General features: G+C 61.2%; 45 protein-coding genes and 2 tRNA genes (2 of these 47 running past the window's edge). 16 read left to right on the top strand and 31 right to left on the bottom strand.

All coding sequences use genetic code 11. The features are described from left to right. Positions 1-1,129, bottom strand: partial view of a DEAD/DEAH box helicase gene (locus LK493_RS00810; RefSeq protein WP_161144803.1) — the 5' portion only. 1,121 nt of this gene lie to the left of the window's left edge; only the first 1,129 of its 2,250 coding nucleotides appear in the window; it begins with the start codon at positions 1,127-1,129; its stop codon lies off the left edge, out of view. 506 nt (positions 1,130-1,635) lie between these two features. Between LK493_RS00810 and LK493_RS10265 the strand changes: the two genes are divergently transcribed. From LK493_RS10265 to LK493_RS00775, 7 genes are all read left to right on the top strand, one after another. Beyond that, entirely contained in the window at positions 1,636-2,598 is a 963-nt protein-coding gene (locus tag LK493_RS10265) for an FHA domain-containing protein (protein WP_022094557.1), read from the top strand. Positions 2,599-2,769: 171 nt separating this feature from the next. Further along, a complete protein-coding gene (locus LK493_RS00800) occupies positions 2,770-3,231 on the top strand; it encodes a hypothetical protein (protein WP_227789792.1) in 462 nt (153 codons plus the stop codon). Positions 3,232-3,239: 8 nt separating this feature from the next. Beyond that, positions 3,240-4,853 carry a protein kinase domain-containing protein gene (locus LK493_RS00795; protein WP_408583381.1) on the top strand — a complete coding sequence of 538 codons (1,614 nt, stop codon included), beginning with the start codon at positions 3,240-3,242 and terminating at the stop codon, positions 4,851-4,853. A gap of 412 nt (positions 4,854-5,265) precedes the next feature. After that, positions 5,266-7,608, top strand: coding sequence for a heavy metal translocating P-type ATPase (locus LK493_RS00790; protein WP_227789790.1), 2,343 nt, complete (start codon positions 5,266-5,268; stop codon positions 7,606-7,608). A gap of 147 nt (positions 7,609-7,755) precedes the next feature. Next, on the top strand, positions 7,756-7,977 hold the full coding sequence (locus LK493_RS00785; protein ID WP_227789789.1) for a heavy-metal-associated domain-containing protein: 222 nt from the start codon (positions 7,756-7,758) through the stop codon (positions 7,975-7,977). A 41-nt stretch (positions 7,978-8,018) separates the two neighbouring features. After that, positions 8,019-8,288 carry a metal-sensing transcriptional repressor gene (locus LK493_RS00780; RefSeq protein WP_226812542.1) on the top strand — a complete coding sequence of 90 codons (270 nt, stop codon included), beginning with the start codon at positions 8,019-8,021 and terminating at the stop codon, positions 8,286-8,288. 146 nt (positions 8,289-8,434) lie between these two features. Further along, positions 8,435-8,908 carry a hypothetical protein gene (locus tag LK493_RS00775; protein WP_035137389.1) on the top strand — a complete coding sequence of 158 codons (474 nt, stop codon included), beginning with the start codon at positions 8,435-8,437 and terminating at the stop codon, positions 8,906-8,908. A gap of 107 nt (positions 8,909-9,015) precedes the next feature. On the opposite strand, the gene LK493_RS00770 is transcribed toward LK493_RS00775, so the two are convergent. From LK493_RS00770 to gltB, 5 genes are all read right to left on the bottom strand, one after another. After that, complete coding sequence (locus LK493_RS00770; protein ID WP_227789788.1) at positions 9,016-10,386, bottom strand: amidohydrolase family protein; 1,371 nt, start codon at positions 10,384-10,386, stop codon at positions 9,016-9,018. 295 nt (positions 10,387-10,681) lie between these two features. Beyond that, the gene (locus tag LK493_RS00765; RefSeq protein WP_148334164.1) at positions 10,682-11,758 is read right to left on the bottom strand and encodes a hypothetical protein; all 1,077 of its coding nucleotides are present in this window, start codon (positions 11,756-11,758) and stop codon (positions 10,682-10,684) included. 353 nt (positions 11,759-12,111) lie between these two features. Continuing rightward, the gene (locus tag LK493_RS00760; protein ID WP_227789787.1) at positions 12,112-12,819 is read right to left on the bottom strand and encodes a hypothetical protein; all 708 of its coding nucleotides are present in this window, start codon (positions 12,817-12,819) and stop codon (positions 12,112-12,114) included. Between the two features lie 416 nt (positions 12,820-13,235). Beyond that, on the bottom strand, positions 13,236-14,717 hold the full coding sequence (locus LK493_RS00755) for a glutamate synthase subunit beta (RefSeq protein ID WP_227789786.1): 1,482 nt from the start codon (positions 14,715-14,717) through the stop codon (positions 13,236-13,238). Positions 14,718-14,722: 5 nt separating this feature from the next. After that, positions 14,723-19,420: a glutamate synthase large subunit gene (gene gltB / locus LK493_RS00750; protein ID WP_227789785.1), complete on the bottom strand. Its 4,698-nt coding sequence runs from the start codon at positions 19,418-19,420 to the stop codon at positions 14,723-14,725. A gap of 362 nt (positions 19,421-19,782) precedes the next feature. On the opposite strand from gltB, the gene LK493_RS00745 reads away from it, so the two are divergent. Continuing rightward, positions 19,783-21,039 carry an Nramp family divalent metal transporter gene (locus LK493_RS00745; RefSeq protein ID WP_227789784.1) on the top strand — a complete coding sequence of 419 codons (1,257 nt, stop codon included), beginning with the start codon at positions 19,783-19,785 and terminating at the stop codon, positions 21,037-21,039. Between the two features lie 153 nt (positions 21,040-21,192). On the opposite strand, the gene LK493_RS00740 is transcribed toward LK493_RS00745, so the two are convergent. From LK493_RS00740 to LK493_RS00715, 6 genes are all read right to left on the bottom strand, one after another. After that, positions 21,193-21,336, bottom strand: a complete 144-nt coding sequence (locus tag LK493_RS00740; RefSeq protein WP_035137395.1) for a rubredoxin-like domain-containing protein — start codon at positions 21,334-21,336, stop codon at positions 21,193-21,195. Between the two features lie 88 nt (positions 21,337-21,424). Next, a complete protein-coding gene (locus LK493_RS00735) occupies positions 21,425-21,928 on the bottom strand; it encodes a flavin reductase family protein (RefSeq protein WP_227789783.1) in 504 nt (167 codons plus the stop codon). Positions 21,929-22,134: 206 nt separating this feature from the next. Continuing rightward, positions 22,135-22,605 (bottom strand): SsrA-binding protein SmpB, encoded by a 471-nt coding sequence (gene smpB, locus LK493_RS00730; protein ID WP_006235325.1) that lies wholly within the window; start codon positions 22,603-22,605, stop codon positions 22,135-22,137. Further along, on the bottom strand, positions 22,595-23,512 hold the full coding sequence (locus LK493_RS00725) for a tetratricopeptide repeat protein (protein WP_195544905.1): 918 nt from the start codon (positions 23,510-23,512) through the stop codon (positions 22,595-22,597). The genes smpB and LK493_RS00725 overlap by 11 nt, the downstream gene beginning before the upstream one ends. Positions 23,513-23,606: 94 nt before the next feature. Continuing rightward, positions 23,607-23,683: transfer RNA gene (locus LK493_RS00720), tRNA-Glu, on the bottom strand. Positions 23,684-23,700: 17 nt separating this feature from the next. After that, positions 23,701-23,774 (bottom strand) — tRNA-Gln (locus LK493_RS00715). A 276-nt stretch (positions 23,775-24,050) separates the two neighbouring features. Here LK493_RS00715 and LK493_RS00710 point away from each other — a divergent pair. After that, on the top strand, positions 24,051-24,461 hold the full coding sequence (locus LK493_RS00710; protein WP_117769465.1) for a hypothetical protein: 411 nt from the start codon (positions 24,051-24,053) through the stop codon (positions 24,459-24,461). A 220-nt stretch (positions 24,462-24,681) separates the two neighbouring features. On the opposite strand, the gene LK493_RS00705 is transcribed toward LK493_RS00710, so the two are convergent. The 15 genes from LK493_RS00705 to LK493_RS00635 form a co-directional block, all read right to left on the bottom strand. Further along, positions 24,682-25,041, bottom strand: coding sequence for an arsenate reductase family protein (locus tag LK493_RS00705; RefSeq protein ID WP_227789782.1), 360 nt, complete (start codon positions 25,039-25,041; stop codon positions 24,682-24,684). A 122-nt stretch (positions 25,042-25,163) separates the two neighbouring features. Then, positions 25,164-25,745 (bottom strand): VanZ family protein, encoded by a 582-nt coding sequence (locus LK493_RS00700; RefSeq protein WP_227789781.1) that lies wholly within the window; start codon positions 25,743-25,745, stop codon positions 25,164-25,166. Between the two features lie 104 nt (positions 25,746-25,849). Beyond that, the gene (locus tag LK493_RS00695) at positions 25,850-26,455 is read right to left on the bottom strand and encodes a recombinase family protein (protein WP_035137411.1); all 606 of its coding nucleotides are present in this window, start codon (positions 26,453-26,455) and stop codon (positions 25,850-25,852) included. Positions 26,456-26,632: 177 nt separating this feature from the next. Then, positions 26,633-28,768, bottom strand: a complete 2,136-nt coding sequence (locus LK493_RS00690; RefSeq protein WP_227789780.1) for a ribonuclease R family protein — start codon at positions 28,766-28,768, stop codon at positions 26,633-26,635. Positions 28,769-28,903: 135 nt separating this feature from the next. Further along, the gene (gene ftsX / locus LK493_RS00685) at positions 28,904-29,824 is read right to left on the bottom strand and encodes a permease-like cell division protein FtsX (protein WP_006235311.1); all 921 of its coding nucleotides are present in this window, start codon (positions 29,822-29,824) and stop codon (positions 28,904-28,906) included. Beyond that, the gene (ftsE, locus tag LK493_RS00680; protein ID WP_227789779.1) at positions 29,811-31,031 is read right to left on the bottom strand and encodes a cell division ATP-binding protein FtsE; all 1,221 of its coding nucleotides are present in this window, start codon (positions 31,029-31,031) and stop codon (positions 29,811-29,813) included. Before ftsE ends, ftsX begins: the two co-directional genes overlap by 14 nt. 522 nt (positions 31,032-31,553) lie before the next feature. Next, a complete protein-coding gene (locus LK493_RS00675; RefSeq protein WP_195234684.1) occupies positions 31,554-32,495 on the bottom strand; it encodes a transketolase family protein in 942 nt (313 codons plus the stop codon). Position 32,496: 1 nt separating this feature from the next. Further along, entirely contained in the window at positions 32,497-33,327 is an 831-nt protein-coding gene (locus LK493_RS00670; protein WP_227789778.1) for a transketolase, read from the bottom strand. 207 nt (positions 33,328-33,534) lie between these two features. Next, entirely contained in the window at positions 33,535-34,425 is an 891-nt protein-coding gene (locus tag LK493_RS00665; protein WP_227789777.1) for a YitT family protein, read from the bottom strand. Between the two features lie 167 nt (positions 34,426-34,592). Next, on the bottom strand, positions 34,593-35,741 hold the full coding sequence (prfB, locus tag LK493_RS00660) for a peptide chain release factor 2 (protein ID WP_227789776.1): 1,149 nt from the start codon (positions 35,739-35,741) through the stop codon (positions 34,593-34,595). Further along, the gene (gene secA / locus LK493_RS00655; protein ID WP_227789775.1) at positions 35,741-38,548 is read right to left on the bottom strand and encodes a preprotein translocase subunit SecA; all 2,808 of its coding nucleotides are present in this window, start codon (positions 38,546-38,548) and stop codon (positions 35,741-35,743) included. The genes prfB and secA overlap by 1 nt, the downstream gene beginning before the upstream one ends. 309 nt (positions 38,549-38,857) lie before the next feature. Then, positions 38,858-39,283, bottom strand: coding sequence for a 50S ribosomal protein L31 (gene rpmE / locus LK493_RS00650; protein WP_006235303.1), 426 nt, complete (start codon positions 39,281-39,283; stop codon positions 38,858-38,860). A 725-nt stretch (positions 39,284-40,008) separates the two neighbouring features. After that, positions 40,009-41,697 carry an ABC transporter ATP-binding protein gene (locus LK493_RS00645; RefSeq protein WP_227789774.1) on the bottom strand — a complete coding sequence of 563 codons (1,689 nt, stop codon included), beginning with the start codon at positions 41,695-41,697 and terminating at the stop codon, positions 40,009-40,011. 279 nt (positions 41,698-41,976) lie between these two features. Further along, a complete protein-coding gene (locus LK493_RS00640; protein WP_158554606.1) occupies positions 41,977-42,717 on the bottom strand; it encodes an ABC transporter ATP-binding protein in 741 nt (246 codons plus the stop codon). Next, on the bottom strand, positions 42,714-44,945 hold the full coding sequence (locus LK493_RS00635) for a hypothetical protein (RefSeq protein ID WP_227789773.1): 2,232 nt from the start codon (positions 44,943-44,945) through the stop codon (positions 42,714-42,716). Before LK493_RS00635 ends, LK493_RS00640 begins: the two co-directional genes overlap by 4 nt. Before the next feature lie 135 nt (positions 44,946-45,080). Here LK493_RS00635 and LK493_RS00630 point away from each other — a divergent pair, with 135 nt between their 5' ends. The 6 genes from LK493_RS00630 (at position 45,081) to LK493_RS00605 (ending at position 49,689) form a co-directional block, all read left to right on the top strand. After that, positions 45,081-45,593, top strand: a complete 513-nt coding sequence (locus LK493_RS00630; RefSeq protein WP_006235293.1) for a DUF2975 domain-containing protein — start codon at positions 45,081-45,083, stop codon at positions 45,591-45,593. Positions 45,594-45,602: 9 nt separating this feature from the next. Then, positions 45,603-45,854: a helix-turn-helix domain-containing protein gene (locus tag LK493_RS00625; protein WP_006235292.1), complete on the top strand. Its 252-nt coding sequence runs from the start codon at positions 45,603-45,605 to the stop codon at positions 45,852-45,854. Positions 45,855-45,872: 18 nt separating this feature from the next. Beyond that, complete coding sequence (locus LK493_RS00620) at positions 45,873-46,580, top strand: site-specific integrase (RefSeq protein ID WP_227789884.1); 708 nt, start codon at positions 45,873-45,875, stop codon at positions 46,578-46,580. A 395-nt stretch (positions 46,581-46,975) separates the two neighbouring features. After that, entirely contained in the window at positions 46,976-47,263 is a 288-nt protein-coding gene (locus LK493_RS00615; RefSeq protein ID WP_006235289.1) for an ACT domain-containing protein, read from the top strand. Positions 47,264-47,340: 77 nt separating this feature from the next. Then, positions 47,341-48,759 (top strand): citrate synthase, encoded by a 1,419-nt coding sequence (locus LK493_RS00610; protein WP_227789772.1) that lies wholly within the window; start codon positions 47,341-47,343, stop codon positions 48,757-48,759. A gap of 87 nt (positions 48,760-48,846) precedes the next feature. Continuing rightward, the gene (locus tag LK493_RS00605) at positions 48,847-49,689 is read left to right on the top strand and encodes a Cof-type HAD-IIB family hydrolase (protein ID WP_227789771.1); all 843 of its coding nucleotides are present in this window, start codon (positions 48,847-48,849) and stop codon (positions 49,687-49,689) included. A gap of 107 nt (positions 49,690-49,796) precedes the next feature. Here LK493_RS00605 and LK493_RS00600 read toward each other — a convergent pair whose 3' ends face one another. The 4 genes from LK493_RS00600 to LK493_RS00585 form a co-directional block, all read right to left on the bottom strand. Continuing rightward, positions 49,797-50,591, bottom strand: coding sequence for a Cof-type HAD-IIB family hydrolase (locus tag LK493_RS00600; protein ID WP_227789770.1), 795 nt, complete (start codon positions 50,589-50,591; stop codon positions 49,797-49,799). Between the two features lie 206 nt (positions 50,592-50,797). After that, positions 50,798-52,618: an adenine deaminase gene (locus LK493_RS00595; protein ID WP_227789769.1), complete on the bottom strand. Its 1,821-nt coding sequence runs from the start codon at positions 52,616-52,618 to the stop codon at positions 50,798-50,800. 270 nt (positions 52,619-52,888) lie between these two features. Then, on the bottom strand, positions 52,889-54,100 hold the full coding sequence (gene tyrS, locus LK493_RS00590) for a tyrosine--tRNA ligase (RefSeq protein WP_035137437.1): 1,212 nt from the start codon (positions 54,098-54,100) through the stop codon (positions 52,889-52,891). 97 nt (positions 54,101-54,197) lie between these two features. Beyond that, positions 54,198-56,174 carry a peptidase U32 family protein gene (locus LK493_RS00585; protein ID WP_227789768.1) on the bottom strand — a complete coding sequence of 659 codons (1,977 nt, stop codon included), beginning with the start codon at positions 56,172-56,174 and terminating at the stop codon, positions 54,198-54,200. 162 nt (positions 56,175-56,336) lie between these two features. Between LK493_RS00585 and LK493_RS00580 the strand changes: the two genes are divergently transcribed. Continuing rightward, positions 56,337-57,671 carry the 5' portion of a transglycosylase domain-containing protein gene (locus LK493_RS00580; RefSeq protein WP_227789767.1) on the top strand. It continues 864 nt past the right edge of the window, so the window shows 1,335 of its 2,199 coding nt (coding positions 1-1,335); it begins with the start codon at positions 56,337-56,339; the stop codon falls past the right edge of the window.

Genomic DNA, 57,671 nt, shown 5'->3' with positions numbered 1-57,671 from the left:
CGTCGCTAATGTCGATGCCGCGGGCGAGAACATCGGTTGCCACCAGCACGTCGACGGTGCCGTCGCGGAAGGCAGAAAGCGCGCGCTCGCGCTGGGCCTGGCTGCGGTTGCCATGAATCGCGGCGGCCTTGATGCCCTTACGCTCCAGACGACGGCAGCAGCTGTCGGCGCGATGCTTGGTGCGCATAAAGACGATGGTGCGCTCCGGGCCCTCCTTCTTGAGGAACTCGGGCAACAGGTTATTCTTGGCCTCGATGGACACCGGGAACACAAACTGGTCGACGGTGTCGGCGGTCGACGTGGCGGGCGCGATCTCCACGCGAGCCGGATCGCTCACCAGGTCGGTGATCTCGCCCACGGCCTCCTCGTCGAGCGTCGCCGAGAACAGCAGCGTCTGGCGCTCGGCCGGCGTCTCGCGCACAATGCGGCGGACGGCGGGCAAAAAGCCCATGTCGAGCATGCGGTCGGCCTCGTCGAGTACCAGCACCTTGACCTCGTTCAGGTGGCAGGCGCCCTGCTCGATCAGGTCGACCAGACGGCCCGGCGTGGCGACCAGGATATCGCAGCCGTACTTGAGTGCCGCGGTCTGCGGCTTGTAGCTCACGCCACCCACGACGGTCACGGCGACATGGCCGGTGACGTCGGCGATCTTGCTCGCGACCTCGTCGATCTGCTGGGCGAGCTCGCGCGTGGGGGTGATGACGAGCATCACGGGGCCGCGGCCGTTGCCCTCGGGCTTCTTGGCACCGCGACGGCGGTTGCGGCCGCCGCGCTCGCGCACGGGTTTGGGCGGAGCAATGTGCTCCAGATTGTTCATGGTCGGCAGCAAGAAGGCGGCCGTCTTGCCGGTGCCGGTTTGAGCGGCGGCAAGCAGGTCGCGACCCTCGAGCACCACGGGGATCGAGCCGGCCTGCACGGGCGTCGGCGCCGTGTAGCCCAGGTTCTCGATAGCACGGAGTATCTCGTCCGAAAGCCCCAGCTCGTTAAAGGCGGGCAGGCTCTCGGTAGCGGACTCGACGGCCTGGGCAGCATTGGCCTCATCGGCGGCATCGAAGGCAGCCTGGGTCATGGCCTCGCGGGCCTCGTCCAGAATCTCGGCGTCCGTGACGTCGGATACAGAATTACGCATATGTTGTTGTTCCTTATCTGCACGCGCAATGGGCACGGCATGCGGCCGCGCGGGCGTGCTTGGTAGTGCGCTAATACATACAAAAACAGGTGCGCACAGAGAGGACGTTGCTCAGCACGCTGGCGATCGCTTTGGCAGCCCTATCACGCGCCGTCCAGACGCAGCAGCTCTAAGCGATGGAGCAGATTCGCCGCCGGTTAGTATACCCGCACTCCGTATGCCCCCACGTAAACCACAGATGACGAGGCGGACGGGGCGGGCCTGGCCGATTGTCTCAATCTGTAACAGATGCAGGGCAAAACCGGGTCCAAATGTTACAGAACAAGACAGAGGGGGATTTCCGTCCAGTCCAAACCAAATCTCTCAGTCTTCCTGCAATTTCGAACATGTGGCCTATAATGTTGCTTTGGTTACGCTGTATATTGCGCAGCCATTTAATACGTCGCCCACCGGGAGCCATTAATTCCTATCGCCATATTGGCTAGGAAGCAATCAAAGGAGGTATCGTGGCAGCAGAGACGCCTTGCTCGGTCCTCTATAACGATATCCGCTCGTTCGGCGGTCTTAAACATCTCGAGATCGCCCGAATGCTCATCAATGGAAACTCTTATCTCGGCAGTACCCTGCTCGAGAAATGCTCTTCCAACCGCTCGTATCTCACCCGTTACATCGTCCATCGCAAGCCTGACCAGTGCGCGCCCGCCATCTACAGCGACTTTACCGTCACCACGCTCAACCTTTCCGCGGCAATCTGCAGCAAGCTCGGCGGCGGCGAGTCCGCCTATCGGGCAATCGCCGAGCACTATCGCGGTCCGGCCGCCAACGAAATGATGTCGGCTCTCGCCAGCTACAAGCTGGACAGCCGCCTATATGCAAATGCCCTCAATCGCATCGACAACTTTGACGGCAATGCCGTGCGTGAGAAAAGCACGCTTTACCTTATGCTCTTTGTGGCAACGGGGGCGCTCGCCGATCCCGTTCAGGGCGTGGCCACCGTCGAGCGCTTTTGCGACAGCAAGACGGGTGGGCACTTTGGCACCACCGAAACTACCGTCGGACGTGGCTTTATGGGCAGTCTGGATCAGCCGCACGCCGTCGCTCCCAACCTCGGTCTGCTCAGGACACATGCCGACAACTGCGTCGACATGCAAATCCATCCCCTCACACGCGATCCGCGTGGCACGGTAATTGGATCCTTGCCCAAAACCTCGCCCAGCATCACCGATGTGGGCGCCGACGCATCGCGCGAACATCTTCGCATTTGGCTTGAGGGTGAGCACTGGTACGCCCAGGGCCTTGGATCGACCAACGGCACGGTGCTCGAATCGGGCGCGGGCGACGGCGATATCGTAATCGAGCCGCCGCGCGACCTACGCGAGCCCGGCAAGATCTATCCCCCAGTGGAAATCGAAAACAGCGACAGGCTCCATCTGGGTCTCTACACGACATTCCTTGTCATTGTGGACTAGCGCGGACGGCGATCGAAAGACGGTCGCCGTCCGTCTTTCGTCTTCTACCTTCTGCGTCGTAAACGACAATGCTCAGCGGTATACGTGGGCAGTGCGGCTATCATGGTACTTTACCGATATCCGCACTGCTCGCGTAAACGTGCGGCAACCCATGCCAGACAAAGGAACGCCATGGATACTACCGATAGCGCCTATGGCGACAAACTCGTCCGTCTCGATACGTTCGATACCGCCGTGGCGGTCGACCCCAGCGCCGAGGACGACGCCAAGCGTCGGTTTATGACGCTTATTCTCCAGACGGCCCACCGCAACAACGGCAACATCGGGCACGTGCTGCGCGCGACCAACACGAGCGGCGAGGTCTTTGCCGTCAAGCTACTCAAGGACAATGCCATCCTTTCCGGCCAAGCCCCCGACCGCTCCGCCGAGCAATCGGCAGCGCACCTGGCCAGCACCGCCGCGCTGTTCGAGGAGTACCGTCATCTGTGTACCGTCTCGCAGCTGCGCGGATTTCCGCGCGTCTATGGCTACGGATCGTGCGAGGATGACCCTCTCATCCTCATGGAGTGGGTCGAGGGCACCTCGCTCAAGCAGGCGCTGCCCTGCTTCCGCACGACGCCTCGGGCGGGCTGACCACCCAGATGGTCGCCGCTGTCGGAAACGCCGTGCTTCGTGCGCTCTTGATGACCCAAGGCCTCGTGAATCCGGTCATCCATCGCGACCTGTCGCCTGCCAATATCATGTTCCGCACCACCAGCCGAACACTCGAGCAGCAGATTGCCGATTGTTCCTTTGACCCCTGCCTCATCGACATGGGCTCCGCGACCATGGCTCTCGGCGACGACACGATCACCCGGCGCGCCGACATCTGGCGCTTTGCCACACCCGCATACGCCGCGCCCGAGATGCTCACGCAGGATATCGAAGGCATCGCGGCCCTTCGCCGTTCGCCCGCGATCGACGTCTATGCGCTTTCGAGCATTCTGTACCAGCTCTACAGCGGTCGCAAACCGTTTGACTTTGAGTCGACGGACGCCGCTGCAACCGGCTCGTTCTATCTCGTAAAGACCAAGACCAAGCCGGCGCCGCTCGAGCCGCGCTGCGAGGGCGATGAAGCGCTCGTCCAAATCATCATGAAGGGTCTCTCAGTCGAGCAGTGCGATCGTCCCACCGAGCAGCAGATGCTCGAGGTGCTCTCGGCATACCTCACCGATGCCGAATCCGAGGGCCGCGAAGGCACAGGAGACGAGGCCGCGATTGATATCGATTCTGGCACGCACCTTAAGGTCGACGTCGCCGGCGAGCGCGCGCGAGAGATCCTGGAGCAGGCCCGGCACGATGTCATGACCCGCCGCCGCTTTATTATCGGTGGCGTCGTTGCAGCCGTTGCGGGGCTCAGCGTCATTGGGGCGGCGACCCATGGCTTTGGCATCCCCGACTACCTGGACGGCATCCGCGGTTCGCTTGACGACTACACTTGGGATCAGCTGCAGGGGATCTCGCTCAAGATTAAGGCCGCCGAGACCCGTAGCGAGGCACGCGAGATTGCCAAGCGCTATCATCTGCTCGATGACAACGGGCATATCCCCTATCCGTGTACCAAGCGCGTGAAACTCACCAACGGGCTGGAGGTCGGCGCGCAGCTTGTGGGCATCCGTCACGATGAGCTTCTGGACGGTACGGGCAAGGCCGGGCTGACGTTTATGTTCGACGCGGGTATTGCCGAGCGCAACGCTGCGGCTGAACCGCCGAGCGCCGGCTGGGCAGATTGCGAGCTGCGGGAATGGCTCAACGGCGACGGCCTTAAGCTGCTGCCCAACGAGTTGCGCGCACTCATCAAATCTGTCAAAAAGATCTCGAATAACGCTGGCGCCGCCAACAGTGCATCGTGTCTGAGCGAGTTGCCCGCAACCCTTTGGCTGCCCGCCATGGTCGAGCTGTGCGGTACGCAACCGCCCAATTCGTTTGCCAAGGACTTTCACTACCTGGCCGACATCTATAACGGCGAGGGCAAGGAGTACCAACTCTTCCGCGAGCTCAAGGTGAGCCCGTATTCCACGAACGAGACGATGGTTCGCCAGTGGAAGGGCAAGGACACCTGCTGGTGGGAACGAACGGTGAGTCCCGACACATCGGAGAGCGAAGGCACGCTCTATATGAACCGCGTGGGGCACGACGGCGACGTCTTTACGTACGCAACGCCTGCGGAAAAGCCAAACAAGCTAACCTGTGTGATCCCCGGGTTCTGTATCTAGGCGGCGGGCGTCTTGCCGTGACGGGACCCCTCCCCGGCAATTGTCTCGATCTGTAACACTAGCTCGGCAGATACAGGTCTAGATGTTACAGAACGAGACAAACCCCCGCCCCGCGAGACAACATCTCAATCTGTAACAGTAAGGGGTTAAAAACCTCTCTAGATGTTACAGATCAAGACATTTGAGTTGACCGCGGACGCTCTGTCTCGATCTGTAACATCTAGCAGGCAAAACGGTCCCCAGATGTTACAGATTGAGATGTTTGGCAGGGACGGTCCATCGGCCAACCATCCATTCTCATCCGTAACGAAATGTCATATATTTCTTTCTGTACTAGACACCCCCAGGGGGTATGGGTGTATAGTATCGGCAGGTTAACAATTCCAATACCGAGCCACAGAAAGGAGAAGCCATGGCTCAAGATAAATTCGATGTGGATGGCATGACATGCGCCGCCTGTCAGGCGCACGTGGACCGTGCCGTGAGCAAGCTCGACGGCGTCGAGAGCGTCGCGGTCAATCTGCTCGCCAGCTCTATGCTGGTGGACTACGACCCCGCGCAGGTCTCCCCCGATGACATCTGCACCGCCGTCGACCGCGCGGGCTACTCGGCCTCACCCGTTGATGCGGGCACCGGTGCCGCCGGCTCAAACGGCAGTGCGCAAGCCAGGTCCGGCGCCGCCCATATGGAGTCGCCTACCAAAAAGCTGGAGGCCGCCGCCTCCGCCATGCGCACCCGCCTCATCGTCTCGATCGTATTCCTCATCCCACTGTTCTACATAGGCATGGGGCACATGCTTGGCTGGCCGCTACCCGGCATTTTCACCGACCATACCCACAGCATGACGCTCGCGCTCACCGAGCTCGTCCTGCTCATCCCCATCGTCTACGTCAACGACGCGTACTTTATCAACGGGTTTAAATCGCTCGCGCACGGCGCGCCCACCATGGACGCTCTCATCGCCGTCGGCGCCACCGCGTCGATCGCCTGGTCGCTCTATGCCATGTTTATCATGGCCGACCAGCTGGCCACAGGTCAGGTGCACGAGGCCATGATGACGGGCATGGACAACCTGTATTTTGAGAGCGCCGGCACCATCCTGTCGCTCGTCACCGTGGGCAAATACCTCGAAACGCGCAGCAAGTCCAAAACCGGCGGCGCTATCGAGGCGCTCATCGACTTGGCACCCAAGACTGCGACCGTCGTTGCCGACGACGGCACCGAAACCACCGTCGACGTCGACAGTATCCTTCCCGGCCAGGTCCTGCGCGTACGCCCCGGAGAGTCCATCCCCGTCGATGGCGTGGTGCTCGAGGGCAGCTCGGCCGTGGACGAGAGTGCGCTCACCGGCGAGTCCATCCCCGTGGAAAAGACCGCCAGCGACACCGTCAGCGCCGCCACCGTCAACCGCACCGGTTCGTTTACCTTCCGCGCCACGCGTGTGGGCGCCGACACGTCGCTCGCCAAGATTATCCAGCTCGTCGAGGACGCCAACGCCACCAAGGCGCCCATCGCCCGCATGGCCGACAAGGTCGCCGGCGTGTTCGTGCCCGTGGTGTTCGCAATCTCTGCCGTAACTTTTGTGGCATGGATGGTTTTGACCGGAAGCGTCAACGAAGCGCTCACCTCCGCCGTCGCCGTGCTGGTGATCAGCTGCCCGTGCGCGCTGGGTCTGGCCACACCCGTCGCCATTATGGTCGGCACCGGCAAGGGCGCCGAGATGGGCATTCTGTTTAAGAGCGCCGAGGCGCTGGAGAATCTGCGCAGCGTGGGCACCGTGGTGCTCGATAAGACGGGCACCGTCACCCGCGGCAAGCCGGCTGTGACCGACATTGAGGTGGCCACGCGCGCCGACGGCTCGCCCGCCATGAGCGAAAAGGCGCTGCTCAAGCTGGCCGCCGCGCTGGAGCGCTCAAGCGAGCACCCGCTGGCCGAGGCGATTATGGCCGAGTGCGAGGCGCACGGAATTGTCGCGCGCATGGTCGAGGACTTTGCCGCCGTGCCCGGTCGTGGCGTTACGGCGCGCGAGGGGCAGAATGTCATCGCAGCCGGCAACGTGCGCCTGATGGACGAGTTGGGCGTTACCGTGCCCGCGGGTCTTGCCGAGCAATTTGCCGCCGAAGGCAAGACGCCGCTGTTCTTTGCCAAGAACGGCGAGCTTGTCGGCACCATCGCCGTGGCTGACGAGGTCAAAGAGACGAGCGCCGAGGCCATCGCTGCGCTCCGCAAGCTCGGCGTCGACGTGCGCATGCTCACCGGCGACAACCGCGTGACGGCCGAGGCCATCGCCTGCCGCGTGGGGCTGAGCAGCGAACAGGTCATCGCCGACGTCCTCCCCGCCGACAAGGAGCGCCACGTGCGCGAGCTGCAGGATGCGGGCGGCAAGGTCGCCATGGTGGGCGACGGCATCAACGACTCCCCCGCCCTGGCGCGCGCCGACGTGGGCCTTGCCATCGGCACCGGCGCCGACATCGCCAAGGAGGGCGCCGACGTGGTACTCATGCGCAGCGATCTCATGGATGTTGCGCGGGCCATCGAGCTTTCGCGCGCCACGATTCGCAACATCAAGCAGGACCTGTTCTGGGCGCTGTTCTACAACGGCATCGGCATTCCGCTGGCGGCGGGCGTGTTCTTCCCGCTCACCGGGTGGCAGCTCTCGCCGATGTTTGGCGCCGCGGCCATGAGCCTGTCGAGCGTGTGCGTCGTAAGCAATGCGCTGCGTCTGAAATCCTTTAAGCCTAAAGTGGCAAAATAGGCTAACCATTAAGTCCATTTAGAACGGGTTTTCCAGGTGCCCGAGATTGACCTGAAAGAGGAGCGACGCGTACTTTGGTACGCGAGCGACGGCTTGAAGGTCAAGGTCGGGTGCCTGGGAAAGCCGACACAACAGAGAGGAATACCCATGCGTTACACGATCAAGACTTCCGGCCTTATGTGCGGCCACTGCGACGCCACCGTCGAGACGGCGTTGCTCAACGTGGCCGGCGTGACCGACGCCGACGCCGATCACGAGACCCAGACCGTCCAGGTGGAGTGCGCCGACACCGTGACCGCCGAGCAGCTCGTCGCCGCCGTCGAGGGCGCCGGCGAGAAGTTCCACGCCCTGTCCGTAACCGCCGCGTAACGACCCACGCGCACCCCGACCAGAAACGAGGACCCGCCATGATGGCAGACCATAAATCGGTGACCCGCATGCTCAAGACGGCACGCGGTCAGATCGACGGCATCCTGCGGATGGTCGAGGAGGACCGCTACTGCGTCGATATTTCCACGCAGCTCATGGCAACGCAGGCGCTCCTCGCGCGCATTAACGCCGACGTGCTCAAGGCGCATATCGAGGGCTGCGTGACTTCGGCAATCGAATCGGGCGACGAAGACCTCAAAGCCGCCAAGCTCGCCGAAATCGAACGCGTCGTCGACAAACTCTCCAAGTAATTGGGGCATTGGGGACAGACTTCTTTGCACCGTCTTGGTATTCCGGGGACAGGTACGTTTGCACCACATTGGTGCAGATTAACCTGTCCCCCTTGCTCTAAATCGGGTATAAAGGCGTGCGGCATATCGAATGAAAGGCAATTTGCATGAATGACTTTATGAAGGGCCGCAATGGCGCTGACGAACTCACCATCGTGATGGGCTTCGCAGGCATTATCATCGCCATGATCGGTTCGATGGCTCGTATCCAGTGGCTCAGCTGGATTGCCATCGCCGTAATCGTGATTGGCGTGCTGCGCGGCCTGTCCAAAAATATCGATGCACGTCGCAAGGAGAACGAGGCCTTTGTCGCCGCGACTGCAAACGTACCCGGCTTGGGCAAGTTTGTAGCTAGCTTGGGCGGCGGAGCTGCAGCGGCCAACGCCTCGCGCGCAGCCGGTACTAGCAAGGAAGACTTTGAACGTGCCAAGCGCACAGCCAAGAAGATGTGGAAGGGCCGCAAGACCACGGCCTATCTCAAGTGCCCCAACTGCGGCCAGATGCTCTCCGTTCCCAAGGGCAAAGGCAAGATCCGCGTCACCTGCCCCAAGTGCCATGCCAAGATGGAGACGCGCTCATAGCCGCCATACCATGGGACAAATAAAAGCCGAGGCCTCGCACTGGGACCTCGGCTTTTTCTGATTATGACAAAAGGATTGTCCCTTTGTCGCATCGCCATATCGCGCGCTTACGCCACGCCATCGCGGGCAAGCTCCTCGGCCAACGCCTCGGCAGGCATGGCCATAATCGCGTCGAGCTCGGCGTCCACCTCGGGAATACGCTTCACCTTGAGTTTGCGCACCAGATCACCACGGCACATCACGTGCATCGGCTCACGCAGTGCGCACAGGTCATCGAGCGGATTCTTGCGCGTCACCAGGATATCGGCGGCCTTGCCGCACTCGATTGTGCCGGTCTCGCCGCCCAGCCCCAGCAGCTCGGCATTGACCTGCGTGGCCGTATGCAGCGCGAAGGCGTTACTCACACCCACGTACTTGGCAAAATAGGCCACCTCACGCCACATGTCGTACTGCGTCACGAACGGGCAGCTCGAGTCCGTGCCAAGGCCCACCTTAACGCCAGCTTCCAGTGCGGCACGGGCGCTCTCGATGATGCCCGAGCACACGATGTCGCCGTTCTTCTTTTGTGTATCGGTCGAATGGGTCTTTTCCGGGTCGAGCAATACAAACGGCAGCGCCGGGCTGATAGTGCAGGTAACGCTGGGCGCACGCCCCTCGAGCTGCGTGCCCGCGGTGCCACGGTACAGCTCCAGAATCTCGGACGTCAACGGAGCGCCGTGCTCAATCGTGTCAACGCCGGCCTCAAGCGCAACCTTCACACCCTCGGTACTCTCGACATGGGCCATGACCGGAAGGCCCATATCGTGCGCCGCCTTGCACGCCGCCGCGGCAACCTCCACCGGCATACGCAGCACGCCCGGCTCGCCCACCTCGGTCGCATCGAACACACCGCCCGTTACGAACAGCTTAATGACGTCGGCACCGCGCGCATACAGGTCGCGCACCTGTTCGGCTGCCTCGGCGGGACTGTTTGCCACCTGGGCGAACAAGCCCGCACCATGGCCGCCCGGCACCGTGACGCCCGTTCCCGGCGCCACCAGGCGAGGACCTTGATACTTGCCGGCGTCGATGGCATTACGAACGGCGATGTCGGCAAACAGTGGGTCGCCCGCGCCGCGCACCGTGGTCACGCCGCTTGCCAGTTGTTGTTGGGCGCTGCCCTTAAGAATATGGCGCACGATGGCGCGCCCCACGGGATTATCGATCTTCTTCATCAGCGCGCCCGCATCGCCCGCCGAAACCGGCTTGCCCGAACCGCACAGATGCACATGCATATTGATGAGACCGGGCATGAGATACGCACCTGCCAGGTCGATGACCTCGGCACCTGCAGGTGCCTGCGCCACAGCACTCGGCCCCATCCACGTGATGACACCGCGCTCAACAGTCACGGCCATATCGGGTTGCGGCTCCATATGCTCCGAACCATCCAGGACGGTCGCATTGATAAACAACGTGGAACGATCGGCAGACGCCATATCGAGCTCCTCCCTCGCAATTAACTTGAACATTTGTCCATTATCACCTAATGCAGCGAACTAAAGTCAAACATATCGGTTAACGGAGGGAAGAGGGGATGTGGGGGACGGAATACGTTGCAGCCCCATCCCAGCAACATCAGGGGAATGTCTCGAACTGTAACAGGTACAGGGTTATTGGGCCCCTTGATGTTACAGATCGAGACATTCGGTCGACGTTTCACCGGTTTGTCTCGATCTGTAACAGTTACGAGCTCAAATAACCTCTAAACGTTACAGATTGAGACAAAACCTCTCAGCGCCCATACCACCGGCATCTCCATTCCTCAGCCAAATCAGCCCGTCGCGGAATACCCGCCAGCCTCATTTTCTCGACCAGCTTCCCCGGGTCTTTGAGTTCGTTAAACGTAAACCGAAGCACCTTATGCCCGAGCATTGTCAGATGGGACTCCCGTTGACGTTCTGCCACGAATGGGTCGACCGACTCCCGACCCTCGCCGTTCTGCAAGGTGTACTTCCCCTTTCCGTCGAGCTCGCCGATGACACACGTCCCGTTCTCGAGCCGCCAAAAATAGTCGACGCGAAACACCTGGCTCGGATCGAGCGGGTCGCGAAACTCCACCTGCAGCTCCGGAACCGGAAAGCCGTACGCAATAAAGAACGCTCGGAACCGAGACTCGCCGCCGTTTTCGGACAGCCCGTCCGCATACGACGCAATCACCTGTGCCCTGCGATACCCTCGCCTGCCCTTACAATCGACGCGGAGGCGCTCGCACAAATCCCCACGCGATACGCCTTTCGCCCGCAGTGCAGAATCGGCAATCGCCAACCCGTAGGAGAACGGCGCACGCAGCAAGCAATCATCTACCGTGCGCCAAAACGGCGTCGCCCACACGCCGTCGACTTGTTCAAGCGCACCCGCCGCCTGCGGACGCAACAGCCGACATCCTGCACTCAGCGGCACCGAGCAACCTGTCTTAACAAGATAACGCGGCCCGAGCAGATCATTCGGCACCTCCAGACCCCATATCAGTGCGGCGTCATATCCCCAAAACGCCCAATCGGGATGAAATTCCGCAAGCCCTCTGATAGTCCTCAGTGCTCGCTCCGTCAGCGTCAATGCATCCCAATCATGCTGAAAACAGAACAGGTACGGCTCGGGCTCCGCAATATCGTCGGTTCCAACATGGCGTCGCAACCACATGAGCTCGGTATTGTCATGCGTTGCGAGCAGCGTACCTTGCTCGGTCGCCTCCGTGAGCCGCGCGAGCATCCTGTTCCGCGCCAACGTGTTGCGAGTCGCATGTTTGTGTTTGAGAACGGTATTAGACACTTTCATCACCACCACATCGGACAAATGGACCATCGTCACCGTTGCCTCCGCTGACAAATGTCTTGATCTGTAACAGGAAGACAGTCTTTGAGCCTCTAGTTGTTACAGATTGAGATCTTTCGGCAGCCGCCAACCCTCCGTCTCAATCTGTAACAGCAAGGTCGACTTTTAGCCTGTAGATGTTACAGATCGAGACATTCCCCCAACCAGGTGCCAAACGTCTCGATCTGTAACAGTTAGACGTTCTCCAGGGCCCTAAACGTTACAGATTTAGACAAATCAGCAGCGCCCAAGCATTCGTCTCGATCTGTAACAGGTAGACCGGTTTTTTGTCCCTAAACGTTACAGATCGAGACAAATAGACACGCGGCGGCGCTGCGACAGCCCATCCCTTACTCCCACTCCTGCTCGTAGATGTTGAGGGACTTTACGTAGCGCCCCTGGGCGCCCATGATGTCGCGGACCAGGCGCAAAAAGAAGCTGATGCACGAGGTGTCGAAGCCGTCCTGCAGGTCCTCCGGATGCACCGCACCCGGCCCATCGACCGCCGTGTCGCTCAGGCGCGCGATGTCATACAGGTAGAGCTGCCCCGCCGTCAGCCAGACATCGTCGACGCAGGCGAGGCGCACCGCAATCGCGCCGTCGCTCCAATGCTCCTTTTGCACGATATGCGGGTCGTAGACATCAAAGCGACGGTCGGTGCGCGTATCCTTCAGCGCAGCCATGCCGTTCGCAGGATCCTTGTCCAAAATGCCAAAGCGCGAGAAATACTGCATGTCGCGTACCTGCTCGAGCCGCTTGAGCGAGACAGGCGAAAGCGATGCCGGCGGCTCGTCAACATACAGCTCGAGCAGCGTCTTGCCATGGCGATAGGGGCGCTCGAAGAGCAGCCAATCGGTAAATGCCATGTTGTAGGCCATGATTTCGTTTTGGGAAGGCTCGGTGCAATAGCTGAGCCACGGGTCGACAATGATCTCAAACTGCTCGCGCGCCGGCTCCAAAAACTGAAACTTCCGCAGCATCCAAAAATGGGCCATGTCGGCAATATCGTTGCCGACGGCTTCAGCCAGATGCGCTCGGTCTAAAACGTGGTCAGTCACGGCATCCTCCTCAAACTGATGAACCTCAATTTGAGCTTACGGGGAGGGTGGGCAGCCACTGTCAGCACGGACAAAATAGGCCTCCGGCTGCAAACCAACTGCTGACCAAACACTTGACGGGATGCTTGACCGAAAATGCGCACCGCAACAAAACCGCAGATAAACATAGACGGCCAACCCGCCCTTTTGAGCCAAGCGCCCCCGGCCACCACAGAAACAGCAGAGCACCACAGCTCAAGAAGACGCCGAATGGACACTCGCGCGTCGACAAACGAACAAATCGGTCGCAAACCCGCAAGGAGTGTCCCCGAATGCCGGCACATAAGGAACGTCCCCAGCATGCCGGCACTTGGGGACGTTCCTTTTGGGCCGGCCGTTGGGGACAGCCCTTGACGATTCAGCTGTGGACAGCCGCCTTACAGCTCCAGCGCGTCGGCGACTTCGGCAGCGCAGGCCAGGGCATCGGCCACGGCGTTTACCACGAGTGAGCTGCCGTTGCGAGCATCACCCGCCACATACACCGGCGCGGCATCCGCGGCGACGCCGTCGACACGAGCCGCAAGGTGCGAGCCCTCGGCAGCCATCACCGGCAGCGGACGACCAGCGGTGGCAACAGGCACGCCAACGGCGTCGAACACACTGTGCTCCGGGCCCGTGAAGCCGCAGGCGATGAGCACCAGCTGCGCCGGTACCTCGTGCTCGGAGCCCGCGATGCGCTCGGGCTTTCCCGCCGACCAGTCCAGATCGACCACGCGCAGACCCGCAGCCGCGCCCTTCTTGTCCAGCAGCACCTCGAGCGTATCCACGCCCCAGGCACGCATCTCGCCACCCATCGCAGCGATAGCCTCCTGCTGGCCGTAGTCGGTCTTCTTAACGTTGGGCCACTGCGGCCAGGGGTTGCTCGCCGCGCGCTTATCGGGCGCAGCCGGCAAGAACTCAAACTGGCGCACGCTGCGCGCACCCTGACGTACCGCGGTGCCCACGCAGTCGTTACCGGTATCGCCGCCGCCAATGACCACGACGTCCAGGCCGCATGCATCGATGACAGGCTCGCCGCCATCGAGCACCGAGGCGGTCGAAGCCGTCAGGTAGTCCACGGCATACACCACGCCCGGGGCATCAATGTTCGCAGCCGAAAGCCCACGCGGAGCACGAGCGCCGGCAGCCACCACGGCGGCGTCAAAGTCGTCGAGCTTGGCGGTAACCTTGGGATCGCTCACGTCAGCACCCAGCTCGAACACAATGCCCAGCTCGCGCATAAGTGCCACGCGACGCTCGACCACGGACTTCTCGAGCTTCATGTTGGGAATGCCGTACATGAGCAGGCCGCCCGGGCGGTCGTCACGCTCAAACACCGTCACGCGGGCACCGCGACGCGCAAGCTCCCATGCTGCCGCCAGACCAGCAGGACCAGAGCCCACCACGGCAACCGTGGGCGCGCCCTCCCCTGCCGGCTCAAAGCGGCGCGGACCGCCGTTGGCCCACTCATGGTCGCTGATCGCACGCTCGTTGTCATGGATCGTCGTGGGTTGGCCATCGACCGAACCCAGGTTGCACGCGGCCTCGCACAACGCCGGGCACACGCGACTCGTAAACTCGGGCATGGGCGAGGTGAGCGACAGGCGCTCGACAGCCTCATCCCAGCGGCCGCGGTACACCAGCTCATTCCACTCGGGAATCAGGTTGTGCAGCGGGCAGCCGCTCGGGCGTGCCTTGCCAAAGCTCGCGCCCATCTGACAAAACGCCACACCACACATCATGCAGCGGCTCGCCTGGGCACGGCGCGCATCGTCGTCGAGCTCCACGTACAGCGGATCGAAATCGCGGCTGCGCTCCTCCACGGGGCGCAGCTCGTGGGTCACGCGATCGATATCAAGAAAAGCACCGGGCTTACCCATGGCACTTACGCCTCCTTCTTGGTCGAAGCAACAGAGCTGGCGGTGGCGGGCGCAGCGCCAGCGACACCACCCGCCACATCAAAGCGAGCGACATCGGCGGCGTCGGCGCGACCGGTCACAATGTCAAACGCCAGCTCCTCTGCCTGCGCATGCGTCTTGCCGGCAGCCTCGGCGGCGGCGACAATCGCCAGCACGCGCTCGTACTCGGTTGGAATGACCTTCACAAAGTGCTTGCTCATCGTCTCAAAGCTGTAGAGCAGCTTAATGCCGCGCGGGCTCTGCGTCGCGTCCACGTGCTCCTGGACGAGCGCACGAATCTGCGCCAGCTCACCGGCCGTCGGGGCTTTAAGCTCAACGCTCTCGTGGTTCACACGGGCATCGAGCGTGCCGTACTGGTCAAAGACGTAAGCCACGCCACCCGTCATGCCGGCGGCGAAGTTCTGCCCGACCTCGCCCAGGATGAGCGCCAGACCTCCCGTCATGTACTCGCAGCCATGGTTGCCGCAGCCCTCGACCACCACCGTGGCACCGGAGTTGCGTACGCCAAAGCGCTGGCCGGCCAGGCCGTTAATGAAGCCGCGGCCACTCGTAGCGCCAAAGAACGCAACGTTGCCCACGATGATGTTCTCGTCGAACTTGTAGGTCGCATGCGGGTTGGGGCGCACCGACACCTCGCCGCCCGAAAGGCCCTTGCCAAAGTAGTCGTTGGCGTCGCCGCACACGTTGAGCGTAATGCCGCGCGGCAGGAAGGCGCCAAAGCTCTGACCGGCCGAACCATCGCAATCGATGGTGATGGAGCCGGCGGGCAGGCCCTCGGGATGCGCCTTGGTCACCGCGTTGCCCAAGATGGTGCCCACGCAGCGGTTGACGTTGGCGATATCGGCGCGGAAGCGAATCGGACGCAGGTGCGCACGGGCATCGGCCGTATAGGGCACAAACAACGTGGAGTCGAGCGTCTTGTCGAGCTCGCTGTCCGCAGCCATCTGGGGCAGGAAGTGACGGCCGTCGGCGCCCGGGATGTGGGCACCGAACTCACAGGTCGCGCTTGCCAGCACGGGCGACAGATCGAGCAGGTTGGCCTTGCGGTTGCCCGGGACCTCGATCTGGCGCAGGCACTCGGGATGGCCGACCATCTCGTCGACGGTGCGGAAGCCCAGGCTCGCCATGACCTCGCGCAGCTGCTCGGCAACAAAGAGCATAAAGTGCTCGACGTGCTCTGGCTTGCCGCGGAAGCCGCGACGCAGGCGGCAGTTTTGCGTAGCGATGCCGGCGGGGCAGGTATCCTGCTGGCAGTCGCGCTGCATGAGGCAGCCCATCGAGATGAGCGGCATGGTCGCAAAGCCAAACTCCTCGGCACCCAGCAGGCAGGCGACGGCAACATCGGTGCCGTCCATGAGCTTGCCGTCGGCCTCGAGCACCACGCGCGAGCGCAGGCCGTTTTGCAGCAGCGTCTGCTGGGCCTCGGCAAGACCGAGCTCCAGCGGCAGACCGGCGTGCCAAATGGAATCGCGAGCAGCGGCACCCGAGCCGCCGTTGTGGCCGCTGATCAAAATCTTGTCGGCGGCACCCTTGGCCACACCGGTGGCGATGGTGCCGACACCGGCCTCGCTGACCAGCTTGACCGACACGCGAGCGCCGGGGTTGGCGTTCTTAAGATCGAAGATAAGCTCCGCCAGGTCCTCGATGGAGTAGATGTCGTGGTGCGGCGGAGGTGAGATCAGGCCGATGCCGGGCGTGGACTGACGGACCTCGGCGATCCAGGGATAGACCTTCTTACCGGGCAGGTGGCCACCCTCGCCGGGCTTGGCGCCCTGGGCCATCTTGATCTGAATCTCGAAGGCACTGCACAGATAGCGGCTCGTCACGCCAAAGCGCGCGCTTGCCACTTGCTTGATGGCGGAGTTCTTGGAGTCACCGTTAGCCAGCGGGGTCTCGCGACGCGGGTCCTCGCCGCCCTCGCCGGAGTTGGAACGGCCATGCAGGCGGTTCATGGCGATGGCCATGCACTCATGTGCTTCCTTGCTGATGGAGCCGTACGACATGGCGCCGGTGTTAAAGCGGCGGACGATGTTGAGCGCGGGCTCGACCTCGTCGAGTGCCACCGGAGTGCGGCCGCTGGCATCAAAGTCCAGCAGGTCGCGCAGGCGCACGGCACGGCCGGTGCGGTGCAGGCGGGCGCTGTACTTCTTAAAGGTGTCGTAGCTGTCCTCGCGGCAGGCGGTCTGCAGCAGGTAGACGGTCTGGGGGTCAATCAGGTGATCCTCGCCACCGAGCGGGCGCCACTTGGTCAGGCCCAGTGTGGGCAGCTGATCGGGAGCAGGGCTCTTAAGGATGACGAGCGCGGCGTCGTAGCGCTCATTTTGCTCGCGCTCGACGTCCTCGATACCCATACCGCCCACACGGCTCACCGTACCGGCAAAGTACGCGTTGACGAACTCCGGCGTAAAGCCCACGGCCTCGAAGATCTGCGCCGAATGGTAGCTCTGCACCGTGGAGATGCCCATCTTTGACATGATGGAGACAATGCCGGCAGTCGCAGCCTTATTGTAGTTGGCGATGCCCTGCTCGGCCGTCACGTCCAGGTCGCCGCGTGCCGCCAGATCGCGGATGCACGCATGTGCGTTGTACGGATAGATGCCGCTCGCGGAGTAGCCCACCAGTGCCGCAAAGTCGTGCGGGGACACGGCGTCGCCGCACTCCACCACGATATCGGCAAAGGTGCGCACGCCAGCGCGGATCAGATGGTTGTGCACGCAGCCCACGGCAAGCAGCGACGGCACGGGCACCTCGCCCGCTTCGGCGCGATCGCTCAACACCACGATGTTCACTCCGTCGCGGACCGCAGCCTCAACGTCCTCTGCGAGCTGTTTGAGTGCAGCCTGCAGCGCGCCCTCGCCGGCATCGCGGCGGTAGACGGCACGGAAGCGACGGGTCTTAAAGCCCACGCGGTCGATGGCGCAGATACGCTCGAACTCCTCCTCGTTGAGCAGCGGACGCTCCAGACGCACCAGCTGGCAGGCCGTGCGGGAGTCCTCGAGCAGGTTGCCGTGGTTGCCCAGGTAGAGCGTGGTCGAGGTGACCATATGCTCGCGTAGGGCGTCGATCGGCGGGTTCGTGACCTGAGCGAACAGCTGATAGAAGTAGTCAAAGAACGAGCGCGTCTTCTTGGACAGGCAGGCCAGCGGCGCGTCGATGCCCATCGAGGCGAGCGGGGCCTTGCCCTGCTGGGCCATGGGGCGCACGACCTCGTCAACATCATCCCAGTGATACCCGAGCTTGGCCATGCGCACGGCGGCGGGCACCTCGGTATCCTCGGCGGGCGTGGGCGCGACGGGCTTGTCGAGCGCGTCGACGGTCAGCGTCTCCTCGGCGATCCAGTCGCGGTAGGGCTTTTCCTTAGCGTAACGGGCGCGCAGCTCATCGTTGTAGATCACGCGACCGCGGGCAAAATCGACCTCGAGCATCTGGCCCGGCCCCAGACAGCCGCTCGTCAGGATGTTCTCGGGGCTCACCTCGATGGTGCCCACCTCGCTTGCCAGCATAAAGCGACCGTCGCGCGTCACATAGTAGCGGGCGGGACGCAGACCGTTGCGGTCGAGGGCAGCACCCAGGGTACGGCCGTCGGTAAAGGCGATGGCGGCCGGGCCGTCCCAGGGCTCCATGAGCATGGACTGGTAGGCGTCGTAGGCGCGGCGCTCCTCGCTCAGGCTGTCGTTGTGGTCCCACGGCTCGGGCAGCAGCATGGACGCGGCACGCGTGAGCGGACGGCCGTTCATGACCAAAAACTCAAGCACATTGTCCAGAATCGCGGAGTCGGAGCCCTCGCGGTTGATGATGGGCATCACGCGCTCAAGATCGTGCTGCAGCACGGGGCTGTACAGGTTGGGTTCGCGGGCGCGAATCCAGTTGACGTTGCCCTTGAGGGTATTGATCTCGCCGTTGTGGATGATAAAGCGGTTGGGATGTGCGCGCTCCCAGCTGGGCGTGGTGTTGGTGGAGTAGCGCGAGTGGACGAGCGCCACGGCCGTTTTGACGGCGGCGTCGTTGAGGTCGATGAAGAAACGGCGCATCTGCGTGGCCACAAGCATGCCCTTGTACACGATGGTGCGCGAGCTCATGGAGCACACATAGAAGATCTTGTCGCGCAGGGCAAACTCGGCGTCGGCCTTCTTTTCGATGGTGCGGCGGCACACGTACAGGCGACGCTCAAAGGCATCGCCGGCGGGCGTGTCGTCCGGACGGCCCAGGAAAGCCTGCAGGATAGTAGGCATGCAGGCGCGGGCCGTCTCGCCCAGGTCGTGCGGGTCGACCGGCACCTCGCGCCAGAAGAGCAGCGGCACGCCGGCTTCGGCGCAGCCCTCCTCAAACACGCGGCGGGCATCCTCTACGCCCTTGTCGTCCTGCGGGAAGAACAGCATGGCCACGCCATAGTCGCCCTCTGCCGGCAGAATCTGGCCGCACTTTTGGGCCTCTTTACGGAAAAAGTGATGCGGAACCTGGAACAGGATGCCGGCGCCGTCGCCGGTGTTCTTCTCGAGTCCCGTACCGCCGCGGTGCTCCAAGTTGACCAGAATGGACAGTGCGTCGTCCAGAATCTGGTGATGGCGCTCGCCGTTGATATCGGCAAGCGCGCCGATGCCACATGCATCGTGGTCGAATTCGGGGCGATAAAGGCCCTGCTGCTGAGCGAAATCTGCCTGCATCGCGATCCTCCCCTAGCTATTAGACAGTCAGTTGACTAGGCATACTAGGTGCATCGCCGGCCCGTTGTGTTTCCCGCCCGTTTCGAAACAATCGCGTAACGCACGCCCTACGAGTGGACACCGCCGACCTCAAGGGCGACAACATAGGCCCCAAGTTCGGCCTGTAAGCTCACCGCTTCAAACATCTCAATCCGTAACAGTAAGACCCAATTTCCATCCCTAGTTGTTACAGATCAAGACATTTCAGCAATCCCCTTTCACCATCCTATTCAAATACAACAATTTTGTTAGTCTTGGTTAACTTTTGAGCCTAAAACGGGTATCCTTTGCGGCGTCAAACAAACGGCACGCAGGAGCTCACCATGCTCAACCATCTCAAACAACACTTTGGCTGCCGACGCACCGGTGGTCACGGAGGCCTAGACATTGCACGGCATATCGGCCCCGGGCTGCTCGTGACCGTCGGCTTTATCGATCCGGGGAACTGGGCCTCCAATATGGCCGCCGGCTCGCAGTTTGGCTACGCGCTGTTGTGGATCGTCACGCTGTCCACGATCATGCTCATCGTGCTGCAGCACAACGCGGCGCACTTGGGCATCGCCACGGGCGTCTGCCTTGCCGAGGCCACGACCCGCTTTCTCCCCCGCTTCGTTGGGCGCACGGTGCTCGCCAGTGCCTACCTCGCGACCATCGCCACCGCCATGGCCGAGATCCTGGGCGGCGCGATTGCGCTCCAGATGCTCTTTGGACTGCCCGTGCGCGCCGGCTGCGTCATCGTGGCGGCAGTATCGATGGCGATGCTCATGACGAACTCCTACAAGCGTGCCGAACGCTGGATCATCGCCTTCGTAGGCGTGGTAGGACTCTCGTTTTTGGCTGAGCTTACGCTGGTCAAGGTCGACTGGCCGCAGGCCGCCGCAAGCTGGATCACACCCAGTATGCCCACCGGCTCGGCCGCGATTATCGTAAGCGTCCTAGGCGCGGTCGTTATGCCTCACAACCTCTTCCTGCACTCCGAGGTCATCCAATCCATGCACTTCGAAGGCCAAGGCGAGCAGATTATCGAGGAACGTCTGCGCTACGAGCTCTTCGACACGCTCTTTTCGATGGGCGTGGGCTGGGCGATCAACTCGGCCATGGTCATCCTGGCCGCAACGACCTTCTTTGCGCACGGCATTGTCGTAGACGACCTCGCCGTCGCAGCGGACACGCTCTCCCCCATCTTGGGCCCGGCGAGCTCGACTATCTTTGCGGTGGCACTGCTGTTTGCGGGCATATCGAGTAGTGTGACGGCGGGCATGGCGGCGGGCACCATTTCGGCGGGCATGTTCGACGAGGAATACGACATCCACGACCGACATTCCTCGATCGGGGTAGCGGCCTGTTTCGCCGGCGCAGTGGCGGCGTGTCTGGTCGTCCCAAATCCTTTTGAAGGTCTCATCTGGAGTCAGGCACTGCTGTCGCTCCAGCTGCCGATTACGGTCTTTGTGCTCATACGGCTCACCAGCTCAGCCCGCGTCATGGGCAAATACGCCAACTCGCGCCCGCTCAACGCGCTGCTCGTAGGGATCGGCGTCATCGTGACGATTCTCGACATCGTGCTGCTAACGGGGATGTAATTGGGATGGCGTGGCCGTCCAGATATAACGTCTCAATCTGTAACACGTAAGGCCGTTTTAAACCGTCAGATAAATCAAAAGGGTCCCAGCCGGAATATCCAGCCGGGACCCTTGGACAGAGCTCTGTATGGCTAATCGCCGTGTGTCTACGAGTTACTCCTCGACGAGCTCAAACTGATCGGGACCGACGCCGCAGACCGGGCACACGTAGTCCTCGGGCAGCTCGGGCGTGTCGACCTCAACCTCGTAGCCGCAAACGGTGCACACAAACTTATACGTCTTCTTCTCCTCAGCCATGATGTTCTCCTCTCGAACGTGACTGCTGGTGTACTTGCTTATTAGTATATATTCTCAATAATATAATGCAAGTATTTTTAGAACATTTCTAGCCTTGATACGACGAGGCTTTGGGCGGCGTCTTGCCCTTCAAGACCTTGTGATAGTAGTCATAGGTCAGCGGGGTCTCGCCGCTCAAGCGCTCGGCATCCTCGACCTCGCCAATAAACAGCAGATGCGTGCCCACATCCACGGTATCAATCAGACGGCAGCTAAACAGCGCCGCCGCGTGCTCGGGCACATAGGGCATGCCCAGCGCGGTCTCGTGGGTCTCGTACTTGGCAAACTTGTCGTAATCGCTGCTGGTGCGGAAGCCAAAATTGCCGATATAGAGCATGTCGGCGGTCTGGTCAATCACGGCCAGCGCAAAGGCCTTAGCCGATGCGATTACGCCGGACGTGACATTTTCCTTGTTCACGGCAACCGAAATACGCGGCGGCATGGACGTCACCTGCACCGCAGTGTTGATGACGCAGCCGGCGCGCAACCCGTCTGCCGCAGCGCTCACCACGTACAGACCGCTCGGCATGGTAAAGAACGCAGTTTTGTCCATAACGATCACTCCCCTAGCTCGGGTTGGAACCTCATGAATGTATGTACCCACAAAAAAGGCGGCACCCATAACGGACGCCGCCTTTAAGACATATGTGTCAGAACAGTAAGAAAGATGAGACGCCCGCAGTTGCGGTGAAATAGGGACTGAATAGCCCCTCAAACAGGCAAAACAGTCCGTATTCCACCGCAACTTATACAGAGTGCCTAGCGGTTGCGTTCCTTAAGGGCGCGGTCGATCTCGCGTTGGACATCACGCTTGGCCATGTCCTCGCGCTTGTCGTAGAGCTTCTTGCCGCGACCCAGACCCAGCAGCAGCTTTACGCGGCCGTCGGTATTAAAGTAGAGCTCCAACGGAACCAGCGCATAACCACGGTTGCGAAGTTTGCCGTCAAGAAAGTCGATCTCCTTGCGGTGCAGCAGCAGACGACGCCGACGGTCGGGATCGCGATTCCACACGCCACCATGGCTATAAGGGTGGATATGCAGTCCGACGAGCCAGCACTCGCCGCCACGAATCAGCGCAAAAGTGTCAGTGATCTGACAGGCGCGCTCGCGAATCGACTTGACCTCGGTGCCGCTCAGCTCAATACCGCATTCGAACGTCTCATCGATAAAGTACTCGTGATGCGCCGAGCGATTCTTGGAAATGAGCTTGCGCTCGCGCTTACTGGGCATCGCCGGCCTCCTTGGCGCCATCGGCGTTTGAGCCCGCAGCCTCGCGCTTTGCCTTGCGCTCGGCATTGAGCTCGGCGTCGCTCTCGCGCACCAGTTTGATAATCGCCGCGCAGGCTTCCTCGCCCACCAAGTCGCGAGCACGCACCGTCAGGCGCGTCGCCTCCTGCTTGTCGCCGTCGCTTGCAGCATCGGTCGCGCACATAATCAGGCAGATGGCAATCTCGGCCGAAGGCGAGGTCGGCACGCCTTGCAACGCCAGCTCGCCCATCACGTGCTCGTCGCTCTCCTCGGCGGCATCCGGATAGGTAGTATGGATCTTGTTGAGCAGGCGCGTCGTATGCGCATCGTTGGGCGCCAGGCGCAGCGCCAGACGCGCGCAGCCCACGGCAGCCGAAACGTTCTCGGTCTCGGGCTCCAAGAAGTACTGACCTAGATTGGCGTAAGCGCGGGCGGCGCACTTGCCATCGCTTGCACGCTCCAGCACCGAGAACGAGAGCGATGCCCATTCCTGCTTGTCCTCGAGTGCGCGGAACAGCTCGGCCAAATCCAAGCGATAGTTGCAGTTCATGGGGTCCCAACGCACAGCCTGCATCAGGGCATTACGAGCGCTCACATAATCCTGCTGGCGAATGTAGGCAAACGCCATGTCAGAGTACAGGCGGTCAAACGGCACCTCGACCTGCACGAGCTCGCGTGGATCCTTCTCCACGCGGCGATAGGCCAAGCGCTCAAACTTGCTATCGAAGCTAAAGTATTGACGCTTCTCCTCCGTCTTGCACTCGGCGTCGATATACTCCTCGGCGAGCTCCACCAGACGCTCCAGCAGCGGCGTCGCCGTAGCCAGGTCGCCCTGCGCCAGATAGTTCTCGGCATACGTGATGTCTTGCAAGCTGATGGGCAGATCCATGGCTACTCCTCGATCTGAGCGAAACACGGCAGGCGCCGTATATACGGTCAATACACAAAACCCGGGTCTCTTACGAGGCCCGGGCGTTCAATTTTGGTAGCCCGTACCAGATTCGAACTGGTGATCTCCGCCTTGAGAGGGCGGCGTCCTAAACCGCTAGACGAACGGGCCATATGTAGCAAATGCAATGGCTGGGATGGAGGGAGTCGAACCCCCATTGACGGAACCAGAATCCGCTGTCCTGCCATTAGACGACATCCCAATGACTGCATCGCTGCGCTCGGCTGTGCCTTTGCGCAAGAAAGAAATATACGGGAAGTCTCGCCGTGACGCAAGCCCCAATTTTGACTTTTTTGAAATTCAGTCAAATTGGCCTAATTTAGTCCAACCCGTGAAGGACCTGTGAAGCCAACCGCTGTACGCGAAGGGCAAAACGCCGCGAGCGGTAGCCGTCAACCGTTGGCAGATTCTACCGTGAAAACGATAGCACCAGGCAACACAATCGAAGTATCAATGATCGCGTAGATATCGAGGCGCCATGGACGAAGAGCTTGATTACCTATGGGAGACCCTGGGCCTCGAGATCACTGCCGACCTTTGGCCCGAACGGGACAAAATCCATCCCACACTGCGCCCCGCCATCACGGTGATGCAGGCAAAATACCGCCGTGCATCCTTTTTGATCATGCGAGTGTCATGGCACGCGGGACTCCCCGACCTTAAGCGAATCCAGGCAAGCCTCGTCGAGCTGTCCGGTATGCCGACCGTCATATCCGAGGCGCACCTGGAGCAGCGCCAGCGCGAGCGGCTGCAACAGCAGCGGATTCCCTTTATCTGCCCCGGCGTTCAGGCATATCTGCCCTTTATGGACGAGGAGTACTGGAGCGGCAAGCCCAACAAGCACGTAAAGGTCTACGATCCGCACGAATGGGCACAGCTTGAGGATTAGCGCATATGCCCGCCAGCCGGGATAGTGCGCATGCCCGCCAACCGGAAAGCTCATCCCGGAATTTACGTCCAGAACGGGACGCGCTTTCCCCTAGAGGCCCCAAACGGAAACCGTATCCCAGATTTCGCGCTCAAACTGGGATACGGTTTCCGCTAGCCCCTTCAACCGGAAACTGCGTCCCGGAATCCGAGCTCAAAACGGGACGCACTTTCCGCAGCCACTACAGCAGCACCTCGGTCCAGGCCGCTTCCTTAAACCCAGGAATCGCAAAGTCGTCGCCCACCAGCAGCGGACGCTTGACCAGCATGCCGTCGGTCGCCAGCAGCTCGTAGCACTCCCGATCCGTCATGCCCGCATCCAGACGCGCCTTCAGGCCCAGCTCTCGATATTTCATGCCCGACGAATTAAAGAAGCGCCGCACCGGCAGCCCCGAACGAGCAATCCAGGTCGCAAGCTCATCAGCCGTGGGATTGTCCAAAACGATATCGCGATCGATATACTCTACCCCATGTTCGTCCAGCCATGCCTTGGCCTTCTTGCAGGTCGAGCACTTGGGATATTCAACAAACAATACCGCCATGGGATTTCCTTTCTTAGAGAAAACAGGTGTCTGGAAAACTGCACATCGACGACCACTCGCGATTGCAGCCGTTATTGTAGTCAATGTCGAAGCATAGGCAGTCGCGATGTCTCGTCTTAAGGCTAGCGCCTCGCATGGGCGCCGATCGGCCGAGTCGCATGGCGCACCAACGCCGCTGCCAGCAATACCAACAGCATGGCGGTGACATAGCCCGCAGCATCGAATCCTAAATCGATAACGTCGAAATGCCTGCCGGGAACAAAGATCTTATGCACCTGGTCGCCAACGGAGCAGGCAGCGCAAAAGAGAAACACAGGCACGCAACGGGAACACACACTCCATGGACGCCTGGAAAAGCAGACCACGATCACCGAGGCGAACAATCCGACGAAGAAAAACTCTACGGTATGGGCGACGCGACGGACGTTTGCGCCTACCCACATGCGAATGGAAGCAAGTCGACCAGACCGGACATTCGAGGCAGCCGAATCGGCGCCTCCGGTCATTCCGTTCTCCGTCTGGGCTTCACCCGTGGCATCGGCAGCCTGAACGCCCGTAGCCTGACCCTCCACCACACGCGCGGTGGACTCGCTCAGCAACGACGTCTGCACCGCGTTTTGCTCCGTCAGCACCCAGATGCCCGCCAGCGTTGCAGCGAACAGAACGATCGCGGTCCATCCGATTATTTGTTTTACGCGAGCCAAGGGCCAACCTCCTTTTTTGAATATCAGCGAGTGTAGCCACAAATGGCATCGTCACCGTATCAAAATTTGAATCGCAACAGGAAGCGACAAAGCGACGCAAACCCCTACCCCGCCTCGCGCATCCAGCGATCGAACGTCCCCACGCACACGCCCAGGCATTTTGCTGCCTGGCTGCGGGTAATATCGCCTGCCTCATAGCTATCGCGCACCAGCTCAAACTGAGGAGGGCACGGCTTGCGAGGTCGACCGAAACGGACCCCTCGCGCCCGCGCCGCTGCAATTCCCTCCGCCTGGCGCCGATGGATATTCTCACGCTCCACCTGCGCCACGTAGCTCAGCAGTTGCAGCACAATATCGGCAATCAGGGTGTTGGTCACATCCGGCGCGCCGCTGGCCCTGACGCGCGTGTCAAGCAATGGCATATCCAACACCACAATGGCAACCCCGAGCTCCTTGGTAATGCGTCGCCATTCCTCAAGAATCTCGGAGTAATTACGACCAAGTCGGTCGATAGAAAGCACCACCAGCACGTCCCCGTCTCCCAGGACGTGTAGCAGCTCGCGATAACGCGGTCGATCGAAGTCCTTGCCGCTCGCATGGTCGGCATAAATATTCGCCGAGCCCACGCCATAGGCGCCCAGCGCATCCAGCTGCCGATTAAGGTTCTGATCGCGCGAGCTCACCCGCGCATAACCGTACACCGTCGCCATCTCATCCCCGCTTTCTTGTAAACCTGCCAAAAAGGGACAGGTTTATTTTGGTAGGTTTTACCTCTCAAATAGCAGGTAAGCGGGCGGCCGAGCAGACGGCAAGGTAGTCACGATTCAAATGCGAAGGGCGGTCCCGAAAGGCCGCCCTCAGCTCCCCCGCCATGAGTCGGGATTTGGCTAATGGATAAGCTTAAAGTCCAAGTGCCCACGCGTGGTATTGACGCGCGAGACCTCGACAATCACGCGCTGCCCCAGCTCGTAACGGGTACCCGTGTCGGCGCCCGTCAGCGTAAGCGCGTCCTCGTCGAACTCGAACCACTCGTTGCCCAGGCTCTTGATCGAAACCAAGCCTTCGACCTGCGTCAGGTCCAAGCGCACAAAGAGGCCCATGCTGCTAACCCACGAGACGGTTCCGGCATAGCGCTCGCCCAGACGGTCCTCATAGTACTGGGCAATCTTGATCTTTTGCGTCGCATGGCTGGCGGCATCTGCCGCGCGCTCGGCATCGCTGCATGCGCGGCAGATCTGCGGCAGAATGCGCGGCAGCGACTCACGCCCCTTGCCGATCAGCCGCGACGTACGGACCAAGGCGTCCTTGCCGCCGAGCTGCTCATAGGCCAACTGCAGCTTGAGTACGCGGTGCACCACCAGATCGGGGTAGCGACGGATGGGACTCGTAAAGTGACAGTAGCACGGCGCGGCGAGCGCAAAGTGCCCCTCGTTGCGCGGCTTGTACAGCGCGCGCTGCATGCTGCGCAGAAGCAGCGTGTTAACGAGCGGTGCGTTGGCCGTACCGGCGGCAGCATCGACTGCAGCCTGCAGTTCATCGGGGCTCCCCAGGGCAATACCGGCAGCACGGCGATCGTCGATGATGCCTAGCTGCGCCAGCGCAACGGCGGCACCGTGCAGGCTATCGGGGCTCGGATCCTCATGCACGCGATAGCAGGCCTCGATATCACGGTCTGCCAGCCACTCTGCAACGCACTCGTTGGCGAGCAGCATGGCTTCCTCGATAAGCGACGTGGCACACGAACGCTCACGCGCCACAATCTGCACGGGTACTCCGTCCTCATCCAACAGAGCACGAATCTCGGCCGTGTCAAAATCGACTGAGCCGCGGGCGCGACGGATACGACGGCGAAGTTCGGCGAGTTCGTTGGCGGCGACGAGGAAATCGCCGAGGTCGACGTTGTAGCCGCGAGCGGTCTCCTCGCACGCAAGACCGCGCTCAAGCGCTTCCTCGCGCGAGGTCTCGGCAGCCGCAACATCCTCGGCCGCACCCTCCAGCACCGAACACTCAACCGCGCCGGCACGCACCAGCAGCGCCTCGGCTCCGTCATAGTCCATACGCACACGCGAGCGAATCACGCTGGAGTACGGATCGTAATGCCGCACGCGACCCTGCGCATCGAGCTCGATATCGACGGTAAACGCAAGACGGTCCTCGTCAGGGCGAAGCGAGCACAGGTCACAGGACAGGCGTTCGGGCAGCATGGGAAGCACGCGATCGGCCAGATACACCGAAGTCGTGCGATGGCGAGCCTCAAGATCGATATGCCCGTCCCAAGCCACATAGTGTGAAACGTCGGCGATATGCACGCCCAGCTTGTAGCCACCCTCGGGCGTTCGCTCCAGCGAAATGGCGTCGTCAAAGTCGCGCGCGTCGACCGGGTCGATCGTGATGACAAAGCGGTCGCGCAGATCGCGGCGGAGCGGGTCCTTAAGCGCCGCGGACACATCGAGCGAAAGCCCCTCGGCCTCGTCCAGCGCGGCCTCGGGATAGCCATCGGTATAGCCGTAACGCGCCATCACATATTGAACGCCCAAATCGGGCGCGTCATCTCCGCCAATGCGGCGCTCGATCGTCACGGTGCCCGATTCCAGGCGCGTCGGGTAGGTCAAAATGCGCGCGACAACGACATCGCCCGGGCGGACGCCCAGGCGATCCGCCGAGGTATCCTCGGGCAGAATGAAGAAGTCGGCCTTCAGGCGCGAATCGAGCGGCTCGATCACACCGAGCGGACCGGCGGTCTGGTACGTGCCCACCACGCTTATAGCTGCGCGCTCAACCACGCCCTCGATCACGGCGCGACGCTCGCCATGCGGGCTGTTCTTAATGCTCACGGCAACGGTATCGCCGTCCATGATCTCACGCTTGCCGCGACCCATGACCTTGTAGTCGCCATTCTCGGTTATGACATAGGCACTGTGCTCATGGAGCTGCACGCGCCCGGTCAGGCTCGGACGGCGTTCGCTGCGCACCGGCCCGCGCTTATTGCGAGCTTCACGCTTATGCTTGTTATTGCGCCCCATGGCGCCTCCTAACTATCGATTGCGAACTCCAAAGAGTCTACCCAAATGATTCGCTTTCCTGCCGTCCCCTAGGAATCAAAAAACGGGCCGCCCCATAAGAGACGACCCGTTGGAAGGGATGAATTCCAGGCATGCCTACACGCGCAGGTAGCGGCGCATGGCGATGGCAGAACCAAAGAGACCGATAATCACGCCGACCAGAATCAGCGCAGCATAGGTCACCAGGTAGTACTGCATCGGCAGGGCAAACGACATCCAGCCGATGCTCTCCTGCAGACGCGGAATCATCAGATTGCGCAGCAGCTCCAGAACGCCGATGGAAAGCAGCGAGCCCAAAATGGCCTGCAGTACACCCTCGGTGATAAACGGGCCGCGAATGAAGCCGTTGCTGGCGCCGACCAGACGCATAATCGCAATCTCACGACGACGCGCCGTGATGGACAGGCGAATCGTGTTGTTGATGAAGATGAATGCGATAAAGGTCAGAAGGCCAACGAGCACCACGGCGGCGATGCGGATATAGTTGGTCACCTGGAACAGGCGGCTCACTTCCTCTTGGCCGTACAGCACGCTCGCGTTGACGTCGCCGTCATCCGCGATCTTCTGGAAATCGGCATCCTTCTTGAGCTTCTCTGCTGTGCTCTCGACCTTGGACGGATCGTCCATCTCAATTGCAAACGAAGCCGGCAGCGGGTTCTGGCCATCGAGTGCGCTCATGGTGGCGTCGGCGTTGCCCGACATCTTGCTCGTATACTCGGCCAGCGCGTCGTCCTTGTCCTTATAGGTCACGGACTTGACGTTATTCCACGTCTTAAGCTCGGCCTCAAAAGCCTGAACATCGGCCTGATCGGCGTCATCGCTAATGAACGCGTTGATGACAACCTGATCCTCGACGGTGCCGATCACGGAGTTCAGCATCGCGGAGCCCATGATGAACAGGCCGATGATAAACAGCGAAAGGAAGATCGTGATGACGGCGCCGAGCGAGGTAGTCCAGTTACGGAAGAAGTGGCTGATTGCCTCTTTGAAGGAGTAGCCCACGTTAGTTGGTGCCATAGTTGCCGTAACCTCCCCTCTCCTGGTCGCGAATAACGTGGCCGCCCTCGAGGGCGATCACGCGACGGTGCATGCTATCGACCATCTCGCGGTCGTGCGTGGCGACGATCACGGTGGTGCCGGTGCGGTTAATACGCTCGAGCAACTTCATGATGCCCAGCGAGATCGCCGGGTCGAGGTTGCCCGTCGGCTCGTCGCAGATCAGCAGCGGCGGACGGTTGACCATAGCGCGGGCGACGGCAACGCGCTGCTGCTCGCCACCGGAAAGCTGGTCGGGCAGCGAGTCCATCTGATCGGCCAGACCGACCAGACGCAGCACCTCGGGCACCTGGCTGCGAATGACGCCCTTGGGCTTGCCGATGCACTGCAGGGCAAACGCCACGTTTTCGTAGGCGGTCTTTTGCGGCAAAAGCTTAAAGTCCTGGAACACGGCGCCAATCTGGCGGCGCAGGAACGGAACCTTGCGGTTCTTGATCTTCATGAGGTCCTGACCGGCAACAAGGATGCGGCCGCTCGTCGGCTTAACGTCGCGGTTGAGCGTCGACAGCAGCGTGGTCTTGCCCGAACCGGAGTGACCGACCAGGAAGACGAACTCGCCCGGATAGATCTCGATGTTGATGTCGTCGAGTGCGGGCTTGTTGGGCTGTGCCGGATAGATCTTGGTGACATGCTCCATAAGGATGACGGGCTCGACACCGGCCTGCTTGGCCATCTTCTTGCGGCTGGCCTGCGGATCGATGGGCGCGAACACCGACGTAAAATCGGGGTTGTTGAGCGCGTTATCGAGGCTTGCGACCTCGGCCGCCTGATCGCTCTCGACCACCGGGGCAGCAGGCTGCGTGGGGTCGGGAATAGCGGCAAAGAGACCGGACTGCGCAGGCTGAGGAGCCGGCGTCGCAGGGGCCAAGGGGTCGGGAATGCCGACCATGGTAGGCTGCGGCGTGGCGGCGCCAGCCTGAGGTTGCTCCACGCGAGCGGTCACGGCCTGAACGGGCTCAAAGCCCGCCGTGCCGGAAAGCGCGACATCGCTGGTGGGATTGTAGGCAAAGGGATCGGATGCCGGCTGTGCCTGATCTGCCGGCTGAGCGGGGGCCTGAGCAACAGGCTGGCCCTCTGAATCCGGAGTGGCGAAACGACTGCCCTGGACGCCTGCCTGCGTCTTGGGGGCATCATCGCCCGCACCGGAGGTACGGAAGTGGTTACCCACTGGTGCTCCTTATCGTCGTGCGTTTAAACTACATGAGCGCTTAGTATTTTAGCAGCATTAGCTTTGCTGCACATAAGAAGCATGGCCGTGTTTGGATCCCTCCGGCCGGACACAGGGTTACTTTCCAAATCGTCCTCGGACATGTCGGAGCCCCCGCTGCGCACTACGTGCGGCGGGGGCTCCTCTGTCCTGCGGAAAGATTTGGAAAGTGACCCCGTGTCCGGCCTGCGGTAACTAAGGGGTCGCCGCGTTTTACTTGGTTGCAGCAGCGCTATGCTTGGGGGCTGAATTGCACTTGGCTGGGATGGGCCCTTATCCCAATAGAAATCCTGCTTGATACGACCTCTTTAGAAGTTGCGGTGAAATAGGGACTGATGGAGCCTTTAAGCTGGCAAAACAGTCCTTATTTCACCGCAACTGAAACAGGGGCGCTCTCCAAGAGAGCGCCCCTGCCGGGTTTCCATAGTACTGGCGAAACAGTTTTATAGTTCTGGCGAAGCAGTCCTTGAGATCCGCCTTGCCTTATGCCAAGAACTCCTTGGTGGTCGCCACGATGTTGGCGGCGTCCAGGCCGTACTTGTGCAGGAGCTCGGCACCCGGGCCGGACTCGCCGAAGGTGTCGTTGACACCGATCTTCTTGAGCGGCGTCGGGCACTGCTCGCACAGGACGTCGGCAACGGCGCTGCCCAGGCCACCGATCACGGAGTGCTCCTCGACGGTCACGACGTGGCCGGTCTTGGTGGCGCTCTTGACGATCAGGTCGGCGTCGATGGGCTTGATGGTGTGCATGTTGATGACCTCGGCATCGATGCCCTCGGCAGCAAGCTGCTCAGCAGCCTCGAGCGCCTCGCCGACCATCAGGCCGCAGGCGATGATGGTGACGTCGGTGCCCTCGCGCATGACGATGCCCTTGCCCACCTCGAACTTGTAGGTCTCGGGGTCGTTGATAACCGGCGAGGCCAGACGGGCGAAGCGCATGTACACGGGGCCGTCGCACTCGTAGGCGGCGCGCGTCACGGCACGGGCCTCGATGTCGTCGGCGGGAACGATCACGGTCATGCCGGGGATGACGCGCATGAGGGCGATATCCTCGCAGCACTGGTGCGTGGCGCCATCCTCGCCCACCGAGATACCGGCGTGCGTGGCACCGATCTTAACGTTAAGGTGCGGATAGCCGATGGAGTTGCGGACCTGCTCAAAGGCGCGGCCGGCGGCAAACATGGCAAAGCTGCTCGCGAAGGCGACGCGGCCGGTGGTTGCGATACCGGCGGCAACACCCATCAGGTTGCTCTCGGCGATGCCCACATCGAAGAAGCGGTCGGGGCAGGCGGCCTTAAACTTGCCGGTCTGCGTGGCGGCGGCCAGGTCGGCGTCGAGGACCACAAAGTCATCGTGCTCGTTGGCGAGCTCGACGAGGGCCTCGCCGTAGCTTACGCGCGTGGCGATTTTCTTGACGTCTGCCATCCTAGAGCTCCTCTCCGGCGGCCGTGAGCTCTGCCATGGCCTGCTCAAACTGTTCATCGTTGGGGGCCTTACCGTGCCAACCCACCTGGTTCTCCATAAAGGAGACGCCCTTGCCCTTCGTGGTCTCAGCGATAATGGCGGTCGGCTGACCCTTGGTGGCGCGGGCCTCGGCAAAGGCGGCGCGGATCTGGTCGAAGTCGTTGCCGTCGGCGAGCTCCACCACATGGAACTTGAAGGCGCGGAACTTGTCGGCGAGCGGCATGGGGTCGTTGACCTCCTCGACGGGGCCATCGATCTGCAGGCCGTTATGGTCGACGATCACGCAGAGGTTGTCGAGCTGCTGGTTGCCGGCAAACATGGCGGCCTCCCAGACCTGGCCCTCCTCGCTCTCGCCATCGCCCAGCAGGGCGTACGTGCGGTAAGTATCGCCCCAGTGCTTGGCGGCAACCGCCATGCCCACGGCGGCGGAGATGCCCTGGCCCAGCGAGCCGGTGGACATATCGACGCCCGGAGTGTCGTTCATGTTGGGATGGCCCTGCAGGTGACTGCCGATGTGGCGCAGCGTCTCGAGATCCTCCTTGGGGAAGAATCCGCGCTCGGCGAGCACGGCGTACAGACCAGGCGCGCAGTGACCCTTGGAAAGCACGAAGCGATCGCGGTCGGCCTTGCGGGGGTCGGCAGGGTCGACGTTCATTTCCTCAAAGTACAGATAGGTCATGATGTCGGCAGCGCCGAGCGAACCGCCCGGATGGCCGGACTTGGCAGCGTGCACGCCGATGACGATGCCCTTCCTTACCTCGTTGGCAACCTTTTTGAGCTCTTCGTCGCTCATTGTGCCTTCCTTTCATCCTCATTAGACAAAATGCGCACGGCACCGAAGGTAATCCCAACACAGCCGCAATGCACGTACGTCATTCATTATGCTGGAAACTGATGGCTTTACCAGAGTTTTTATCATTATTTGAACAATTTAGCAGGCAGAACCGCTGATGAAACGGTTTATCAATGTGAACGTCTTTTGGATGGAACGCGATCGACCCTACGCGCTAATGTCCTTGAATCCCTCGCCGAAGGCTTCCGTAACGTCAGCGACCGTCACGATGGCGTGAGGATCGCGCTCGCGCACGATCGTCTTGAGGGTATTGAGCTCTCGACGGCTCACGATGACCATAATCACCGGCTTCTCGGCACCCGAATACATGCCAGTCGCCTTAAACTTGGTACAACCACGACCCAGGCCATACATGATATCGGCAGCGATATCAGGGAACTTGTCCGAGATGATGAGTACCATACGGCGCTTGTTGCCACCATCGACCACGGCATCGATCACATAGCCGCTAATGACCATCGAAAGGCCTGCATATAGTGCGTTTTCGATTGAAAAGACCGGAGCCGACAGCACGCATACGGCAACATCGATCGCCATGACGGTCGAGCCCACCGGCAGCGAGGTGTTACGCGAGATGATTTGGCCAATCGTGTCCGAGCCGCCGGTGTTGGCGCCGGCGCGCAACACCATGCCGTAACCGATGCCCGTAATAATGCCGCCCCACATAGCGGGAAGCATCAGGTCCGCATCCGCCAGAGGCGCTACAAACGGGGCGAACAGATCGGTAAAGAAGCCCAGCAGCACAAAGCCCGTCGCGGTCTGCACCACGTAGAACATGCCACCTTCGCGCATAACGACCAGCAACAGCAAGGCGTTCATCACGATCGTCTGAATACCGACGGGAAGCGATAGGCCGCGCGATGCACCGACCGCCTGGATAATGGTGGCAAGGCCCGTAACGCCACCGGCAGCAAGGCCGTTGGGAATCAAAAACAGGTCGGTCGCAATAGCGGCCAGAGCGCACCCCAACATAATCTGGGGCAGGTCGTGAAAAAAGTTCATCGAAAGAATGCGCTTGATGTCCAGACGATATGCCATGCTGCCTCCCTCAAAAAAGCGCACCCCATCGGATGCGCTTTGAACTTCTTCTTGTATTCGATTCTACCGATTCGCCGGACAAAAACCACCCCTGCGCAGGGTTTGCTCTGGATACAAAACCACACTGCTCGGAGGGTTTTAATCCATTTCCACATAAACCGGGCGGTTTAAGCAGACGGGGTCTCCGCGTCAGCGTTGCCGGTGGCCCAGCGATGGTAGCCAATAACAAACGGGTCCAGGTCGCCATCGTCAAGAACGGCCTCGACATTGCTGGTCTCCACGCCCGTGCGTAGGTCCTTGACCATCTGGTACGGGTAGAGCACGTAGCTGCGAATCTGGTTGCCAAAACCAATCGTGGTCTTGGGTCCGCGAATCTCATCCAGGGCCTCGGCGCGCTTCTCGAGCTCAATCTCGTACAGACGAGCCTTGAGGATCTGCATGCACGCGGCCTTGTTCTGGATCTGGCTGCGCTCGTTTTGGCAGGTGACCACAATGCCGCTGGGGAAATGCGTCACGCGCACGGCGGAGTCGGTGGTGTTGACGCCCTGACCGCCCGGGCCGCTCGCGTGGTACACGTCCACGCGGATGTCATCGGGACTGATTTCGATGTCGATATCATCGGGTAGCACGGGAATGACCTCGACACCGGCAAACGTGGTCTGGCGGCGCTTCTTGTCGTCGGTGGGGCTAATGCGAACCAAGCGGTGGACGCCGGCCTCGGCGCGCAGCATGCCAAATGCGTCCTTGCCCTCGACGGTAAAGGTCGCGCGGTCGATGCCGATGACCTCGGCCGCGGGACAGTCGTTGATGGTGACCTTCCAGCCGCGACGCTGGCAGTACTTCATGTACATCTTAAAGAGCATGAAGGTCCAGTCCTGGGCCTCCAGACCACCCTGTCCGGGCTTGATGGTCACAATGGCATCGCCGTGATCGAACTCACCGGTAAACCAGCTCGAAAGCTCAAGCTCATCGATGGCACGGGCCAGGCGCTCAGCCGTGGCTGTAGCCTCCTCGCGAAGGGCGACGGCGTCGGGGTCATCCCCCATCTCCTCGGCAAGCTCCAGCGCGGCGCGGGCATCGGAAAGCTCGCCGCGCGCGGTGTCCACGGCAGCGATATCTTCCTTGGTACGCGCGATCTCCTCCATGGTGGCACGGGCGGCGTCGGCGTCATCCCAAAAGCCAGGGGCAACACTTTTGGCCTCGAGCTCGGTCACACGGGTACGCTTCTCGTCCAGGTGGAGATACGACTCGACCTCGCCGAGCCGGTCCGCGAACGCGTCCAGCTCGGCGGGCGTTATCTCTAAAGCCTCAGCCATTAACGATTCCTGCCGTGGCAGTACTTAAACTTCTTGCCGCTACCGCAGGGGCACGGGTCGTTGCGGCCCACGTTGACGTACGGATCGTCGCTCTCGGACTTGCGATAAGTGGTCACCTTGCCACCGTTGTTGACGGCAGCCGGTCCGCCTTGGACAGCCGTGCGGGCCTGCACCTGCGCCTGCTTGCGCAGCACCGAGTCGCCGTTATCACCATCGACCTCGGCAGGACCGGAGAAGCGCGCGCCCTCGAGCGCGGGCTCCTCCTTGTGCTCCACGGCACGCGGGGCAGCCTTGATCTCGATGCGCAGAACCGTGCGCAGGTAATCCTCATACATGGTATCGACGAGTATCTGGAACGCGCCGTAGGCCTCGGTCTTGTACTCAACCAGCGGGTCGCGCTGGCCAAAGCCGCGCAGGCCGATGCCGGTCTTAAGGTAGTCCATCTCCTGCAGGTAGTTCATCCAGCGGGTATCGATGACGCGCAGCATGACCTGGGTGTTGAGCTCGCGCATCAGGTCCTCGCCCAAGCGCTCGGCCTTCATGTTGTAACACTTCTCTACGTAAGCCAGGACATCGGCAGCCAGGGCCTCATAATCCTCGTCGGGGAACTTCGGCGTGTCGATGTGGCCGGTGAGCTCCACAACCCACTTGCGCAGGCCCTCCAGGTCGCGCTCGCCATCGTGACTGTCCTTAGTGCAGAACTCCTGCACGCAGCGGTACACGGTATCGTGCATGACCTCGGTGATGTGGTCGGTCAGGTCCTTGCCGTCCAGAATCTTATTGCGCTCGGCGTAGATGACCTGACGCTGCTTGTTCATGACGTCGTCGTACTCAAGGACGCTCTTGCGCATGGAGAAGTTGATGCTCTCGACCTTGTGCTGGGCGCTCTCGACGGCCTTGGAGATGATCTTGTGCTGGATGGGCATATCGTCGCCCATGTCGGCCGTGACCATCATCTTGGAGACGCGGTCCATCTTGTCGCCACCGAACAGGCGCATGAGGTCGTCCTCGAGCGACAGGTAGAACTGGGTCTCGCCCGGATCGCCCTGACGGCCGGAGCGGCCGCGCAGCTGGTTGTCGATACGACGGGACTCATGGCGCTCGGTGCCGATAACGGTCAGGCCGCCGGCGGCAAGCACGCGCTCGCGCTCGGCCTTGCAGGTCTCCTTGGCCTCGGCGTTAAACTGCTCAAGCTGCTCGGGCGTCACGTCCTCCATGGTCAGGCCCTCGTACTCAAGGCGCTCGCGCACCAGCTCGTCGGGGTTGCCGCCCAGCAGGATGTCGGTACCACGACCGGCCATGTTGGTGGCAATGGTCACGGCGCCGTAGCGTCCTGCCTGGGCCACGATGTGGGCCTCGCGTTCATGGTGCTTGGCGTTGAGGACCTCGTGTGCGATGCCGCGCTTGGTAAGGGCGGCAGACAGCTTCTCGGAGCTCTCGATGGAAACGGTGCCCACCAGGACCGGCTGACCTTTGGCGTGACGCTGCTCGACATCGTCGGCGACGGCGTTGTACTTGGCCTGAATGGTACGGTACACCAGGTCCTCGTGGTCAACACGCTGAACGGGTTTGTTGGAGGGGATGACCTCGACGGGCAGCTTGTAGATCTCGCGGAACTCGGCATCCTCGGTGAGTGCCGTGCCGGTCATGCCGGAGAGCTTGTCATACAGACGGAAGTAGTTCTGCAAGGTGATAGTGGCCAGCGTCTGGTTCTCCTCGCGTACGAGCACGCCCTCTTTGGCCTCGATGGCCTGGTGCAGGCCCTCGGAGTAACGGCGGCCTTCCATAATGCGGCCGGTGAACTCGTCGACGATCTTGACCTCGCCGTTGGTGACCACGTACTGCTTGTCGCGGTGGAACATGTACTGGGCCTTCAGCGCCTGCTGCAGGTGGTTGACCAGCTGGCCTGAGAGGTCGGCGTAGATGTCCTCGATACCCAGGCGGCGCTCGATCTTCTTAAGACCGCGCTCGGTGGCGGCGATGGTGTGCTTGGCCTCGTCCATGACGTAGTCGCCCGTGGGCTCAACGTCCTCAGTGGCGGTGAGCATGTCGTGCGACACGTCCTCGCCGCGCTCCAGGCCGCGCACGGCACGCGCAAAGTCCTTGTAGGTGCTGGCCGACTTGGTGCCGGCGCCCGAGATGATGAGCGGGGTGCGCGCCTCATCGATCAGGATGGAGTCGACCTCGTCGACGATAGCGTAGTTGTGTCCGCGCTGAACACGCTGCTCGGGACGGGTGACCATGTTGTCGCGCAGGTAGTCGAAGCCGAACTCGGAGTTGGTGCCGTAGGTGACATCGGCCTGGTAGGCCGGGCGCTTGAGCTCGAGCGGCATGTTGTTCTGGAGCAGACCGACGGTCATGCCCAGGTACTTGTAGATGCGGCCCATCCACTCGGAGTCGCGCTTGGCCAGGTAATCGTTGACGGTAACAACGTGCACGCCCTTGCCGGCGATGGCGTTGAGGTAGCCGGCCAAGGTGGAGACGAGGGTCTTGCCTTCGCCGGTCTTCATCTCGGCGATGTGGCCCTCGTGCAGCGCCATGGCGCCGATGAGCTGCACGTCAAAGTGACGCATGCCCATGGTGCGCTTGGAGGCCTCACGCACGGTGGCGAAGGCCTCGGGCAGCATATCGTCGAGCGACTCACCATTGGCGTAGCGCTCGCGGAACTTATCGGTCTGGCCGCGGAGCTCCTCCTCGGTCATCTTCTCAAACTGGGGCTCAAGACCGTTGATCTGGTCGACGATCTTGTAGTAGCGCTTAAGGTCCTTATCGGATCCAAAGGACAGCAGCTTTGACATGAATCCCATGTGGTTTTCCTTTTTGGCCATCGCCCACGCCGTGCAGCTGCGGGCGAGTTAAACACAGATGATTGTACTTTAGCCAAACAAGGCGCGGCCTATACGGTCGAGCTCGACCGCCACGTAATAACTACGACCAACCTGCCACAATGGGACAGGTTAATTTTGGCAGGTCTATCTGGGCAAACGCCGCCTCTCTGCCATGTGGTGCCATGGGGACAGGTTAGTTTGCACTAATTTAAAAAGAAAAAGGGCCGCGCACCCAAATGGATGCACGGCCCTCATGCCATGAATGCGAGTGATTCCGCGGCGAGCTATTTACTCAGCAGCCTCGGTGGTCTCGGCCTCGGCAGCGGCCTCCTCGACGGGAGCCTCTGCGGGAGCCTCAGCAGCCTGCTTGGCAGCCTCCTCGGCGAACTTAGCGGCACGCTTAGCCTTCTCGGCAGCCTTAGCCTCAGCGGCGGCCTTGCGAGCGGCCTCGGCCTCAGCAGCCTTGGCGGCCTTGGCAGCCTTGGCCTCCTCGGCCTTCTTGAGCTGGGCGGCAGCGGCGCCACCGAACTTGTCGGCGAAGCGCTGGACGCGTCCACCGGTGTCGACGAACTTCTGCTGGCCGGTGTAGAACGGGTGGCACTCGTTGCAAAGCTCGACCTTCATCTCAGACACGGTAGCGTGCGTCTTGAAGGTGTTGCCGCAGGAGCACGTCACCGTGCACTCGACATACTGGGGATGGATACCCTGCTTCATGGTAGGACTCCTTATTGGTCAGGCGCTGGTTACCGATCAGCGCATAAGGCGTCTTGGTTTCCGACCAAGACAACAAACTCGGCTATGGTACCACGGCGCCGCGCGTCCCACAAAAGGTTCACGGTCTTTTCGGAACGACACGAATCTGACCCATCGAAACACATCTCCACCGTTCCTTCAACTGGGAAAATGCCGTCCCCGGGGCCTGAGAAGGGCCCCGGGGACGTTCGACTGACTGCGGGAACGGCCTTTCCGCTCAATGTGTTCGGCTGAGATCGGAAATCAACCAAACTGAACTAGGTTCAGTTGACATGGTTAAAAACGAGGGGCGACGCTTTTGCGTCACCCCTCGTCCCGGCCGGTTGCTTTAGTTGTACACACGGTAGTTACACTTGAACTGGGTTATGTGTCCATAGTTGGGGCCGTACCAACCCGATGTATAGCTGATTACTTTTGCGCCTAGATATTCGTATCTCTTGTTGTAGCGAAGCTGACGGTAGGTCGTGTCGTACTCTGCTACGTAAAACGTGTCTCCAGAGAAGGCTTTGTACCGGTCCTTAACCGTCGAAGCCATGTACGCGGGTTCGACATCGCCTTTCTCCCCGTTGAGTGCATAGACGGGTGCCTAGACGGGTGCCGCGATTCCGCATAAAGCCGTTGCCACGAGGATGGCGTAGACAGCCATGCGCGACGCATTGGACTTCAGCTGTTCAAATAGTTTCATGTCATTCACCTCCTTCGTATGTATCGAGGTATTCCTGCTTGAGCGTCTGCGAGGACGACTTGATCTTTTCCACGAGCGTGCCGGCTTCGATGAAGTAGAACGAGTTGGTGAGGTCTGCCAGGTCGTCGAGCAGGTGGCTTGAGATGAGCACGCTGCGTCCCCGCGCCACCTCGCTGCGCATCGCGTCGCAGGAGGTTTTCCGTTTTCCCGGATCGAGGCCGTTCAGCGGTTCATCGAGGATGAGGTACGGGCAATCGGTCGCTATCGCCATGGCAAGCTTTACCTGCTGCTTCATTCCTGTCGAGAGTTTACGGGTCGGCTTGTCGAGATATGGGGAGATTCCGAGGGAGTCGCAGAGCGAGTCGATGTCGGCGGCCGATTTCCACGCCTCCCTAACGAAAGCAAGGTGCTCGATGGCCGATAGCGTGGGATAGAGATCCGCGCTGCCCGAAGAGCTCAGGTAGACGAGTTCTGCAAATTCGGCTGATCGACGTTGGCAGATTCCGTCTGCCGCCAGGCTTCCCGAGCGGATGCGGGTGGGAAATTGGCCCGACAGCGCTTCAAGAAGGGTGGTTTTCCCCGAGCCGTTGGGAGCGACGAGCCCCGCCGCCGTTCCCGGGCCCAAGGAAAGCGATCCGATCGAAAGTATCGTCGTGCTCCCGTATCCCACGCTCGCGTCCAGGAGCTCAAGCCCATGGTGCTTTTTAGCGGGTCCAGCCTGTTTGGGCGAACGCGTCACAACGGCGCCGACCGCGAAAAGGACCGCGACGTATACCAGGGCCACGGCAAGCATCGATGCGCCGCCCGAACCGGAGCCAATGAATTCTGTCGGGAAGCATCCTACGTAACCCGTTGCCTCGATAGGCGAGAACACGGCCAGCGGCAGGAGCTCGAGCGCGGCATTATGCCCCAGTGCCGAATCGGACAATAACGGGAATGCCGGGGCCGCGACAAGCAACGCGGAGGTAAGGGGGCCCGCGAAGACGCGCCTCGTTGCGGTCGATAGGACGACGGAACAAACGGATATCAAGGTTCCACCCGCGAGCAGCGCGAGAAGTATGGTCGTGAAGACGTTTCCCGCGGTCGTGGTAGTGAGCGCGCCGTTATGGAAGAAGGCGATCGGGTACCCGATCTGCCCGAAGCCGTTTAGGGCCAAGGCGTAAATACTCCCGGGCGCAAGGCCGGCGAGGAGCATCGCGGTCCCCGCGCCAATTATCGAAAACACGGTTTGGATAAGGCGCCGGAATTTGGGCACGGGCGCCTTTGCCGCCAGGGTCCCGGGCCTTGTGGCGCCGAGCACGAGTATCGACGAGAGAAGGAAGGGGATGAAGGGAAGGAAGGACGGCGCCTGGGCAATGGCGTAGGGCAGGAAGGAGAGGAACGGCAGGTCGTTTGCGGAGGCCGGGATATCCGCGATGCCGGAGCTGCTCAGAGCGCGGCAATATGCGAGCTCTGCGTCATTGGTCTCCTGGTCCCCCACGATGGATCCGGATTGGAAGCCTTCGCCCATGAGCGCGTAGTAGCTCTCGGCAGAATCGAGAAAGGCGGCGTCGGTTTGAGCGGCGAGGGCGGCGTTCGCGTATCTTGCAAGCTCCGCGTCATTTTGCTGCTCTGGCGATAGGTCTGTGCCGCTGGCCTGGGGTGCGCGCGTATTGAATGCGTCGACAAAGCCCTGCATGCCCTGCTTCATAAAGAAGGGCCCGTAGATGGGTGAATTGAACGCAATGGGGATGGAGAAGGCTACAGCAAGAACGAGCGTAGAGATCCATACGGCCTTGTCTCTTAGGATTAGTTTGAGAAGAAGTCGACAGTACATTTGGAAGCACCTACGTTCCTCAAAGAACTGTTAGATTAAAAGTAACAGACCGGATGAAGATACGTGCGACGGGGGCGAGGCGAATGGCTGAACGGTATCGATACGCGGGTTCAACGGTATTATATTGACCGCATAGATTTTTAACTTGCATTTCTACCCGCCCTTTTCGTAGAGTCGCCGATACGTGCTTAGCGCACCCTCGGCGCGTCCGGCAGGCTTTGCGAAATGGGATCCAGGAGACTTCGGCGCAGCATCATCTTGCGGAATGCTTCTAATGAGCCTCCCATCCTTCAAAAACAGAATCTCATCGCACAGCCTATCGACCGAATCCAAGATGTGGGATGACATGATGATGCACGTACCAGAATCGGCCAGCTTCCTGAGAATCTCGGAATGCAAGTCCACCCTGCTGGGGTCGAGCGCGTTCATGGGCTCATCTAATAGAAGGTACCGCGCACCCGTCGCATACGCAATCGCCAGGGTAAGCTGCTGCTTCATGCCCTGGCTCAGAGTGCGGATCCTCATCTTCGCGAACTCGCCTATCTGCGTTTGTTCCACTATCTCTTCGATATCGCGAGCATGCGGCCACATATCGCAAACCATCTTGAGGTGATCTTCCGCACGCAATCCGGGATACAGCAGCGTCCCCTCACCAGGTGCATAGAAGATCATAGAACGGACCTCTCTCGCACCCGTACCCTGCACCTCATCCAGAACGATGCTCCCGTCCACGCGAGGACCCGGCAAACCTGCCATCGCACGCAGCAACGTCGTCTTTCCATGCCCGTTCGGAGCGACGAGACCGTAGACCGTACCCGGGGCAAACTCAGCGTCCACCGAATCTACGAGCACCTTCTTTCCATAAGAGATCGTCAGCGTTTGAAGGCCAATCATCGAGACCGTCCCCTTTCGATCTTTGGAACACCCAGGCGCGCCACCAACGGAGATACGGCGCCCAAAACCACCAGCAGAGCGCCCGATGCGCCGACGACCTCTCCAAAAGGCATCGCGTTCGTCCCTCGCCCAAGGAACCCAATCGTCCCCACCTGGGAAGCGGGATCAAACGAGGCGAATGGAGCCAGCAGCGCGACGCCCATGCCCGCACTTTCAACATGAGCGCTCAACGAACCCAACACCAGGAGAACCGCGCAAACCACTCCGGTGACAACGGGGTTGCGGCTAATCGCTGCTGTCAACGCAGCGACGACGGAAATCACGCCGTATGCCATGACCAGCAACGGAATACTGCACAACACCGCCTCCCCCACCATGGACGTTGTCGAAGCTCCCGCCCGAATGAGAGCGACGGGATACTCCGATCCGCCCGCACCGTTCTTAATCAAGGACACAACCGCAGCGGGAACCATCGACACCAAAAGCAGCGCCAAGCCAAGCAGGAGAGACAGCGCAACAGCCGTCAGAAAACGCACATGCGCTGTTGCGGGGACTTGGAAAACCAGAAGGGAACGGCACCGCAGGTGGGTGCACGCAAGCGATGTGACAACCACGGGCAACAGCCAAAACAAGGAAGGAAGCGCTGCCTGGAGATAGGAAAGGAGGATTAATGGGGGCATCTTCGTACTTAACTCGTAAACCTTGGGGTCCGGCAAGCTCGCGATCGACTCGAGCAGAAGGGCGCGCGCCTTCACACGAGAAGGAGTCTCCGGCTCGATTCCGATCGATTGCAGGAGGGTCGCATCTGCCGCGCCCAGCTCGCCTCGAGCGCGCTCGTACGTCGCAAGGCTTCGAAACCCCTCCGCAGGCGTGGGCGCGTACACGAAACCCGAAAGAGCATCTCGCATGCCTTCCAGGGCCGCTTTGCCCTCGACGTCCATATTCGCAGCGTCCTGCTCTAGATACCGATCTATTGAACGGAGCTCCCCATCCCTATACCGAACAGCGGAAACGTCACCAGCGTCAGGAAACACCTCGACCAGAGCCGGGGCCAGCATCGCCGTCGACATTGCAATCGCGCATACGGCGAGGGCAGGAGAATGCAGGAGCAGCTTCCCCATCGTTCTTACGTATGCAACGGCGGAGGCACAAGCGCTCGAACGGGCTGTCGTTCTCGGTGCGGTGAAGGAACCTCTCTCAAGACAAATCGGGGATATCGGGCGCGCGCAGCCGCTCTTTCCAGCAACGCAAAGCAGGCTAATTGCCAGCACCTCGATCCCGATTGCGCATACGAGGGTAATCGCGCCACGCTCGAAGCAAAGTCCAGGCAGATTCACTATCTGCGTTGTCGGGTACGGGCTATAGGCGCCGACGGTCAGCTCGGTGTTCGCATACGAAAGGGGATTCAACAGGGCGAACTCACGTAAAGCGATGGATCTTCCGTAATACCCGGGAACCATCGTCACCCCCATCAGGGCACATACGAACACGATTCCAAGCGTAGGGTTATTGGCAATCTTCACGGCAAGGTGAACGACGAGCGAGATGAACGCCGCCACCAAGAATTGCAAGATGGCCGTCTGTGCGAACACCAGCCAAGCCGGTTTGATAACCGGAGTCGCATATTGAACGTAGCCTATCGGATAGAACAGCGAGCCCGGGCCATTCTTCACAAGTGCGGCGATTATCCCTGGAAGATTGACGGCGAAGACGGCAAGCATCGCAAAAACACTCGCCCATACGCTCGATGCAACAAGCCTGCCCAGCTCACCCATCGGTGCCTGGATGATGAGTTTTTCACGCTTGTTAAGACGCGCGGCAAGGAACGAAACGGCAACGGCCGTTGCGGCCCATAGCAAGTACTCCTTCGATCCGTCATAAAAGGAGTACGCTCCATCCGATACCTGCAGAAACGGAAGCAGAGGAGAGAGCGGCGCCAAGACAAGACGCCCCGCGGCAAGAGGGTACAGAAGCGCGGGCATGCTTGATGAAGAGGTATAGACGCCCTCCTCCCCCGCATTCACAAGCGCATCCGCATAGGATGCTGACAATTCCTGCTCAACACGGGTTATTCCCGACTCGAGGTATTCAACCCGTCCGTCGATGCCAGCCGCGCTCCTGAAGACGGGCAAAGCACAAAGAACCATCAACGCAACAACGGCAACACAGAGCGACCTGGAGGAGAGGAGCGACCTAAAGATTGCCTTCGAGATTTTGAGCATATTCATCGCCAACCTTAACCTCATCCAGTCGGAACAGAGGGGCCGAACAAAATGCTCGGCCCTTATTACTTGCCGGCAAAGTCAATTTAACATAAACTGTTAAAAAGTAACCTGAGTTTTTTAAATTCTTCGGAGGTTATTATGAGTTCCGACAATCGCACTCCCCGGCTTCATTCCTTCCGCATCGCATGTGCGATAGCCTCTGCGACCCTTTGCGCCACCGCCATCGCACAAGTGGCGTTCTCCTTAAAGCCAGCAATCGAAGTGCTCGACAACCCTGTAATTGCAGACTCCCCCGCGTATCCAGCCCTTGCGATCTCGACATTGGTCCCTGCCGTCATCGGTATCGCTACGACCATCCTCAGCGCCGTTCTCGTGTGGACGATCAAGAGCGGAGACCCCTTCAAGAAAGGGTCTGCGACATGCTTGAAGGTGCTCGGCATTCTCTTCGTTGTTCAAGCTGCCACCAGCCTCTACGCCGGCTCACTCAAAACCTCCGTTTCGATGTTTGGCGGCGAGGGGGCCGTCGGCGCCCAAGAGATCGCTTCATCATTCGATTGGACCTCTCTGGTTCTCGGCATCGTCCTGTTCATGCTTTCCCAGCTCTTCTTGTACGCCCGAGAGCTGTACCTCGACTCCGACGAGATTGCGTAAGGAAACGCCATGCCCGTAATTGTTCGCCTCGACAAGATCATGGCCGAGCGAAAGATTTCCTCGAACGAACTTGCCGAAAGGATTGGAACCACGCCCGTGAACCTGTCCCGTATTAAAAAAGGGCATATTCGCGGCATTCGCTTCAACACACTCGAGCAGCTATGCCTCGCCCTTCGTTGCCAACCCGGAGACCTCCTCGAAGTCATGAGCGAAGAGGATGCCCGAAAGGAGTTCGGACTCGATTGGTCCGCCGAGGATTAGAGGGCGGTCGTACTCGCCCTGCACACGGGGATGCGAATCGGCGAGGTCTGCGGCCTTCGGTGGTGCGATGTGGATTTCGAGACGGGCCTGATCTCGATCAGACACTCGGTGGCGTACGCGAAGGGAATGGGTTCGTTTATCAAGGACACCAAGACCCATGACGCCAGGGGTATCCCCATCGACCCGGTCGGCCTACTCCCCTTCCTGAAGGAGACCCACGAGATCGACTGCGGAAAGCTGCGCTTGCGCGGCCTTACCGGGGCGGTCGAGATCGGGGACTGCTACATCCTGTCGGAGCCGGGCGCGACCTTCGCGACGACAAGCTATATCCGCAGGGCGTTCAAGACGTTCTCGGAGACCAACGGCCTCATGGGCACCAACGACGAGCTGATCACGTTCCACGGCCTTTGCCACACGTTCGCAACGCAGTGGATCCGCCAAGGCGGCGATATCAAGGCGCTCCAATCGATCCTCGGCCACAAGGACGCCATGGCGACGCTCAACGTCTACGCCGACATCGAGCCCATCTCCAAAATCCATAACATGCTGCGCGCCACGCCGTGCCTTTGGCGCGGGCACCTCGGGCCGAGGGTCGATCCGGGTCCCATGTTCCAACAGAGGATCCAGGAGTCCATCGAGACGCTCCAGGCGTTCGGCTACGGCATCACCGAGCCGGACGACCGAAATATCGCCATACGCGACGTGAAGACGAACAGTTGGCTCTAGCTCACCGAGTACGCGGCAGTGCTGGGCCCATCCCAACTGAGGTCACGGTGGTCCGATAGGGGCGCCGCCCGCGGCATGCGCCGCGGAGCGGTATCCCCTACCGAAGGGCGGGGATGCCCTCCGCTTCCAGTTCGGAATCAGCCGTCGGAGGCGTTCGGCTGACTGCGGGAACGGCCTGTCCGCTCAATGTGTTCGGCTGAGATCGGAAATCAACCCAACACGAGCCGGACACGCGCCAGACGGCTCTTCCCCGTACGGCCTTCCCCCTTACGCTCATGTTGCAGGCATGTAACGCCGCAGCGAGCGCGCCTTTTTTGCGCCAGACAGGTACAATGATGAACACTGTACCGTAGCGGAGCGTCCGCGCGCGCCGCCAACACGCGAAAGGGTTTCCCATGGCCGAGATCTCGTCCTCCCGCATCGTCATCACCGTCCTTGGCAAGAACCGCCCCGGCATCGTCGCCGGCGTCACCCGTGTCCTGGGCGAGGCCAATGTCGACATCCGCGACATTACGCAGTCCATTATCGAGGACATCTTCACCATGACCATGCTGGCCGACACCGCCGAGTCCAAGCTCGACTTCGCCGAGCTGCAGAAGGCGCTGGCCGAGGCCGGCGAGCTTTCGGGCGTCAACGTGTCCATCCAGCGCGAGGACGTCTTTAACTTTATGTACCGCCTGTAGCGAACAAGCCGCTCGGGGCAGCTTGACGTCATATCGTCCAAGCGCGCGGCCCCCAAGCGGCCCGGAGAGGAGCGCGCATGGCCTACGACGCCAAGAAAATCTATTACCGCTTCGACGACCACCTGAGCCGCCTGGTCTTGGATTACGAAGCGAGCCGCCAGATTTCGCCCGAAAGCGAAAATCTCTACTATGGCCTGCCGACTGACCCTTATGACGAGGGCCTATTTGTTGAGCACAATGTCAAGCGCGGCCTGCGCAATGCCGACGGCTCGGGCGTGGTCGCGGGCCTCACTCGCATCTCGGATGTGCACGGCTACAACAAGGTCGACGGAAAGGTCGTGCCCGATCAGGGCAAACTCACGCTTCGTGGCTACGGCATCGAGGACCTGGTCAACAACGCCCAGGCCGAGGATCGCTATGGCTACGAAGAGGTCGCCTACCTGCTCATCACGGGCTCGCTGCCCACCAAAGAGGAACTCGACGGTTTTTGCGGACGCCTGGGTGCTTTTAGGCATCTGAGCGACGAGTACGTCAAAGAGTTCCCTATGACCACGGTGTCGTCGAGCATCATGAACGTGCTCCAGCGCGCCGTGCTGCTGCTCTACGCCTTCGATGCCGAACCAGACGTGATCACGCCCGAGCATGAGATCGACGTGGCTATTTCCATGCTCGCACGTCTCCCGCGCATCGCCGCCTTCGCACACATGGCCTCGATCGCCAAGCTTCGCGGCTCCGAGGTTCACGTGCCGCACCCCACGCCCGGCCTCTCCACCGCCGAGACCATCCTACAGGTGCTCCGCGGCGGTATGGCGTTCACCCGCGATGAGGCCATGCTGCTCGACGTGATGCTCATGCTGCATGCAGAGCACGGCGGCGGCAACAACTCCACGTTTGCCTGCCGCGTGCTGTCCTCCTCGGCCACCGACCCGTATTCCGCCTACGCCGCGGCCATCGGCTCGCTCAAGGGCCCGCGCCACGGCGGCGCCAACGCCAAGGTCGTGTCCATGCACGAGGACATCCGTGCGCATGTCTCCAACTGGGAGGACGAGGACGAGGTCGCAGCCTACCTGAGCAAGATTCTCGATAAGCAGGCCTTCGACGGCACGGGCCTCATCTACGGCATGGGCCACGCCGTCTACACGCTCAGCGACCCGCGCGCCGAGGTCTGCCGCCGTTACGCGCGCTCGCTGGCAGCCAGGAAGGACTTGGGTGAAGAGTTCGCACTCATCGAGCGCATCGAGCGCCTGGCCCCGCAAGTGATGCGCGATCACGGCATGACCAAGCCCATCTGCGCCAACATCGACCTGTACACGGGCTTTATCTATAAGATGCTCGGCGTGCCCGAGACGCTCTTTACGCCGCTGTTCGCCGTCGCCCGCATGGCCGGCTGGTCTGCGCACCGCATGGAAGAGCTCTTCTGCGCGCACCGCATCATCCGTCCCGCGTATCGCCCGGTTATCGAGCCGCTGGAGTACAAGCCGCTCGCCGATCGTTAGGACGCAGACCGTTATAGAACCCGAGCGTGGCCAGGGCATCACCGCCCTCGGCCACGCTTTTTATGCCAGTAGAAAGGATTGCAGCGAATGATTGTGTTTTCCGATATGGATGGAACGCTGCTGACGAGTGATAAGCAGATGAGCGACGCCGCCTGGGCGATGCTCGACGAGCTTGCGCGACGCGGTATTGAGTTTGTGCCCTGCACGGGGCGCCCGCTGTCGGGCGTCTTTGAGCCCATCCTCGCCCACCCCGCCGTACACTACGCGGTCTGCGCCAACGGCGCCAGCGTCTGGCAGCTCGACGACGGTACGCCCACCGATACTTCACGCGCTACGCGCATTTTGAGCCGACCGCTCGACCGCGCCATCGCCCACCGCATCCATAGCATCGCCGCCGGCCACGATGTGACCTTCGATATCTTCGCGGACGGGCAGTGCTTCCTCCCCCGCTCGCTCTACACGCGCCTGGACGAATTCTGCGGCGGCGACCCCCACATCGCGGCTTCGCTCAAGCGCACACGAACACCGATCGACATGGATATCGACAGCAAGATCGACGAGGTCGAGACACTCGAACGCATCGCCATGTACTGGCACGACCCAGCCGATCGCGACGCCATCGCGGCGGAGCTCGACACGCTCGGAGGCATTGAGGTCACGCGTTCGTACGCCATGAATATCGAGGTCATGGGCGAGGGTGCCACCAAGGGAACGGCCCTCACGTGGCTATGCGAGCATCTGGGCGAGTGTCTCGCCGACGCCTGGGCGTTCGGCGACAACATCAACGACATTCCCATGCTGCAGGCAGCGGGACACGGCATGGCCATGATCAACGCCGAGCCCGAGGACCGCGACGCCGCCGACGCCACCACCGAGTTCGACAACGACCACGACGGCGTCGCCCGCACCATCATGGCCGCCCTCGCCTAGTCATTGGGGACGTTCTTAAACGACTAGTCACTGGGGACACTCTTCGCGAAAAGCTGCAAGGACTGTCCCCCACTGCCGGCAGAACGGGAACGTCCCCATCTGCCGGATTAGGCGAGACTCTCCAGAACACGGCGGAGCTCCTGCTGGACGGCGTGGTCGCGGTTGCGCCCCACCACGCGATCGGCAACGGCCTTGAGCGCGGGGCGTGCATTTTCCATCGCACAACCCGTGCCGACAAAGCGAATGATCTCGTAGTCGTTCATCGAGTCGCCAAACGCCATAACCTCATCGCGCCCAATGCCATAATGCTCCGCGAGCTGTGCGATACCCGAAGCCTTCGACACGCCGGGCTGCATAGCATCGATCCACGCGTTACCCGAAGGCGCAAAAGTAAAGAGCTGACCGAGTTCGCGCTGCAGCACGTACGCACTGTCCATAACGGCACCGTCGTCGCAAAAGATACTCGCTTTGATGATATTTACGCTGGGATCGGGCAGCTCCCAAATGCGCTCGGCATTGGGAAGGTCCTTATCGACCTCACGCACGAACTTGCACTCGTCATCGAGCAGGAAGGACTTGGTTCGGTCAAAGAGCGCAAGATGCAGATTGGGAAACGTCCTGACGGCTTGGGCGAGCCTTCGAATCGCCAGGTGGGAATACACCTCACGGTCTACCATCTTACCGTCGGCGTAGACCTGGGCGCCGTTAGCGGCGACAAAGTCCATCTTGTCGCGAACGGGCGCAAAGAACTCGCACAGGCGATCGTAGCGACGACCTGACGATGCGGCGAAATGCACGCCATGCTCGTGTAGCGCCAGAATCAGTTCGTAGGTCTCGGGAGGCACCTGGCCGTTTTCGTCAAGCAGCGTACCGTCCATATCGGATGCAATCAGTTTAAACATAGAAAAGCTCCCTTCGGGCTTGTTGGAATCGAACGTGTATCCGATTCCAACGTACCCAAAGGGAGCTCAAATAAGACCCCGCAGTCATAAACGTTACATGGACCTAGCACATAGCTCACGCGCGCCAGAGGTCCCACGGTCGCAGCGTCAGGCGACACGCCAAAGAGTGTCGCAGGCGACTAGTCGTTTAAGAACGTCCCCAATGACTAGTCGGCGTAGGTGAAGGTCGTGACGTCGAACATGCCCTCGGGGCGGATGCGGAGCGTCGGGATGACCGGCAGGGGCAGGAAGATGATGCCCATGATGGGGTCGAGCGGCGGCTCAATACCCATGGCGCGTGCCTTAACCATAAAGTCGTCGTGCTGCGCGGCGACATCCTCGGCCGTGCCTTCGCTCATCAGGCCGCCGAGCGCCAGCGGAATGCGCGCCACGACCTCGCCGTTGCGCACCAGCACGTGACCGCCCTGGCCCACGGCCTCGACGGCAGCCATCATATCTGCGGCGTTGTCGCCCACCACGCACACGTTGTGCGAGTCGTGGCCAATCGTCGAGGCGATAGCGCCGCCCGTGATGGTAAAGCCGCGCACCCAGCCGCGGCCGATATGCTTGCCGACGAGCCCCATGCCGGCGGGACCGTCGCCATCGGCGCCCTCAGCCTGCAGTGACACGCCGCGGCCGTGACGCTCGATCAGCATAATGCGGCGCAGGCCCTCGGCGCTCTCGGGGCGAGCCATACCCGTGATGGCCTTGCCCGGCACCACGTCGATCACGGCCTCGCCCGGCTTAAAGGCATAGTCGAACACGTCGAGCGATAGCTTCGGCAGCTTAACGGAAGCACGCAGCTCATCGGCAAGGGCCGCAACCTCGGCCATCTCGGGTGCGATCTCGCCCACAAAGGTGCCATCCTGCGCCACCAGAACACCGGCGGCATATACGCGATGCGGAGCCGTGGCAAACGTCAGGTCGTTGAGTACCAGCAGGTCGGCACGCTTGCCCGGGGCGATGGCGCCACGCAGCTCGTGCTGGTCGCGGCAACCGTGGTCCAGGCCAAACGCCTCGGCCGTGGACAGGGACGCCATAGAGATGGCAACCACGGGGTCAATACCGGCCTCGATAGCCACGCGGCAGGCATTGTCGATCATGCCGGTCGAAAGCGCATCGGAGGGAGCGCGGTCGTCGGTCGCAAAACAGCAGCGACGGGCGAGGGCGGGGTTTTCCAGCAGCATCGGCGACAAGTTGGCCAGGTCGTGGCTACACGTGCCCTCGCGCAGCATCACATACATGCCGCGGGACAGCTTATCGAGCGCCTCCTCGGGAATCGTCGACTCGTGGTCGGCGATAATACCCGCCGCGGCATAGGCATTGAGGTCCTTGCCGGCAACGAGCGGCGCATGGCCGTCGACCTGCTTGGACGGCGTCTGGTTGGCAGCATCGATACGAGCGCAGGTCTCGGGGTCGGCCATAAAGACACCCGGCAGGTTCATCATCTCACCCAGGCCAAAGACATCGCCCGGATACTCGGCAAAAAACGCCTGCATGTCAGCGGCGGTAATCACAGCGCCCGCTTGCTCATCGGGCAGCGCGGGCACGCACGAGGGCATCATGTACTTGATGGAAATGGGCGCGCGACGGCCGTCCTCGATCATAAAGCGCAGGCCGTCCAGGCCGGAAACGTTGGCGATCTCGTGGCTGTCGGCAATGGCAGTGGTGGTGCCGCGCGTCGCCGCCATGCGCGCATACTCGGCGGGACGGATGTTCGAGGACTCGATATGCAGATGTCCGTCGATAAAGCCGGGGGCGATATAGCGGCCCTGGCAGTCAATGACATCGGTCGCCTCGTAGGTGCCGGCGGCATCGTCGCGACCGCTGTAGAGCACGCCGACGATTACGCCATCCTTGACGGCAACGCTACCGGGCGCCACGCGCTGGCCATATACGTCGACAATCTGCGCATTGGTAAACAGCGTGTCGACGGGCACGCGCCCCTCGGCGGCATCAATCACGGACCTCATGACCTCAACGGACATACATACTCCTTTAACGGTAGAAATAACTGCGGAGCGGACGAGCCTTCACCGCAGCAAGCCAATAGCCATTGTATGCCCAAACGACGGGCCAACGATACGCCCCTCCGCTTAACGGCACACGCCGCTTGGCGCAAAGGGGACTGCCGCCGAGCACCAATACAAGGAGTGTCCCTAGGTGCCGGCACAAAAGGAACGTCCCCAAGTGCCAAAAAGGCCGAAGTCGGAAATCCCGGCTGCGGCCTTGTCGCACTTGTGAGGTTAACTTGCTCGTTAGACCAATTTAAAGCCCTTGCGCTTGCCTACGGAGAGGGTGTCGCCCAGCTTGAGGGCGCTCGGGTCGATGTTGTAGCTCTTAGGAGCCACGGCCTTGCCGTTGATCTTGACGCCGCCACCGTCAATGTCGCGACGGGCCTGGCCGGCGCTCGCCGAAAGACCCAGGTCCTTGAGCAGGCCTGCGAGGTAGATCTGGCCCTCGTCGTTAACAGTCAGCTCAACGTGCTTCTCGGGGAAGTCGGCAAGCTGGCCCTCCTTGAACACGCGGTCGAACTCGGCCTGAGCCTCGTCACCGGCACCGGCGCCGTGATAGGTGTCGCACAGGTCGCGGCCCAGTGCGCGCTTGAGCTCATAGGGGTCGGCGGAACCGTCGGCCAGGGCAGCGTCGATCTTGTCGACCTCGGCCGGGGTGAGCGAGCTGGCCAGACGATAGTACTTGCCGATCATCTCGTCGGGGATGGACATGGTCTTGCCGAACATATCCTTGGGAGCATCGGTCAGGCCGATGTAGTTGCCGTAGGACTTGGACATTTTGCGCACGCCATCGGTGCCCTCGAGCAGCGGCATGGTAAGCGCGATCTGCGGCTCCATGCCCATCTTCTCCATGAGCTCGCGACCAGCGAGCAGGTTGAAGAGCTGGTCGGTGCCGCCCATCTCCACGTCGGCCTTGATCTGCACGGAGTCGAAGGCCTGCATCACGGGGTACAGGAACTCGTGCAGGGCGATCGGCGTCTGGGACTGGTAGCGCTTGGTAAAGTCATCGCGCTCGAGGATGCGGGCGACGGTGAACTTGGAGCACACCTGCAGCAGGCCGGCCAGATCCATCGACAGGATCCAGTCGCCGTTGTGCACGATGGTGGTCTTCTCGGGATCCAGGATCTTCATGGCCTGGCTCACGTAGGTCTCGGCGTTGGCCTCGATCTGCTCCTGCGAAAGCTGCGGGCGGGTGGAGTTCTTGCCCGAAGGATCGCCGATCAGTGCGGTGCCGTTACCGATGATGAGGGTGACGTTGTGGCCCAGGTCCTGGAACTGACGCATCTTGCGCAGGGGCACGGCATGGCCCAGGTGCAGGTCGGGGCTGGTGGGATCGACGCCGAGCTTGATGTTGAGGGGCTCGCCCTTCTCAAGCTTCTTGCGAAGGTCGGCCTCGGGGACGATCTGCGCTGCGCCCGAGGTGATGATACGCATTTGCTCGTCGACAGACAGCATTGGGTATCCTCCTTTTGCTATAGCACCCTCACCGGATACGGCGGTGCTCGAAGTTCATAAACCCACTAATAATAACCAAAACGGCACGGCCGAACACCTACGACAGGAAAATCCTCGTCCTGCCGCACGCGTCGATAACGACCGGCAAACGCGTGCCGTCACGTTCGACCAAAAAGCGCACCTGCTGACGGCGCGAGCAGTCACGGCAACGGACCTGCCCCGTCGCATCCGTGGCGCAGGCGCCCTCGGCAGTCAGCAAGCAGTGCTCGCACACCATGAGCTCGGGGCGGTCGGCGTCGACAGGCCCCAAGACACCGGGGCAAGCGGCAAGCTCGGCAACACGCTCCGCATCATTGCCGAGCAACTCGGCCGACAAGCACACCCGCCCCGCACCGAGTCCGCGCAGCCAGGTAAGCGTGGCCCGATTGGCACAGAACACCGGCGCCGCTACGTCAAACGTTGTGCCCAGCTCGCGGGCCATCGCCACTTGTCCCAGATTGCGGCAGACGACGCGCCCGGCACGCTGCATAAGCGCCCGAGTCCGCTCGGCGTCGCCCGCGCGGCACACTTCGTCGAGCACCACCGTTGTATCGGACAGATCTCGCTCATCGCGCGGACCCACATCCATCAGCTCCCAAGCAAAGACCATACAAGCAAAATCCTCGCGCTTTGCCGGCCCCGCCGACCCCGCCAACTCCGTCGACGCACCGCCATCCACCGCAGCGTCCTCAAAGGGCAGCACCTCAACGGCACGCGCAACGGGCGCAATCGCATCCGCCTCGGCCCGCATGCGCTCCAACACCGCCGCCGTCTGATCCAACACGCCGGCGCTGCGAATCAGATAGACCTCGCAGCCCGCGTCCACCTTACGTTTGCAATGCACGACGATGCGCTCTCCCGCAGCGGCATCCACGGGGCAAGGCACCTGTGGCCAGCGCTTGGGCACATCGGGACGCGCGTCGGCACCCGGGTAAAATCGGATTTCGAGCGTATCGCCCGCCGCCACGGCGGCATCAAGCTCAACCGTTACCTTCTCGTGACCGACAGCCACCAGACGGCCCACGCGCACGCCCTGGTTGATCGCACGCTCAAAACTCATGAGCTCGGCACCCGAACGGCCCCGCAGATACGCATCGGTAAACCCACGGTTGAACGACCTTCCCAGCTCGCGTTCGAGCGCCGGCACCGCATCGGCATCCCACGTGCCGTCGCGCAGCATATCAAGCGCCCGACGCCACACCCTCACCACGTTGAATACGTAATCGGGGTTCTTCATGCGCCCCTCGATCTTGAGCGACGCCACCCCGGCGTCAACGAGCTCGGGCAGATGCGCGATACCCAGATAGTCACGCGGGCACAGCAGGCGGTCGCCCTCAACGGCAACAACACTCTCGCCCGCCTCGTCCACCAAGTCATACGACAGACGGCACGGCTGCGTGCAATCGCCGCGCATTGCCGAGCGCCCGCGCCGCAGAGCCGAGAACTCGCACGCGCCCGAGTATCCAATGCAAATGGCACCGTGGCAAAAGACCTCGATCGGCACGCCGGTAGCACACAACGCAGCAATCTCGTCGACCGCCAACTCTCGTGCCGTCGTAACACGCTCAACCCCTAGCTCGTCGGCCGCCAGCTTCACCGCGCCCTCGCTATGGGCACCCGCCTGCGTGGACAGGTGAATCTCCACCCCGGGAATCGCCGCGCGCAGCGCGCATGCCAGGCCGGCATCCGCCACGATCAGAGCGTCGGCGCCCAGCGCCAGCGCGTGTGCCCCCAGCGCCACGGCATCGGCAAGCTCGTCATCGAACACAAATACGTTAAGCGTCACATACACGCGAACGCCATGTTCGTGCGCCACAGCGCACCCACGGGCAAACTCATCGTCCGTAAAGCCCCGTGCACTCACACGGGCATTGAACCCACCCAGCCCCGCGTAGATGGCATCGGCACCCGCCGCAATCGCCGCGAGCATCTGGTCGAGCCCGCCAGCCGGCGCCAGCAGCTCGGGCAGCGCCGCACCGGCAGCATCCAATCCAGTCTCGTATTGTCCGCTCGGCCCCATCGTCCGAATCGCCATCGACAAACTCCTTACCAAGGTATGCATTCACTCTGAAAAATGCCGTCTTCCAGCATACACGAGGCCTCGCGCGCCCCGTTTGGTTTATCGTGTAATAACTTATGTCCATCCTGCCCCGACGGCACATCCGCCGTCCGGCACGACATACCTGGAGGTCAATATATGGGTCCTCGCCAACGACAGGGACGCAGCCGTTCAAAGACGCATGCCCTGCCCATAATCCTGCTCTCGTTTTTGGGCTTTTTGCTTATCGCGGGCGTGGCATTTGGCATCGGCATGGTCGGCAACGTCAACCGCTGGCTGTCCGATCTGCCCGACTACACCGACGCCAACGCGTATCTGGTGAGCGAGCCCACCGAGATCGTCGACTGCAACGGCAACAAGATCGCGAGCTTCTACACGCAAAACCGCAAGTCCATCACCAAGGACGAGGTCTCCCCCTACGTGCTGCAGGGCACCGTTGACGTCGAGGACGAGCGCTTCTACGAGCACGGCGGTATCGACCTGTGGGGTATCGCGCGTGCTGCGGTGGCAACCCTCGGCGGCGGGCACGAAGGCGCCTCGACTATCACCCAGCAGCTGGTGCGCAACACCATTCTGCAGGAGGAGCAGTTCGACTCGACCATCGAGCGTAAGGTACGCGAGGCCTACATCGCCATCAAGATGGAGGATATGTACTCCAAAGACGAGATCCTCATGATGTACCTCAACACCATCTACTACGGCCACGGCGCCTACGGTATTGAGGCCGCAGCTGAGACCTATCTGTCCAAGAGCGCCGCCGACCTCACGCTGAGCGAGGCCGCACTGTTGATCGGCCTTCCCAACTCGCCCTCGCAGTACGACCCCACGGTCAACCCCGACCTGGCGCTGTCCCGTCGCAACAAGGTCCTTGACAACATGTTGCGCCTGGGCCACATCACGCAGGAGGAGCACGATGCCGCACAGGCCGAGCCCATCACCCTCAACGTGACCGAGATTTCGGGCAGCGGCGTCGACGTATACTCGCAGCCCTACTTTGTCGCCTATGTTAAGCAGCTGCTGGAGCAGGAGTTCTCGACCGACGTGCTCTTTAAGGGCGGCCTGACCGTCAAGACCACCATCGACCCCACGATGCAGCAGGTGGCAGAGAATGCCGTCCGCGAGCAGCTCGACACGCTCTCACTCGACGGACTGGACATGGGCATGGTCGTCGTCGACCCCAAGACCGGCTACATCAAGTGCATGGTGGGCGGCTACGACTACAACGCCGACGAGAACCACGTAAACCATGCCACGGCCAAGCGTCCCGTCGGCTCCACCTTCAAGGCCTTTACGCTGGCAACTGCCATCCAAAACGGCATGAACCCCAACGTCACCCTCAACTGCAACTCGCCGCTCAAGGCCAAGGGCACCACGACCGAGGTCCAAAACTACGCCAACCAGAGCTATGGCAACATCACGCTTAAGCAGGCAACGGCATACTCCTCCAACACCGGCTACATCCAGGTGGCGGAA

Origin of the sequence: Collinsella aerofaciens (assembly GCF_020709435.1) — a bacterium.
GTDB classification, from domain to species: Bacteria; Actinomycetota; Coriobacteriia; order Coriobacteriales; family Coriobacteriaceae; genus Collinsella; species Collinsella aerofaciens_AU.
Note: the sequence above shows the minus strand (reverse complement) of the source record. Positions and strands in the feature narration are given on the sequence as shown.

Excerpts from the sequence above, each read along its gene's own strand:
- LK493_RS00800 (WP_227789792.1), top strand. The coding sequence starts at position 2,770 with ATGGATACTACCGATAGCGCCTATGGCGACAAACTCGTCCGTCTCGAT.
- LK493_RS00795 (WP_408583381.1), top strand. The coding sequence starts at position 3,240 with ATGGTCGCCGCTGTCGGAAACGCCGTGCTTCGTGCGCTCTTGATGACC.
- LK493_RS00790 (WP_227789790.1), top strand. The coding sequence starts at position 5,266 with ATGGCTCAAGATAAATTCGATGTGGATGGCATGACATGCGCCGCCTGT.
- LK493_RS00785 (WP_227789789.1), top strand. The coding sequence starts at position 7,756 with ATGCGTTACACGATCAAGACTTCCGGCCTTATGTGCGGCCACTGCGAC.
- LK493_RS00780 (WP_226812542.1), top strand. The coding sequence starts at position 8,019 with ATGGCAGACCATAAATCGGTGACCCGCATGCTCAAGACGGCACGCGGT.
- LK493_RS00775 (WP_035137389.1), top strand. The coding sequence starts at position 8,435 with ATGAATGACTTTATGAAGGGCCGCAATGGCGCTGACGAACTCACCATC.
- LK493_RS00770 (WP_227789788.1), bottom strand. The coding sequence starts at position 10,386 with ATGGCGTCTGCCGATCGTTCCACGTTGTTTATCAATGCGACCGTCCTG.
- LK493_RS00755 (WP_227789786.1), bottom strand. The coding sequence starts at position 14,717 with ATGGGTAAGCCCGGTGCTTTTCTTGATATCGATCGCGTGACCCACGAG.
- gltB (WP_227789785.1), bottom strand. The coding sequence starts at position 19,420 with ATGCAGGCAGATTTCGCTCAGCAGCAGGGCCTTTATCGCCCCGAATTC.
- LK493_RS00745 (WP_227789784.1), top strand. The coding sequence starts at position 19,783 with ATGCTCAACCATCTCAAACAACACTTTGGCTGCCGACGCACCGGTGGT.
- LK493_RS00740 (WP_035137395.1), bottom strand. The coding sequence starts at position 21,336 with ATGGCTGAGGAGAAGAAGACGTATAAGTTTGTGTGCACCGTTTGCGGC.
- LK493_RS00735 (WP_227789783.1), bottom strand. The coding sequence starts at position 21,928 with ATGGACAAAACTGCGTTCTTTACCATGCCGAGCGGTCTGTACGTGGTG.
- smpB (WP_006235325.1), bottom strand. The coding sequence starts at position 22,605 with ATGCCCAGTAAGCGCGAGCGCAAGCTCATTTCCAAGAATCGCTCGGCG.
- LK493_RS00725 (WP_195544905.1), bottom strand. The coding sequence starts at position 23,512 with ATGGATCTGCCCATCAGCTTGCAAGACATCACGTATGCCGAGAACTAT.
- LK493_RS00710 (WP_117769465.1), top strand. The coding sequence starts at position 24,051 with ATGGACGAAGAGCTTGATTACCTATGGGAGACCCTGGGCCTCGAGATC.
- LK493_RS00705 (WP_227789782.1), bottom strand. The coding sequence starts at position 25,041 with ATGGCGGTATTGTTTGTTGAATATCCCAAGTGCTCGACCTGCAAGAAG.
- LK493_RS00695 (WP_035137411.1), bottom strand. The coding sequence starts at position 26,455 with ATGGCGACGGTGTACGGTTATGCGCGGGTGAGCTCGCGCGATCAGAAC.
- LK493_RS00690 (WP_227789780.1), bottom strand. The coding sequence starts at position 28,768 with ATGGGGCGCAATAACAAGCATAAGCGTGAAGCTCGCAATAAGCGCGGG.
- ftsX (WP_006235311.1), bottom strand. The coding sequence starts at position 29,824 with ATGGCACCAACTAACGTGGGCTACTCCTTCAAAGAGGCAATCAGCCAC.
- LK493_RS00675 (WP_195234684.1), bottom strand. The coding sequence starts at position 32,495 with ATGGCAGACGTCAAGAAAATCGCCACGCGCGTAAGCTACGGCGAGGCC.
- LK493_RS00670 (WP_227789778.1), bottom strand. The coding sequence starts at position 33,327 with ATGAGCGACGAAGAGCTCAAAAAGGTTGCCAACGAGGTAAGGAAGGGC.
- LK493_RS00665 (WP_227789777.1), bottom strand. The coding sequence starts at position 34,425 with ATGGCATATCGTCTGGACATCAAGCGCATTCTTTCGATGAACTTTTTT.
- prfB (WP_227789776.1), bottom strand. The coding sequence starts at position 35,741 with ATGGCTGAGGCTTTAGAGATAACGCCCGCCGAGCTGGACGCGTTCGCG.
- secA (WP_227789775.1), bottom strand. The coding sequence starts at position 38,548 with ATGGGATTCATGTCAAAGCTGCTGTCCTTTGGATCCGATAAGGACCTT.
- rpmE (WP_006235303.1), bottom strand. The coding sequence starts at position 39,283 with ATGAAGCAGGGTATCCATCCCCAGTATGTCGAGTGCACGGTGACGTGC.
- LK493_RS00645 (WP_227789774.1), bottom strand. The coding sequence starts at position 41,697 with ATGAAGCAGGGCATGCAGGGCTTTGTCGACGCATTCAATACGCGCGCA.
- LK493_RS00640 (WP_158554606.1), bottom strand. The coding sequence starts at position 42,717 with ATGATTGGCCTTCAAACGCTGACGATCTCTTATGGAAAGAAGGTGCTC.
- LK493_RS00635 (WP_227789773.1), bottom strand. The coding sequence starts at position 44,945 with ATGAATATGCTCAAAATCTCGAAGGCAATCTTTAGGTCGCTCCTCTCC.
- LK493_RS00630 (WP_006235293.1), top strand. The coding sequence starts at position 45,081 with ATGAGTTCCGACAATCGCACTCCCCGGCTTCATTCCTTCCGCATCGCA.
- LK493_RS00625 (WP_006235292.1), top strand. The coding sequence starts at position 45,603 with ATGCCCGTAATTGTTCGCCTCGACAAGATCATGGCCGAGCGAAAGATT.
- LK493_RS00615 (WP_006235289.1), top strand. The coding sequence starts at position 46,976 with ATGGCCGAGATCTCGTCCTCCCGCATCGTCATCACCGTCCTTGGCAAG.
- LK493_RS00610 (WP_227789772.1), top strand. The coding sequence starts at position 47,341 with ATGGCCTACGACGCCAAGAAAATCTATTACCGCTTCGACGACCACCTG.
- LK493_RS00605 (WP_227789771.1), top strand. The coding sequence starts at position 48,847 with ATGATTGTGTTTTCCGATATGGATGGAACGCTGCTGACGAGTGATAAG.
- LK493_RS00600 (WP_227789770.1), bottom strand. The coding sequence starts at position 50,591 with ATGTTTAAACTGATTGCATCCGATATGGACGGTACGCTGCTTGACGAA.
- LK493_RS00595 (WP_227789769.1), bottom strand. The coding sequence starts at position 52,618 with ATGTCCGTTGAGGTCATGAGGTCCGTGATTGATGCCGCCGAGGGGCGC.
- tyrS (WP_035137437.1), bottom strand. The coding sequence starts at position 54,100 with ATGCTGTCTGTCGACGAGCAAATGCGTATCATCACCTCGGGCGCAGCG.
- LK493_RS00585 (WP_227789768.1), bottom strand. The coding sequence starts at position 56,174 with ATGGCGATTCGGACGATGGGGCCGAGCGGACAATACGAGACTGGATTG.